This window comes from Pseudomonas sp. HMSC057H01 (genome assembly GCF_001836405.1).
GTDB classification, from domain to species: domain Bacteria; phylum Pseudomonadota; class Gammaproteobacteria; order Pseudomonadales; family Pseudomonadaceae; genus Pseudomonas; species Pseudomonas aeruginosa.
The window spans coordinates 1-48,943 of sequence record NZ_KV828389.1 but is presented as its reverse complement, the minus strand read 5'-3'; the positions used below and the strand labels follow the sequence as shown (position 1 = coordinate 48,943).

General features: G+C 67.1%; 45 protein-coding genes and 1 pseudogene. 21 read left to right on the top strand and 25 right to left on the bottom strand.

The window, feature by feature from the left end:
• Nucleotides 1-75: 75 nt before the first annotated feature.
• Complete coding sequence (locus HMPREF2581_RS03830; RefSeq protein ID WP_003096675.1) at nt 76-1,392, bottom strand: MFS transporter; 1,317 nt, start codon at nt 1,390-1,392, stop codon at nt 76-78.
• Nucleotides 1,393-1,679: 287 nt separating this feature from the next.
• Between HMPREF2581_RS03830 and HMPREF2581_RS03825 the strand changes: the two genes are divergently transcribed.
• Nucleotides 1,680-2,084 carry an acyl-CoA thioesterase gene (locus HMPREF2581_RS03825; protein ID WP_003096677.1) on the top strand — a complete coding sequence of 135 codons (405 nt, stop codon included), beginning with the start codon at nt 1,680-1,682 and terminating at the stop codon, nt 2,082-2,084.
• 45 nt (nt 2,085-2,129) lie between these two features.
• On the opposite strand, the gene betA is transcribed toward HMPREF2581_RS03825, so the two are convergent.
• From betA to betI, 3 genes are all read right to left on the bottom strand, one after another.
• Entirely contained in the window at nt 2,130-3,815 is a 1,686-nt protein-coding gene (betA, locus tag HMPREF2581_RS03820) for a choline dehydrogenase (RefSeq protein ID WP_003142051.1), read from the bottom strand.
• Nucleotides 3,816-3,950: 135 nt separating this feature from the next.
• Nucleotides 3,951-5,423, bottom strand: a complete 1,473-nt coding sequence (gene betB, locus HMPREF2581_RS03815) for a betaine-aldehyde dehydrogenase (protein ID WP_003142054.1) — start codon at nt 5,421-5,423, stop codon at nt 3,951-3,953.
• Nucleotides 5,424-5,483: 60 nt separating this feature from the next.
• Nucleotides 5,484-6,077, bottom strand: a complete 594-nt coding sequence (gene betI / locus HMPREF2581_RS03810; RefSeq protein WP_003096684.1) for a transcriptional regulator BetI — start codon at nt 6,075-6,077, stop codon at nt 5,484-5,486.
• A gap of 332 nt (nt 6,078-6,409) precedes the next feature.
• Here betI and HMPREF2581_RS03805 point away from each other — a divergent pair, with 332 nt between their 5' ends.
• On the top strand, nt 6,410-7,960 hold the full coding sequence (locus tag HMPREF2581_RS03805; RefSeq protein ID WP_003142056.1) for a BCCT family transporter: 1,551 nt from the start codon (nt 6,410-6,412) through the stop codon (nt 7,958-7,960).
• A gap of 216 nt (nt 7,961-8,176) precedes the next feature.
• Here HMPREF2581_RS03805 and choV read toward each other — a convergent pair whose 3' ends face one another.
• Genes choV through HMPREF2581_RS03790 form a run of 3 tightly spaced genes read right to left on the bottom strand, consistent with a single transcriptional unit; the run spans nt 8,177 to nt 11,178 of the window.
• On the bottom strand, nt 8,177-9,355 hold the full coding sequence (gene choV, locus HMPREF2581_RS03800; protein WP_003096690.1) for a choline ABC transporter ATP-binding protein: 1,179 nt from the start codon (nt 9,353-9,355) through the stop codon (nt 8,177-8,179).
• A gap of 3 nt (nt 9,356-9,358) precedes the next feature.
• A complete protein-coding gene (choW, locus tag HMPREF2581_RS03795) occupies nt 9,359-10,198 on the bottom strand; it encodes a choline ABC transporter permease subunit (RefSeq protein ID WP_003096692.1) in 840 nt (279 codons plus the stop codon).
• Between the two features lie 41 nt (nt 10,199-10,239).
• Nucleotides 10,240-11,178 carry a choline ABC transporter substrate-binding protein gene (locus HMPREF2581_RS03790; protein ID WP_003104841.1) on the bottom strand — a complete coding sequence of 313 codons (939 nt, stop codon included), beginning with the start codon at nt 11,176-11,178 and terminating at the stop codon, nt 10,240-10,242.
• A 463-nt stretch (nt 11,179-11,641) separates the two neighbouring features.
• Here HMPREF2581_RS03790 and HMPREF2581_RS03785 point away from each other — a divergent pair, with 463 nt between their 5' ends.
• Nucleotides 11,642-13,018: an L-serine ammonia-lyase gene (locus tag HMPREF2581_RS03785; RefSeq protein ID WP_003136285.1), complete on the top strand. Its 1,377-nt coding sequence runs from the start codon at nt 11,642-11,644 to the stop codon at nt 13,016-13,018.
• Nucleotides 13,019-13,438: 420 nt separating this feature from the next.
• Complete coding sequence (locus HMPREF2581_RS03780; protein WP_003096699.1) at nt 13,439-14,542, top strand: choline metabolism transcriptional regulator GbdR; 1,104 nt, start codon at nt 13,439-13,441, stop codon at nt 14,540-14,542.
• A 45-nt stretch (nt 14,543-14,587) separates the two neighbouring features.
• On the opposite strand, the gene HMPREF2581_RS03775 is transcribed toward HMPREF2581_RS03780, so the two are convergent.
• Nucleotides 14,588-14,836 (bottom strand): hypothetical protein, encoded by a 249-nt coding sequence (locus HMPREF2581_RS03775; protein WP_003096701.1) that lies wholly within the window; start codon nt 14,834-14,836, stop codon nt 14,588-14,590.
• Between the two features lie 268 nt (nt 14,837-15,104).
• The gene (locus tag HMPREF2581_RS03770) at nt 15,105-15,998 is read right to left on the bottom strand and encodes a LysR family transcriptional regulator (protein ID WP_003142060.1); all 894 of its coding nucleotides are present in this window, start codon (nt 15,996-15,998) and stop codon (nt 15,105-15,107) included.
• Nucleotides 15,999-16,105: 107 nt separating this feature from the next.
• Between HMPREF2581_RS03770 and HMPREF2581_RS03765 the strand changes: the two genes are divergently transcribed.
• Complete coding sequence (locus HMPREF2581_RS03765; protein WP_003142062.1) at nt 16,106-17,173, top strand: YeiH family protein; 1,068 nt, start codon at nt 16,106-16,108, stop codon at nt 17,171-17,173.
• Here the strand turns inward: HMPREF2581_RS03765 and HMPREF2581_RS03760 are convergent.
• From HMPREF2581_RS03760 to HMPREF2581_RS03740, 5 genes are all read right to left on the bottom strand, one after another.
• Nucleotides 17,117-18,112: an acylcarnitine hydrolase gene (locus tag HMPREF2581_RS03760; RefSeq protein WP_003115631.1), complete on the bottom strand. Its 996-nt coding sequence runs from the start codon at nt 18,110-18,112 to the stop codon at nt 17,117-17,119. The genes HMPREF2581_RS03765 and HMPREF2581_RS03760 overlap by 57 nt on opposite strands.
• A gap of 5 nt (nt 18,113-18,117) precedes the next feature.
• Nucleotides 18,118-18,597, bottom strand: a complete 480-nt coding sequence (locus HMPREF2581_RS03755) for a thioesterase family protein (RefSeq protein WP_003142064.1) — start codon at nt 18,595-18,597, stop codon at nt 18,118-18,120.
• A gap of 50 nt (nt 18,598-18,647) precedes the next feature.
• Nucleotides 18,648-19,613, bottom strand: a complete 966-nt coding sequence (locus tag HMPREF2581_RS03750) for an L-carnitine dehydrogenase (protein ID WP_003096713.1) — start codon at nt 19,611-19,613, stop codon at nt 18,648-18,650.
• Between the two features lie 50 nt (nt 19,614-19,663).
• On the bottom strand, nt 19,664-20,548 hold the full coding sequence (locus tag HMPREF2581_RS03745) for a 3-dehydrocarnitine:acetyl-CoA trimethylamine transferase CdhC (RefSeq protein WP_003142066.1): 885 nt from the start codon (nt 20,546-20,548) through the stop codon (nt 19,664-19,666).
• A 72-nt stretch (nt 20,549-20,620) separates the two neighbouring features.
• Nucleotides 20,621-21,559, bottom strand: coding sequence for a choline ABC transporter substrate-binding protein (locus HMPREF2581_RS03740; protein WP_003096718.1), 939 nt, complete (start codon nt 21,557-21,559; stop codon nt 20,621-20,623).
• Between the two features lie 210 nt (nt 21,560-21,769).
• On the opposite strand from HMPREF2581_RS03740, the gene cdhR reads away from it, so the two are divergent.
• Entirely contained in the window at nt 21,770-22,780 is a 1,011-nt protein-coding gene (gene cdhR / locus HMPREF2581_RS03735; RefSeq protein ID WP_003096721.1) for an HTH-type transcriptional regulator CdhR, read from the top strand.
• Here the strand turns inward: cdhR and argE are convergent.
• The 5 genes from argE to cls all read right to left on the bottom strand — a co-directional run bounded on the left by argE (nt 22,710) and on the right by cls (nt 28,149).
• The gene (argE, locus tag HMPREF2581_RS03730) at nt 22,710-23,864 is read right to left on the bottom strand and encodes an acetylornithine deacetylase (RefSeq protein ID WP_003121330.1); all 1,155 of its coding nucleotides are present in this window, start codon (nt 23,862-23,864) and stop codon (nt 22,710-22,712) included. The two genes, cdhR and argE, sit on opposite strands and share 71 nt — an antisense overlap.
• A 56-nt stretch (nt 23,865-23,920) precedes the next feature.
• Nucleotides 23,921-24,595 (bottom strand): DUF1028 domain-containing protein, encoded by a 675-nt coding sequence (locus HMPREF2581_RS03725; protein WP_003096726.1) that lies wholly within the window; start codon nt 24,593-24,595, stop codon nt 23,921-23,923.
• A 13-nt stretch (nt 24,596-24,608) separates the two neighbouring features.
• Complete coding sequence (locus HMPREF2581_RS03720; protein WP_003096732.1) at nt 24,609-25,031, bottom strand: RidA family protein; 423 nt, start codon at nt 25,029-25,031, stop codon at nt 24,609-24,611.
• Nucleotides 25,031-26,383, bottom strand: a complete 1,353-nt coding sequence (locus HMPREF2581_RS03715; protein ID WP_003096737.1) for a flavin-containing monooxygenase — start codon at nt 26,381-26,383, stop codon at nt 25,031-25,033. Before HMPREF2581_RS03715 ends, HMPREF2581_RS03720 begins: the two co-directional genes overlap by 1 nt.
• Before the next feature lie 293 nt (nt 26,384-26,676).
• The gene (gene cls / locus HMPREF2581_RS03710; protein WP_003121332.1) at nt 26,677-28,149 is read right to left on the bottom strand and encodes a cardiolipin synthase; all 1,473 of its coding nucleotides are present in this window, start codon (nt 28,147-28,149) and stop codon (nt 26,677-26,679) included.
• Nucleotides 28,150-28,301: 152 nt separating this feature from the next.
• Between cls and HMPREF2581_RS03705 the strand changes: the two genes are divergently transcribed.
• From HMPREF2581_RS03705 to HMPREF2581_RS03645, 13 genes are all read left to right on the top strand, one after another.
• Nucleotides 28,302-28,772, top strand: coding sequence for a nuclear transport factor 2 family protein (locus tag HMPREF2581_RS03705; protein ID WP_003106041.1), 471 nt, complete (start codon nt 28,302-28,304; stop codon nt 28,770-28,772).
• A gap of 221 nt (nt 28,773-28,993) precedes the next feature.
• Entirely contained in the window at nt 28,994-29,971 is a 978-nt protein-coding gene (locus HMPREF2581_RS03700; RefSeq protein ID WP_003106042.1) for a dipeptidase, read from the top strand.
• 126 nt (nt 29,972-30,097) lie between these two features.
• Nucleotides 30,098-30,628, top strand: a complete 531-nt coding sequence (locus HMPREF2581_RS03695; protein ID WP_003107282.1) for a DUF5943 domain-containing protein — start codon at nt 30,098-30,100, stop codon at nt 30,626-30,628.
• Nucleotides 30,629-30,643: 15 nt separating this feature from the next.
• Nucleotides 30,644-32,704, top strand: coding sequence for a dimethylglycine demethylation protein DgcA (gene dgcA / locus HMPREF2581_RS03690; protein ID WP_003096745.1), 2,061 nt, complete (start codon nt 30,644-30,646; stop codon nt 32,702-32,704).
• Nucleotides 32,705-32,805: 101 nt separating this feature from the next.
• Nucleotides 32,806-34,767 (top strand): dimethylglycine demethylation protein DgcB, encoded by a 1,962-nt coding sequence (gene dgcB, locus HMPREF2581_RS03685; protein ID WP_003096746.1) that lies wholly within the window; start codon nt 32,806-32,808, stop codon nt 34,765-34,767.
• A 118-nt stretch (nt 34,768-34,885) separates the two neighbouring features.
• Entirely contained in the window at nt 34,886-36,118 is a 1,233-nt protein-coding gene (locus HMPREF2581_RS03680; RefSeq protein ID WP_016254358.1) for an electron transfer flavoprotein subunit alpha, read from the top strand.
• A 35-nt stretch (nt 36,119-36,153) separates the two neighbouring features.
• Nucleotides 36,154-36,927 carry an electron transfer flavoprotein subunit beta gene (locus HMPREF2581_RS03675; protein WP_003105716.1) on the top strand — a complete coding sequence of 258 codons (774 nt, stop codon included), beginning with the start codon at nt 36,154-36,156 and terminating at the stop codon, nt 36,925-36,927.
• Between the two features lie 124 nt (nt 36,928-37,051).
• Nucleotides 37,052-37,621: a hypothetical protein gene (locus HMPREF2581_RS03670; RefSeq protein WP_003096751.1), complete on the top strand. Its 570-nt coding sequence runs from the start codon at nt 37,052-37,054 to the stop codon at nt 37,619-37,621.
• 7 nt (nt 37,622-37,628) lie between these two features.
• Nucleotides 37,629-37,835 (top strand): helix-turn-helix domain-containing protein, encoded by a 207-nt coding sequence (locus HMPREF2581_RS03665; RefSeq protein ID WP_003096753.1) that lies wholly within the window; start codon nt 37,629-37,631, stop codon nt 37,833-37,835.
• Between the two features lie 31 nt (nt 37,836-37,866).
• Nucleotides 37,867-38,271, top strand: a complete 405-nt coding sequence (locus HMPREF2581_RS03660) for a hypothetical protein (protein WP_003142074.1) — start codon at nt 37,867-37,869, stop codon at nt 38,269-38,271.
• Between the two features lie 13 nt (nt 38,272-38,284).
• Nucleotides 38,285-38,518, top strand: coding sequence for a hypothetical protein (locus HMPREF2581_RS03655; RefSeq protein WP_003142075.1), 234 nt, complete (start codon nt 38,285-38,287; stop codon nt 38,516-38,518).
• A gap of 95 nt (nt 38,519-38,613) precedes the next feature.
• Nucleotides 38,614-38,847: a hypothetical protein gene (locus HMPREF2581_RS03650; RefSeq protein ID WP_003105710.1), complete on the top strand. Its 234-nt coding sequence runs from the start codon at nt 38,614-38,616 to the stop codon at nt 38,845-38,847.
• On the top strand, nt 38,844-39,134 hold the full coding sequence (locus HMPREF2581_RS03645; RefSeq protein WP_003105708.1) for a cell division protein ZapA: 291 nt from the start codon (nt 38,844-38,846) through the stop codon (nt 39,132-39,134). The genes HMPREF2581_RS03650 and HMPREF2581_RS03645 overlap by 4 nt, the downstream gene beginning before the upstream one ends.
• On the opposite strand, the gene HMPREF2581_RS03640 is transcribed toward HMPREF2581_RS03645, so the two are convergent.
• The 3 genes from HMPREF2581_RS03640 to gbcA form a co-directional block, all read right to left on the bottom strand.
• On the bottom strand, nt 39,131-39,307 hold the full coding sequence (locus HMPREF2581_RS03640; protein WP_003096763.1) for a hypothetical protein: 177 nt from the start codon (nt 39,305-39,307) through the stop codon (nt 39,131-39,133). The two genes, HMPREF2581_RS03645 and HMPREF2581_RS03640, sit on opposite strands and share 4 nt — an antisense overlap.
• Nucleotides 39,308-39,311: 4 nt before the next feature.
• The gene (locus tag HMPREF2581_RS03635) at nt 39,312-39,872 is read right to left on the bottom strand and encodes an HdeD family acid-resistance protein (protein ID WP_003096765.1); all 561 of its coding nucleotides are present in this window, start codon (nt 39,870-39,872) and stop codon (nt 39,312-39,314) included.
• A 284-nt stretch (nt 39,873-40,156) separates the two neighbouring features.
• Nucleotides 40,157-41,446: a glycine-betaine demethylase subunit GbcA gene (gene gbcA / locus HMPREF2581_RS03630; RefSeq protein ID WP_003142076.1), complete on the bottom strand. Its 1,290-nt coding sequence runs from the start codon at nt 41,444-41,446 to the stop codon at nt 40,157-40,159.
• Nucleotides 41,447-41,873: 427 nt separating this feature from the next.
• On the opposite strand from gbcA, the gene gbcB reads away from it, so the two are divergent.
• On the top strand, nt 41,874-42,974 hold the full coding sequence (gbcB, locus tag HMPREF2581_RS03625) for a glycine-betaine demethylase subunit GbcB (protein WP_003096769.1): 1,101 nt from the start codon (nt 41,874-41,876) through the stop codon (nt 42,972-42,974).
• Here the strand turns inward: gbcB and HMPREF2581_RS03620 are convergent.
• The 3 genes from HMPREF2581_RS03620 to HMPREF2581_RS03610 all read right to left on the bottom strand — a co-directional run bounded on the left by HMPREF2581_RS03620 (nt 42,968) and on the right by HMPREF2581_RS03610 (nt 48,579).
• Nucleotides 42,968-45,397 (bottom strand): hypothetical protein, encoded by a 2,430-nt coding sequence (locus HMPREF2581_RS03620; RefSeq protein WP_031632905.1) that lies wholly within the window; start codon nt 45,395-45,397, stop codon nt 42,968-42,970. The genes gbcB and HMPREF2581_RS03620 overlap by 7 nt on opposite strands.
• Before the next feature lie 1,416 nt (nt 45,398-46,813).
• Nucleotides 46,814-47,854 (bottom strand): threonine aldolase family protein, encoded by a 1,041-nt coding sequence (locus HMPREF2581_RS03615; RefSeq protein WP_003096773.1) that lies wholly within the window; start codon nt 47,852-47,854, stop codon nt 46,814-46,816.
• Nucleotides 47,855-47,937: 83 nt separating this feature from the next.
• Nucleotides 47,938-48,579, bottom strand: a complete 642-nt coding sequence (locus HMPREF2581_RS03610) for a hypothetical protein (protein ID WP_003096775.1) — start codon at nt 48,577-48,579, stop codon at nt 47,938-47,940.
• A gap of 215 nt (nt 48,580-48,794) precedes the next feature.
• On the opposite strand from HMPREF2581_RS03610, the pseudogene glyA reads away from it, so the two are divergent.
• Nucleotides 48,795-48,943 (top strand): annotated as a pseudogene (gene glyA, locus HMPREF2581_RS32850) (serine hydroxymethyltransferase); the annotation flags it as partial.

Sequence of the window (48,943 nt, the reverse complement as noted above, 5' to 3'; positions counted from 1 at the left end):
TGCGCATTATAGGGAGATAGAAACTGGCGTCAACGATTATTTCAAAAATAATTCAAATAACCGCCGGAAGCGCTTTCACCCCACCGAAACCGCCTCGCCAGCCGGCTTTTTCTGCGCCAGCAGGTAGAGCCCGACGAGGAAGCCGACCAGGCACAGAGTCACCACGTAATAAGCCGGCCCCATCGGGCTCTGCTTGAGCAGCAGGGCCACCGCCATCGGCGTCAGCCCACCGAAGATGGCGTAGGCCAGGTTGTAGGAAAAGGACAGGCCGGAGAAACGCACAACCGGTGGGAACGCATTGACCATCACGTAGGGAACGGCGCCGACGATGCCGACGAAGAAGCCGGTCAGTGCATATAAAGGAAAGAGCCAGTCCGGGTGGGCCTTGAGGTTGCCGTAGAAGCTCCAGGACACCAGCGCCAGTAGCACGCTACCGGCAACGAAAGTCAGCCCCGCGCCGAAACGATCCGCCATGCGCCCGGCGACGATGCAGCCAAGGGTCAGGCAGACGATCGCCAGGCTGTTGGCCTTGAGCGCCGTGGCGGCATCGAAGCCGTATACGCTCTGCAGAACGGTAGGGGTCATCAGGATGACCACCACGATCGCGGCCGACAGCACCCAGGTCAGCAGCATCGACACCAGGACGGCGCCACGATGATCGCGGACCACCGCTTTCAACGGCACTTCCTCTGCCAGTGCCTTGCGTTGCTGCAGCTCGGCGAATACCGGCGTCTCGTGCAGCCAGCGGCGCAGATAGACCGAGAACAGGCCGAACACCCCGCCGAGCAGGAAGGGTATCCGCCAGGCGTAGTCCTGCACCTCTGTCGCGCTATAGAAGCTATTGATCGCAGTAGCCACCAGCGAGCCCAGCAGGATGCCCGCCGTCAGGCCGGAAGTCAGCGTCCCGCAGGCATAACCGACATGCCGTGCCGGTACATGCTCGGCGACGAAGACCCAGGCCCCCGGTACCTCCCCGCCAATCGCGGCGCCCTGGATCACCCTCAGCAGGAGCAGCGCCAGGGGCGCCCAGATGCCGATCTGCGCGTAGGTCGGAAGCAGGCCCATGATCAGGGTCGGCACCGCCATCATGAAGATGCTCAGGGTGAACATGCGCTTGCGCCCGAGCAGGTCGCCGAAGTGGGCCATGATCACGCCGCCCAGCGGCCGCGCCAGGTAGCCGGCGGCGAACAGGCCGAAGGTTTGCAGCTGACGCAGCCATTCCGGCATGTCCGCCGGGAAGAACAGCTTGCCGACCACGGTGGCGAAGAACACGAAGATGATGAAGTCGTAGAACTCCAGCGCTCCACCCAGGGCGGAGAGGGACAGGGTCTTGTAGTCGCTGCGGGTCAATGGACGCTGGGCCGGCGCCTCGGGAGCATTCGCGGATGGCATGTCGGGATTGTTCTCTTTATTCGTTCAGCAAGCATGAGCGGGGTTCGACCGGCAGGCGTGTCGACCTGCGACCCGGGGACGCAGGAGCGAAACCATAGCAAATCGACGAATGTCCACACAGTCGGTCGAAGAGAGAACCGGGCGGTCGTCGGCCGCCCTACTCCTCTATATAATGCCCGGGCGCCTCTGAAAGCTGTCCCAAGACCTTGCACCGGCAGGCGTTTTGGGAGAGTTTTCCCCTAAACCGCGCTTGAACAAGAAATCCGGGGGGCACGAGGCCCTTACCTATGATCGAGCTTGAACAAGAAGACCCCATTCCCCAGGGAGACCTGGCCTTGCAGATTACCGCGCTGCCGCGCGAAACCAACGGTTTCGGCGATATCTACGGCGGTTGGCTGGTATCCCAGATGGACCTGGCGGGAACCGCCATGGCCAGCAAGATCGCCGGCGGCCGTATCGCCACCGTCGCCATCGACCGCATGGCCTTCATGGTGCCGGTCGCGGTAGGTGCCCAGCTTTCCTTCTATACCCAGACCCTGGAAGTCGGTCGCAGCTCGATCCGCATGCTGGTCGAGGTGTGGAGCGACGACCCGCTGTCCAGCGAATGGCGCAAAGTCACCGAGGCGGTGTTCGTGTTCGTCGCCATCGATGGCAGCGGGCGCACCCGCCCGGTCCCGCCACGCCGGGGCTAGACGCAGGAACGCCGGCTATCGCCGGCGTTCTTGTTTGCGCGTTCCTCAGGCCCGCACGGGGTTGCCGCGTACCGGCGCATCCCCGGCCACGTAGTACTTCGCCGTGCTGCGCGGCAGCGGCTGGCGACCGCGGATCCTGTCGGCGATCTTCTCGGCCATCATGATGGTGGTGGCATTGAGGTTGCCGGTGATGATCAGCGGCATGATCGACGCATCCACCACTCGCAGTCCTTCCATGCCGTGGACCCGTCCCTGGCCATCGACCACCGCCATGTCGTCGCTGCCCATCTTGCACGAGCAGGATGGGTGGAAAGCGGTCTCCGCATGGTTGCGGATGAACTCGTCGAGTTCGGCGTCCGACTGCACGTTCACCCCTGGGCTCAACTCGCGGCCCCGATAGGGGTCCAGCGCCGGCTGGTTCATGATCTCGCGGGTCAGCCGGATGCCGTCGCGGAACTCCTGCCAGTCCTGCTCGTGGGACATGTAGTTGAACAGGATGCTCGGATGCTGGCGCGGGTCCCTGGACTTCAGGTGGATGCGCCCGCGGCTCGGCGAGCGCATCGAGCCCATGTGCGCCTGGAAGCCGTGCTCCTGCACGCCCTTGCTGCCGTTGTAGTTGATCGCCACCGGGAGGAAATGGAACTGGATGTTCGGCCATTCGAACGCTTCGCGGGTTCGGATGAAGCCGCCAGCCTCGAACTGGTTGCTGGCGCCGAGGCCCTTGCCGAGGAACAGCCACTGGGCACCGATGGCCGGCTGGTTCCACCATTTGGTCGCCGGGTAGATCGACACCGGCTGCTTGCAGGCGTACTGCAGGTAGAGTTCCAGGTGATCCTGTAGGTTGGCGCCGACGCCCGGCAGGTCATGCACCGCCGGGATGTCCAGGTCGCGCAGCAGGGCCGCCGGGCCGACGCCGGAGCGTTGCAGCAATTGCGGCGAGGCGATCGCGCCGCTGCACACCAATACTTCGCGGCGGGCGTGGGCGGTGGCCGGGTTGTCGCCGTTGCCCACCAGGTAGGAGACGCCGATAGCGCGTTTGCCGCTGAACAGGATGCGGTCGCTCAGGGCGTGGGTGACGATGGTCAGGTTGGGCCGGCCGCGGGCCTGGTCCAGGTAGCCGCGCCCGGTGGCGGCGCGACGGCCCTCCGGGGTGACGGTCCGGTCCATGGGGCCGAAGCCTTCCTGCTGGTAGCCGTTGAGGTCATCGGTTCGCGGGTAGCCGGCCTGCACGCCGGCCTCGACCATCGCATGGAACAGTGGGTTGTTGCCGGCCTTCGGCGTGGTCACGCTGACCGGGCCGTCGCCGCCATGGTAGTCGTTGGGGCCGATGTCCCGGGTTTCCGCCTTGCGGAAGTACGGCAGGCAGTCGAGGTAGCTCCAGTCCTCGAGGCCCGGCTCCTTGGCCCAGCCGTCGAAGTCCAGGGCGTTGCCGCGGATGTAGCACATGCCGTTGATCAGCGAGGAGCCGCCCAGGCCCTTGCCGCGACCGCACTCCATGCGGCGGTTGTTCATGTAGGGCTCGGGGTCGGTCTCGTAGGCCCAGTTATAGCGCCGCCCCTGCAGCGGGAAGGCAAGGGCCGCCGGCATCTGGGTGCGGAAGTCGAAGCGGTAGTCGGGACCGCCGGCTTCGAGCAGCAGGACGCTGACGTCGGCATCTTCGGTGAGGCGGGTAGCGAGTACGTTACCGGCAGAGCCGGCTCCGATGATGATGTAGTCGAATTCCTGGGACATGCAGGCCTTCCTCTTTTCTCGGCATGACACCGGCCGCGATGCTGGCGCGCCGGTGTCTGGAAGTTCGGAATGGCCGGTGTCAGGGAGCGTTGCCTGGGACCGGCCTGGTTAGGGGTTCGAGCGCTGCGTCGAGGCTCAGAACACCGAGGCGTAGTCGCCCAGCTCCACTTGCACGGACTTGATGCGAGTGTAATGAGCCAGGGTGGTGAGACCGTTCTCGCGACCGACACCGGATTGCTTGTAACCGCCGACCGGCATTTCCGCCGGCGACTCGCCCCAGGTATTGATCCAGCAGATGCCGGCTTCCAGGCGATGGATGGCGCGGTGGGCGCGGGCCAGGTCCTGGGTCACGACGCCGGCGGCGAGGCCGTACTCGGTATCGTTGGCGCGGCGGATCGCCTCGTCTTCGTCGTCATAGACCAGGATGCTCATCACCGGGCCGAAGATTTCCTCGCGGACGATGGTCATGTCGTCGCTGCAATCGGTGAACACGGTCGGCGCGACGTAGGCGCCATTGCCGAACGCTCCATCGGTCACACGCTCGCCGCCGCACAGCAGGCGAGCCTTCTGCGCCTTGCCGGACTCGATGTAGCCGAGCACGCTTTCCATGTGCGGGAAGCTGACCAGCGGGCCGAAGTTGGTGTTCTCGTCCTGCGGGTCGCCGAGACGGATGCGCTGCACGCGCTCCAGTACCTTGGCTTCGAAGCGGGCCTGCTGGGAACGGTGGATGAACACCCGGGTGCCATTGGTGCAGACCTGGCCGGAGCTGAAGAAGTTGGCCATGACGGCGATGTCGGCGGCGCGGTCGAGGTCTGCGTCGGGGAAGATGATCAGCGGGGACTTGCCGCCCAGCTCCATGGTCACTTCCTTCAGCGACGAGCTGGAAGCGCTGGCCATGACTTTCTTGCCGGTGGAGGTGCCGCCGGTGAAGGAGATCTTCTCGATCAGCGGGTGCTCGGTCAGCCACTGGCCGACTTCGCGTCCGCTGCCGGTGAGCACGTTGAACACGCCGTCCGGCACGCCGGCCTCGGTGTAGATCTCGGCCAGCTTGAGGGTGGTCAGCGGGGTGACTTCGCTGGGCTTGAAGATCATCGCGTTGCCGGCAGCGAGGGCCGGGGCGGATTTCCACAGGGCGATCTGCACCGGGTAGTTCCAGGCGCCAATGCCGGCGACCACGCCCAGCGGCTCGCGGCGGGTGTAGACGAAACTGGTTTCGCGCAGGGGAATCTGCTCGCCTTCGATGGCCGGGACCAGGCCGGCGTAGTACTCGAGCACGTCGGCGCCGGTGACGATGTCCACCGAGCGGGTTTCCGCCAGCGGCTTGCCGGTATCCAGGGTTTCCAGGGCGGCCAGTTCGTCGTTGCGCTCGCGGAGGATGTCGACGGCGCGACGGAGGATGCGCGAGCGCTGCATGGCGGTCATCGCCGCCCACACCTTCTGCCCCTCGACGGCGCTCTGCACGGCCCGCTCGACGTCTTCCCTGGAAGCCCGCTGGACCTTGGCGAGCACTTCGCCGTTGGCCGGGTTGATGGTCTCGAAGGTGGCGCCACTGCTGGCCTCCACGTAGCGACCGCCAATGTAGAGCTTCTGTTCTTCGAATCGGGCCATGTTGCAGTCCTCTCTTATCGGTATCGCAGGCGCAAGGCGGCGCCGCGGGGGTTTTCGTCCCTACCCCGACTGTTTTGCCAACTGCTGGTCGAGGTAGTCGTAAGCGATGTTCAAGGCCTCGTCGGTATCGAAGGCGTCGCCGGTCAGCGCGCCACGCAACCACAGGCCGTCGATCAGGGCCGCCAGGCCGCGTGCCGCGGCGCGGGCGTCGTCCGCCGAGAGCTGGCGGCGGAACTGGTAGCACAGGTTCGAATACAGGCGATGGTCGTTGACCCGCTGCAATCGACGCAGTGCCGGCTGGTGCATGCTGGTCGCCCAGAACGCCAGCCAGGTCTTCATCGCCGGACCATTGACCTGGCTGTCGTCGAAGTTGCCTTCGACGATCGCTCGCAGGTGCGCCCTCGGACTGTCGTCGTAGAGCGCCGCGCGGCGTTCGCGTACGGCCTTGCTCAAGGCGCTGAGCAGGTGCCGCATGGTCGCTTCCAGCAAGCCGTTCTTGTCCTGGAAGTAGTGGCTGATGATGCCGTTGGAAACACCCGCCAGGCGGGCAATCAGGGCGATGCTGGCGTCTCCCATGCCGACCTGATCGACCGCCTCCAGGGTGGCGTGAATCAGTTGCGAGCGGCGGATGGGCTGCATACCGACCTTGGGCATTGCTATCTCCTCTCGTCGATAGGTGCGTGCGGGCACCGACCGACGTCATTGGTGGCCAGTCTATTTTGTTTTTATTGAACGTTCAATCAACTAAGAATAAGCTCGGCGTCCATGAGCGGCTCCCAGCCTGCGTGCAACCTGGCCCGCGCCGTTCATCACCTCGTCGCCGAAGTCCGCCAAGGATCGCAGAATCCGGGCTTCAAGTGGGGTGGCAATGCTGTGTCTGTAGTCCGCGGCCATAAGCCGCCATGCTTTCACTGCCATGGGGTCATCCTCCAATGAGTACTGCTTCGCCAATAAAAACAAACGAGCAGGTACGTCTGAATCCGATCGTGTTCTTCGGCTCGACCGCACTGATCCTGGTTCTGACCGCCGCCCTCATCCTCTATCCCGACAGCGCCGGAGCCTTGCTCGGCCGCATCCAGGCGTGGCTGTCGCACAGCTTCGGCTGGTACTACATGCTGGCCATCGGCGCCTACCTGTTCTTCGTCGCCTGGGTGGCCTTCTCGCGCTTCGGCACCCTCAAGCTCGGCGAGGAGCATGAAAAGCCGGACTTCAGCTACGGCGCCTGGGCCGGCATGCTGTTCTCCTCCGGGATCGGCATCTCGCTGCTCTACTTCGCCGCATCCGAGCCGATCGACCACCTCTACCACCCGCCCGAAGGCGTTCCCGGCAGCCCTCAGGCGGCGCGCCAGGCGCTGCAACTGACCTTCCTCCACTGGGGCCTGCACGGTTGGGCGATCTATGCCCTGGTCGGCCTCGCCGTCGGCTATTTCGCCTACCGCCATCGCCAGCCGCTGGCGTTGCGCTCGGCGCTCTATCCGATCCTCGGCGAGCGCTGGGTGAAAGGCGCCGCGGGCCACGCGGTGGATTGCTTCGGCATCTTCGTCACCCTTCTCGGGCTGGTGACCAACCTGGGCATCGGCGCCTTGCAGGTGTCGTCCGGTCTCGAGTACCTGACCGGCATGCCGCACAGCAAAGGCACCCTGCTGGCGGTGATCCTCGTGATGAGCCTGGTCGCCACCCTGGCGGCGGTCTCCGGTATCGAGAAAGGCATCCGCCGGCTGTCCAACCTGAATATCGTGCTGTTCAGCTCGCTGCTGCTGTTCGTGCTGGTCTGCGGTTCGACCCTGGAACTGCTCAACGGCTTCGTACAGAACCTCGGCGACTATCTCGACGGCCTGGTGCTGAAGACCTTCGACCTCTACGTCTACACCGGTGCCGGCGCCGGCAAGAGCGAGGAATGGCTGGGCCTGTGGACCCTGTTCTACTGGGCCTGGTGGATTTCCTGGGCGCCCTTCGTCGGTATGTTCATCGCCCGCATCTCCCGTGGTCGCAGCGTGCGCGAACTGGTCTGCGGGGTGCTGCTGATCCCGCTGGGCTTCACCCTGGCCTGGCTGTCGGTATTCGGCAACAGCGCCCTGGACCTGGTGATGAACCACGGCGCGACCGACCTGGGCAAGGCCGCGCTGGAACAGCCGTCGATGTCGATCTACCTGCTGCTGGAACACTATCCGCTGTCGAAGATCGTCATCGGCCTGTCGATCTTCGTCGGCTTCGTGCTGTTCCTCACCCCGGCGGATTCCGGCTCGGTGATGCTGGCCAATCTCTCGCGCAGCGGCGGCGAGCTGGACGAGGACGCGCCGAACTGGCTGCGCATCCTCTGGTCGGCCGTCGTCACGCTAGTCACCATCGGCCTGCTGTTCGCCGGCAACTTCACGGCGATGCAAACCGTCGTGGTGCTCGCCGGGCTACCGTTCTCGGCGGTGCTGATCCTGTTCATGTTCGGCCTGCACAAGGCCATGCGCGCCGACTACGAGGCCCAGGTCGGCGACCGCCGCACCTACCAGCCAGTGCCGGCGCCAACCCAGCACCAGACCTGAATCCGGCGCCGCTAGGGCGCCCTCGCCAATCAGGTGCGTACTTGGCCCGGCGTTTCGCCGGGCCTTTCTTTTCTGCCGCCCGGCGCCCGGCGCATGCCGCAGGAACCGGCGCGCGGGAGCGTGCGAAAGGAAGAACAGACGGAAAAAGCGCGGAGGATAAACGCGAATGCCCGGCAGCGCCGGGCATTCGCAGCGGTCCCGAGCGGGCCTTGGGGGTCAGCCGAGGTTCTTGCCCAGCAGCGCGTGGTACAGCTCGCTGTCGCCGAGCACCCCGACCACCCTGTCCTGCTCCTGCAGAACCAGCTTGTGGCCGGTCTGGTAGCGAATCTGCAGGGCATCGCGCATACGGATGCTGACATCCACCAGGGTCGGTTCGCGGCGCAGCTTCTCCACCGGGTCGCCCTGGCGCCAGCGTTGCAGGTCGATGACGTTGCTGCCCTGGCGCGCGCCCTTGAGCACGTCGCCTTCGCTGAGACCGATCCAGCAGTCGCGGCCCTGGTCGAAGCAGATCTCGTCGTTCTGCCGGATGCACTGGTCGAGGCCACGCATCAGACTCTGGCCGCACAGCACGTTGAGCGGGTTGGTATGGGCGACGAAGGTACGCACGTAGTCGTCCGCGGGGCTCAGCACGATCTCTTCCGGCTTGCCGTGCTGGATGATCCGGCCGTCCTTCATGATCGCGATGCGGGTGCCGATCTTCAGCGCCTCGTCGAGGTCGTGGCTGACGAACACGATGGTCTTGTGCAGTTGCCGTTGCAGCACCAGCAGTTCGTCCTGCAATTGCTGGCGGATCAGCGGGTCGAGGGCGGAGAACGGTTCGTCCATCAGCAGGATGTCGCCATCCATCGCCAGCGCGCGAGCCAGGCCGACGCGCTGCTGCATGCCGCCGGAGAGCGAGTCGGGACGCTTGTCGCGCCACTGCGAGAGACCGACCAGCTCGAGCTTCTCGTCGATCAGCTTCTTCCGCTCGGCGGCCGGACGGCCCTGCATTTCCAGGCCGAAGCCGACGTTCTCGGCCACCGTCAGCCAGGGCATCAGGGCGAACTTCTGGAACACCATGGCGATGCGCTTGGTGCGCATGGCCTTGAGGGTCGCCGGCGAGCAGTTGGCGATGTCCACCTGCGAACCTTCGTGCTCGATCAGCAGCTTGCCGCGGCTGACCTTGTTCAGGCCGTTGATGCAGCGCAGCAGGCTCGACTTACCGGAGCCGGAAAGTCCCATCAGCACGCAGATCTCGCCGCGGTTGACGTCCAGGCAGGCGTCCTCGACGCCGAGCACCTGGCCGGTGCGCTTGAGGATCTCGGCGCGGCCGAGGCCCTGGTCGAGGAGCTTCAGGGCTTCCTTGGTGTGGGTGCCGAAGATGACGTCCACATGGTCGAATCGGATCGCGGTCATGGCTTATTTCCCCTTCACGGCGCGCTGCTTGCACACCCGGTCGAGCAGGATGGCGAGCAGGACGATGGCCAGGCCGGCTTCGAAGCCGAGGGAGATGTCGGCGGTGTTCAGCGCGTTCACCACCGGCTTGCCGAGGCCATCGGCGCCGACCAGCGCGGCGATCACCACCATCGACAGGGAGAGCATGATGCATTGGGTGATGCCGGCGGCGATGCTCGGCATCGCGTGCGGCAGCTCGATGCGCGTGAGCAGTTGCCAGCGCGAGCAGCCGAAGGCCTTGCCGGCGTCGAGCAGCTCCGCCGGCACGTCCTGGATACCCAGGCAGGTCAGGCGGATCGGCGCGGCGACGGCGAAGATCACCGTGGAGATCAGGCCCGGCACCACGCCGAGACCGAACAGGGTCAGGGTCGGGATCAGGTAGACGAAGGTCGGTACCGTCTGCATCAGGTCCAGCAACGGCCGCAGCGCGGTGTAGAACCACGGCTTGTGCGCGGCGACGATGCCCAGCGGCACGCCCACGGCGATGCACACCAGGGTGGCGAATATCACCTGGGCGAGGGTTTCCATGGTCTCCTGCCAGTAGCCCAGGTTGAGGATCAGCAGCAACGAGGCCAGGGCGAACACGGTCAGCCCCCAGCTGCGCTGGATGAAATGCACCAGCCCTACCAGCAAGGCGATCAGCACCAACGGGTTGAACCAGAGCAAGCCGTTGGTGACGCCATGGATGAGGAACTCCAGGGTGTCGGAGATCTTGTCGAAGAACGATGCGCCATGCAGGGTCAGCCAGTCGACGAAACCGGCGATCTGCTCTCCCAGCGGGAGCTTGTGATCAGTCAGGAACATAATCAGGGTCCATCAAGAGCGGGAAATGAACGACCGGTCGCCTACTTGGCGAACGCCAGCTTGGCCGCGGCTGCGGCAGGCTGCCCGTCGCGGGTGGTGACACCGGCCAGCCAGGCATCCAGCTGTTCCGGGTGATCCTTCAACCAGGCCTTAGCGGCTTCCTCGGGTTTCTTGTTTTCGTTGAGTACCGCGTCCATCAGCTTGTTCTCCATCTCGAGGGTGAAGCTGAGGTTCTTCAGCAGTTGGCCGACGTTGGCGCACTCCTGGGCGTAGCCCTTGCGCACGTTGGTGTAGATGGTCGCGCCGCCATAGTTGGGGCCGAAGAAGTCGTCGCCGCCTTCCAGGTACTTCATCTGGAAGCGGGTATTCATGGGGTGCGGCTCCCAGCCGAGGAACACCACCCACTGGTTGCGCCGGATGGCCCGCTGCACCTGCGAGAGCATGCCCGCCTCGCTGGATTCCACCAACTTGAACTTGCCCAGTTCGAAGGCGTTCTTGTCGATCATGCTCTGGGCGACGCGGTTGCCGTCGTTGCCCGGCTCGATGCCATAGATCTTGTTGCCCAGCTTGTCGGAGAACTTCGCGATATCGGCGAAGCTGCGCAGGCCGCCGTCGTAGACGTACTGGGGAACCGCCAGGGTGTACTTGGCGCCCTCCAGGTTGGCGCGCAGCGTCTCGACCGTGCCTTTCTCGGCGTACTGCTTGATGTCGTTGGTCATGGTGGGCATCCAGTTGCCCAGGAATACGTCGAGGTCGTTGTTGGCCAGGGAGCGGTAGGTCACCGGCACCGAGAGCAGATTGACCTTGGTCTTGTAGCCGAGGGACTCGAGGACCTGGCGGGTGACCGCGGTGGTCACTGTGATGTCGGTCCAGCCGACGTCGGCGAAACGCACCGACGCACAGGATTCGGGCTCCGCGGCCTGGGCTGCCAGCGGTGCGCACAGAGACACGGCCAGCAGCCAAGACTTGCAACCTTTCATAGCGAACTCCTCTGCAGGGTAAGGCGCCGGCGCTACCCCGAAGGGCGCGGCGGTCTGTCTGTATCGGGCCGACCGGTAGCGGCCCTCAGCGGGCAATTCGTGAACGATCATGAAACAGGACGCATCCGTCGCCTACAGGGTGGGTCGCAACCAGTGCAGGCGGGGTCGCATTCAGTACCCGCTGTGTCGCATTCAATCATAGTGGTCTTTGCCGGCGACCAGCGGATGCCGTTTTCGGAGCGGCGCGAGCCCGTTCTCATTCCGACGCCGTGCAGGTGCAGACGCCCCTCGGCCGCAGAGGTTCCCCGATCCGGGCGCGGACGCGGCGCTTTTGGACATGGCCGGGTCGGTGGCGGATGCGGCCCGCCCCGGGGAAAGCCCGATGATGCGCAGGAATCGCGGGCGGAGGAGCCGCCACCCCCACTACGCAGGCACGGATGCCGCGGCAATCCCGGAGGCCGGCATGGCTATCAGTGTGTTCGACCTTTTCAAGATCGGTATCGGCCCGTCCAGTTCGCATACCGTCGGCCCCATGCGCGCCGCCGCGCTGTTCACCGCTGCCCTGCGCCAACGCCAGGCGCTGTCGGCGGTGCGGCGTCTCGAAGTGCGCCTGTACGGCTCGCTGTCCGCCACCGGCGTCGGCCACGGCACCGATCGCGCGGTGATCATGGGCCTGATGGGCGAATGGCCGGATCGTATCGACCCGACCCAGATCGCCCCGCGCATGGCCGCGCTGCTCGATAGCGGCCTGCTGCAACTGGACGGCCGCGTGGCGGTACCGTTCGACTGGGTGCGCGACATGCGCCTGCTCGACGAGAACCTGCCCTACCACCCCAACGCCATGACCCTGGTCGCCTACGGCGAGCAGGACGAACTGCACCAGGAGACCTACTACTCGGTCGGCGGCGGCTTCGTGGTCGATGCGGCACAGGCCGCCTCGGGGCAGCTCGACCAGGACCACACGGTGCTGCCCTACGACTTCTCCAGCGCCGAGGAACTGTTGCTGCTGTGCAAGCGCCACAACCTGCGGGTATCCGAGCTGATGCTGGCCAACGAACGCATCTGGCGCAGCGAGACCGACATCCGCGAAGGCCTGCGGCGCATCTGGCAGGCGATGCGCGATTGCGTCGACAACGGGTTGCGCAACGAAGGCATCCTTCCCGGCGGGCTCAACGTGCAACGCCGCGCCGCGCGCCTGCACCGCAACCTGCAGGAGATCGGCAAGCCCAACGTGATCGGCTCGACCCTCAGCGCCATGGAATGGGTCAACCTGTTCGCCCTGGCGGTGAACGAGGAGAACGCCGCCGGCGGGCGCATGGTCACCGCGCCCACCAACGGCGCGGCGGGGATCATCCCGGCGGTGCTGCACTACTATATGAAGTTCAATCCCGACGCCCAGGACCGCGACGTCGTCGACTACCTGCTGGCCGCCGCCGCGGTGGGCATCCTGTGCAAGAAGAACGCCTCGATCTCCGGCGCCGAGGTCGGCTGCCAGGGCGAGGTCGGCTCGGCCTGCGCGATGGCCGCCGCCGGCCTGGCGGAAGTCCTCGGCGCCACCCCGGCGCAGGTCGAGAACGCTGCCGAGATCGGCCTGGAACACAACCTCGGGCTGACCTGCGACCCGGTTGGCGGGCTGGTCCAAGTACCCTGTATCGAGCGCAACGCGATCGCCGCGGTGAAGGCCATCAACGCGGCGCAAATGGCCTTGCGCGGCGACGGCCAGCATTTCATCTCGCTGGACAAGGTGATCCGCACCATGCGCGACACCGGCGCCGACATGCACGACAAGTACAAGGAAACCTCGCGCGGGGGCCTGGCGGTGAACGCCATCGAGTGCTGAACCGGAATTGCTCACGAAACGATCGAGACGCCACTTTTTGGCGCATATGACGCGTGACCGGGCGGTCGCCATCCGTCACACTGCGGGGTAACGGCTCGCCGCCCGTCGTTACCTTTGTCGCCACGGCCGCTGCCCCGCCTTCTCGCCGGGGGCCGCCCTGGTGCTACCGAAATGCCCAGGCGCGCGGCGCGCCGCCAGCCGTCGCCCATGCTGTCGTTGTGCCAGGCCCGAGTGGAAATGCCGGGCTAAAGCCTTCCGGCTTTTTTGATTGAACGCCCAATCAATATAGGCATGGCATTTGCCTTGCTCTGGTTACAAGCAACGCCGACGGCGTGGCCCAAGCAGCCACCCGGAAATTCCAACAATCATAAAAAAAAGCCTCGTGAGAGGCCTGCTTGCTCAGCGTGAGGAGATACACCCATGACCACGTACGCGCCCGGAGTTCCGCCACAGAACCGAAATCCGCAGTCCATCGGCTTCCTGCTGCTGGATAACTTCACCCTGATCTCCCTGGCCTCGGCGGTGGAACCGTTGCGCATGGCCAACCAGCTCTCGGGACGCGAACTCTACCGCTGGCATACGCTGAGCCTGGACGGCCGCCAGGTCTGGGCCAGCGACGGCCTGCAGATCACCCCCGACGCCGGTACCGACAACGCCCCGGCGGTGGATTGCGTGATCGTCTGCGGCGGCGTCGGCATCCAGCGCAGCGTCACCCGCGAGCACGTCACTTTCCTCCAGGCCCAGGCCCGCCAGGGTCGGCGCCTCGGCGCGGTGTGCACCGGCAGTTGGGCGCTGGCCCGCGCCGGCCTGCTCGACGGCTACGATTGCAGCGTGCACTGGGAATGCCTGGCGGCGATGCAGGAAGCCTTCCCCCGGGTGGCCATGAGCACCCGCCTGTTCTCCATCGACCGCAACCGCTTCACCTCTTCCGGCGGCACCGCGCCGATGGACATGATGCTGCACCTGATCGGCCGCGAGCATGGCCGCGAGCTGTCGGCGGCGATCTCCGAGATGTTCATCTACGAGCGCATCCGCAACGAGCAGGACCACCAGCGCGTGCCGCTCAAGCACATGCTCGGCACCAACCAGCCGAAGTTGCAGGAGATCGTCGCGCTGATGGAGGCGAACCTGGAGGAACCGATCGACCTCGACGAACTGGCGGTCTACGTCAACGTCTCGCGTCGCCAGCTCGAGCGGCTGTTCCAGAAGTACCTGCACTGCTCGCCGTCGCGCTACTACCTGAAGCTGCGCCTGATCCGCGCCCGCCAGTTGCTCAAGCAGACGTCCATGTCGATCATCGAGGTGGCCTCGGTCTGCGGCTTCGTCTCCACCCCGCACTTCTCCAAGTGCTACCGCGAGTACTTCGGCATCCCGCCGCGTGACGAGCGCCAGGGCCAGCCGCTGGGCCAGCCGGTGGTGCTGATGCCGATCCCGCAGGACCTGGCGCTGATGCCCAACTCCTCGGCGCTGTCGGCCCTAAGCCAGGCGCAGGGCGAGTCGACCTTCGCCAGCGTGCGGATCTGACCGCGCGTCCCTGCCCGCCCCGTCCACGGGGCGGGCAGGGCCTTGTCAGCCCCGCGGCACCAGCGCCGGCAGCAGTTGCCGGGAAATCGCCTCGCGCACCGCCGGCAGCAGCGTGGCGTGCCCGCCGAGCATGTCCTCCACCAGCCGCCGCAGCGCCTGGGCGCGCTCCGGGCTGAGGCCACGCACGGCGTATTCGCAGGCCTGCTCCGGAGTCGAGTCCGGCGGCACGCTGAAGCCCAGCGCCTGCAGGCGTTCGCGGAAATCGTCCTGGTCGATCAGATCGGCGTGCATCATCGCGGCAGCTCCTTCGATGGGGATTGCCATCGATTCTGCTGAGCCCACGTCGCTCCCGGCAAGGGGGCTGTCCCGCCTGGACATGGGCAGGTCGTTTTCGGCTAATTCGACCGTCAGCGACACCGCCACAATCACCTCCAGCGGCTTGCGGAATGCAGCGGACGGCTTCCGGAAAACGCCAGACTCACACTGAGGGCCGTTCCTGGCTCCTTTTTCATCCCCCTCCGCGCGTCGGGCGCGGCAGGGGGATCTTTTTACCGGGAGCCGGCTAGCCGGCGCCGAGTCCCGCCCGACAGTGTTCCCAGAAGCGCTCGAAGCCCGGCGAGAGGAACTTGTCGCGCTGGCGCAGCATGTAGAAACGCCGGCGCAACGGCGGCAGGCTGCTGCGCAGTTCGACCAGCGCGCCGGAGGCCAACTGTTCCTCGACCACCCAGCGCGACAGGCAACTGATGCCCAGCCCGGCGGCGACGCTGTGCTTGATCGCCTCGGAGCTGCCCAGGTCCAGGCTGTCTTCCAGGTAATGCAGGTGGCCCAGCAGGGCGTGGCTGACCTCCTCGCGCGTGCCCGAGCCGGGCTCGCGCAGCAGCCAGCGCGCACGGCGCAGGGCCTCGCGGGAGACCTGGGTGCGCAAGGCCAGCGGGTGGCCGGGCGCCGCCACCACGATCAGGCTGTCCTCGAGCCAGGGCTCCACCCGCAGGCCCGGCTCGTGGCAGGGGCCTTCGATGAGGCCGATGTCCGCCGCGAAGGTCACCACGTCCTGCACCGCCGAACCGGTGTTGCCGATGCTGGCGTTGACCCTCACCCCCGGCTGCTCCCGCTCGAAGGAGGCCAGCAGGCGTGGCAGCACGTAGTTGCCGATGGTGCTGCTGGCCGCCACCGTCAGGCTCGCCTGGGGCGCGGCGGAAACCGCGAACTGCTGCTCCAGTTGCGCCACCCCGTCGAGCAGGCGCAATGCCTGGGGCAGGAAGCGGCGGCCGACCTCGTTCAGTTGCAGGCGCTTGCCGACCCGGTCGAACAGGCGCGTGGAAAGCTGCGACTCCAGCTCGTTGAGCGCAGCGCTGGTGGCCGACTGCGACAGCGAGATGGATTCCGCCGCCGCCGTGGTACTGCCGCAGCGAGCCACCGCACAGAAGATCTGGAGCTGACGGAAACTGAGGGCCATGGACTCACCTACCTGTTTTTCAGGTATTTAATACAGAAACTATTCGTTTCACAAATTCATGCCCGCTACCTAACCTGCGTCCCGTGACCTCACCTGAGGAGCGAAGGATGCACACCCTCCCCGTCAAGACCGGTACCAGACCCCTGGCCCAGGTCCAGAAACTCATCCCCGGCCTGCTGCTCAGCGCCGCCCTGGCCGGCGCGGCGATCCTCCTGGGTCGTTCGCAATGGTTGCAGCACAACGGCATCAGCGCGCTGACCCTGGCCATCGTGCTCGGCATCGTCGTCGGCAACACCCTGTACCCTCGGATCGCCGCCGGCAGCGCCGCCGGCGTCGGCTTCTCCAAGCAGATCCTGCTGCGCGCCGGGATCATCCTCTACGGCCTGCGCCTGACCTTCCAGGACATCGCCGGCGTCGGATTGCACGGCGTGCTGCTGGACGCCCTGATGCTCGCCAGCACCTTCGGCCTGGCGTGCCTGCTCGGCACCCGGCTGTTCGGCCTGGACCGCACCACCACCCTGCTGATCGGCGCCGGCAGTTCGATCTGCGGCGCCGCCGCGGTGATGGCCACCGAGCCGGTGGTGCGCGGCCGCGCCGAACAGGTCGCGGTGGCGGTCTCCACCGTAGTGGTGTTCGGCACCCTGGGCATCTTCCTCTATCCGGCGCTGTTCCAGTCCGACCAGGACTGGGGGCTGCTGCCACGCGACCCTGGCACCTGGGGCGTGTACATCGGCGCCACGGTGCACGAGGTGGCCCAGGTGGTCGCCGCGGGTCGCTCGATCGGCATCGAGGCAGCGGATACCGCAGTGATCGCCAAGATGGTCCGGGTAATGATGTTGGCGCCCTTCCTGATCCTGCTCTCGGCCTGGCTGGCACGCGACAAGGCGCACCGCCGGCAGCACAGCGGCGCGACCAAGATCACCATTCCCTGGTTCGCCGTCGGCTTCGTACTGGTCGCCGGGCTCAACTCGCTGGTCAGCCTGCCGCCGGCGCTGGTCAGCCACGTCAACGACCTCGACACCTTCCTCCTGGCCATGGCGATGGCCGGCCTCGGCCTCGGCACGCACCTCTCGGCGATCCGCCGCGCCGGCCTCAAGCCGCTGCTGCTGGCCGCCCTGCTATTCGCCTGGCTGGTGCTCGGCGGTGGATTCCTCACCCGCCTGGCGCTCGCCTGAGTCCTCCGCCAGGAAGCCCTGCACGGCCCGTCGCAAGGCCTCGTGCAGGGCTTCCACCTCGTCGATGCCGTGGCCGCGCAGGCAGCCATGGACCAGCCCGCTTCCCGGATAGAACCCTGCCTCGCCACCCGCCGCGCGTAGCGCTGCGCCATAGCGCTCGCCGTCGTCGCGCAGCGGATCGAATTCGGCGACCGCCACGAAGGCCGGCGGCAGGCCAGTGAAATCAGCGGCCTCCAGGGGCAGCGCCAGCGGCTGTCGGTGCAGCGCCGCCAGCGGCAGGTAGGCGTCCAGGCACGCCTGCACATCGCCGAGGCCGAGCAACGGCGCGTCGGCGCAGTCGATCCGCGAGGGCGATGGCGCGGCGGACAGCAAGGGATAGAGCAATATCTGCGCGGCCGGCGACGGCGCGCCGCCATCGCGCAGGGCCAGGCACAGCGCCGCCGCCAGGTTGCCGCCGGCGCTGTCGCCGGCCACCAGCAGGCGTCGCCCATCCAGCGCTTCGTCCAGCTCGCCCAGGCTCAGCGCCTGCCAGGCACGCAGGCAATCCTGCAATGCCGCCGGGAATGGATGCTCCGGCGCCAGTCGGTAATCCACCGCCAGCACCAGCAGGCCCAGGCGCGCAGCCAGGTCGGCGCAGATGAAATCGTGTGAATCGAGGCCGCCGAGCATCCAGCCGCCACCGTGCAGGTAGAGCAGCGCCGGCCAGCCACCGGGCGGTGCCGGGCGGTCGGGGCGATAGCGGCGCACGCGCACCGGCGGCGCGGCCGGCAAGCAGGAGTCGAGCACCCGCAAACCGGCCGGGCGCGGCGGCGCGAACGCCTGGCACATCCGCGCGTAGGCCGCACGTTGCGCATCCAGGCGCGGACTGTCGCTGGCGAACGCCCGGCTGTGCTCGACGAAGCGCCACATCGCCGGAGACAGCGGATACTTCGCAGCCATCGCGCTCAGCGCAGCGGCGGCAGGCCGATCACCCGACCGACACCTTCCGGCACGGGGAGCGCGCGATGTGCCTCGGCGAGCGCCTCGACCCGCGCCAGCACCTCGCCTTCGAACGGCACCGAGCGCGGGCCGTCGAGGCTGACGTGGAGCAGCATCTGCTCGCTCAGCGCCAGCGCCTGCCCGCTGCCAGGCAGGTACAGGGCATGGTGGATATGCAGGCGCTTGCGATCGTGACCGAGCAGTTGCGTGCGCACCTCGACCCTGGCGCCCTCCTTCACCTCGTGGAGGAAGTTCAGGTGGCATTCCAGGGTGAACAGCGAGTGTCCGCTGGCGTCGCGGTTCTGGCTGTCCAGGCCGATATGCGCCATCAGCGCATCGGTGGCGTAGCTGAACACCAGTAGGTAGAAGGCATCGCGCAAGTGGCCGTTGTAGTCCACCCACTCGGGCAGGACCGGCGTCTCGTAGGTCGTCAGGGCTTGGCTCATGGCAGGCTCCGTGGTTGCGCTCCGCCCGGCGGGGCGGAAGGCGCGTCATGTCACTCGGCGAAGGCGAAGCCGTGCCGGGCCTTGGTTTCCCTGATCGCCCCGAGCACCGCCAGCAGGCAGTCGTCGCGGTAGCGCTCGAGCTCGGCGATGCTGCGCGCGCCCTGCTGCTCGGCGGTGCCCTCCACCACCCGGTCGATCAGGGCTTCGGTGAGTTCCGGCGCCGGCAGGTAGGTCCAGGGCAATTGCAGCGCCGGGCCGAACTGCGCCATGAAGTGGCGCATGCCGGCGTTGCCACCGGCCAGGGTGTAGGTCAGGAAGGTGCCCATGAACGACCAGCGCAGGCCGGCGCCGAAGCGGATCGCATCGTCGATCTCGCCGGTCGTGGCCACGCCGTCGTTGACCAGGTGCAGCGCCTCGCGCCAGAGCGCCTCGAGCAAGCGGTCGGCGATGAAGCCGGGCACTTCCTTGCGTACGTGCAGCGGACGCATGCCCAGCGACTCGTAGACCCGCATCGCCGCCCGCACGGCCTCGGCAGCGGTGCGTTCGCCGCCGACCACCTCCACCAGCGGCAGCAGGTAGACCGGATTGAAGGGGTGGCCGACCAGGCAGCGCTCGGGGTGGCTCGCCTCGGCGTAGAACTCGCTGGGCAGCAGGCCCGAGGTGGAGGAACCGATCAGCACGTCGGGCCGCGCCGCGGCGCTGATCCTGGCGTGCAGGTCGAGCTTCAGGTCGAGCCGCTCGGGGGCGCTCTCCTGGATGAAATCGGCGTCGCCCACGCATTCCTCGATGCTCGCGACGAAGCGCAGGCGTTCCTGCGCCGCGCCGGGCGCCAGGCCCTGTTTCCGCAAGGCCGGCCAGGCATTGGCGACGCGCGCGCGCAACGCCGCTTCGGCGCCCGGCGCCGGATCCCAGGCGACGACGTCGAGGCCGTGGGCCAGGGCGCGGGCGATCCAGCCGCTGCCGATGACGCCGCTACCGAGGGCGGCGAAGGTCTTGATCTCGGTGACGAAGGACATGGACATCTCCAGAGGTTGTTCCCGCCCCCGACGGGGCGGGGAGGAAGAAATCAGCGCGGCTTCAGGTTCATCCTGCGGCGCCCTTCCGCCGGGCTCAGGGCGCGCCCGCCGAGGCGCTCGATGATCTCGATGGCGCGCTCCACCAGGCTGCCGTTGCTCGCCGGCACGCCCTTGTCCAGCCAGATGTTGTCCTCCAGGCCGACCCGCACGTTGCCGCCCAGCAACATGGCCTGGGCGACCATCGGCATCTGCGTGCGGCCGATGCCGAAGCCGGCCCAGGTCGCCCCCGGCGGCAGGTTGTCGGCCATCGCCTTCATGGTCGTGGTATCGGCCGGCGCGCCCCAGGGAATGCCCAGGCAGATCTGGAACAGCGGATCCTCCAGCAGCCCTTCCTTGAGCATCTGCTTGGCGAACCAGAGGTGGCCGGTATCGAAGATTTCCAGCTCGGCCTTGACCCCCAGCTCGGTGATGCGCTGGGCGCCGGCGCGCAGTTGCGCAGGGGTGGAGACGTAGATGTAGTCGCCGTCGCCGAAGTTGAGGGTGCCGCAGTCCAGGGTGCAGATTTCCGGCAGCAGCTCCTCGACATGCCTGAGCCGCTCCAGCGGGCCGACCAGGTCGGTGCCGACACCGAACTCCAGGGGCTGCTCGCCCTTGCCGATCTCCAGGTCGCCGCCCATGCCGGCGGTGAGGTTGATGATCACGTCGGTGTCGCTTTCGCGGATGCGCTCGACCACTTCGCGGTACAGCGCCACGTCGCGACTGGGCTTGCCGGTGGCGGGGTCGCGGACATGGCAGTGGGCGACGGTGGCGCCGGCCCTGGCCGCCTCGATGGCGGCCTCGGCAATCTGTTTCGGGGTGACCGGGATCGCCGGATGCCGGCCGACGGTATCGCCGGCGCCGGTCACCGCGCAGGTGACGATGACTTCATGGTTCACGGTGGTAGCTTCCTGTATTCGGGGTGTACAAAGCCCCGCCCGGCCACGCCGGGCGGAACGGATAGGTGCGGGTTACTTCAGCGAGGCCTGGAGCGCGGCCAGGCCGTCCTTGCCGTCGAAGGTGCTCACGCCATCCAGCCAGGCCTTCAGCGGCTCGGGGTTGGCCTTCAGCCACTGGCGCGCGGCGTCGAGGGGCTGGGTGCGATCGAGGATCGGCGCCATCACCTGGCTGACCTGGGCGCTGCTGAAGCGCAGGTTGTGCAGCAGCCGGGCGACGTTGCCGCACTGCGCCTGGTAGCCGGCGGCGGTCATGGTGGAGACGGTGGCCGCGCCCTCGTCGGGACCGAACACATCCTCGCTGCCGGTGAGGTAGGTCATGTCGATCTGCAGGTTCATCGGATGCGGCTTCCAGCCGAAGAACACCACCCACTGCTTGCGCTTGATCGCCCGCTTCACCGCCGTGAGCATCCCGGCCTCGCTGGACTCCACCAGTTGGAAGCCCTTCAGGCCGAAACGGTTGTCGTCGATCATCTTCCGGGTGATGCGGTTCGAGCCGCTGCCCGGCTCGATGGCGTAGATGCGGCCGCCAAGCTTGTCCTTGAAGCGGGCGATGTCGGCGAAGGTCTTCAGCCCGCCCTCGGCGACGTAGCTCGGCACCGCATAGGTGGACTGCGCGTCGGCCAGGGTCGGTGGCTCGATCACTTCGATCCGGCCTTTGTCCAGGTAAGGCCTGGCGACCGGCTGCATGGTCGGTTGCCAGTAGCCGAGGAACAGGTCCAGCTGCTTGTCGGCCAGGCCGGCCAAAACGATCTGTTGCGAGGCGCTGGTCTGCTTCACCTGGTAGCCCAGGCCATCGAGCAAGGCTTCGGCCACGGCGCTGCTGGCGACCACGTCGGTCCAGTTCACCGTGCCCAGGCGCACCGTACGGCACTGCTCGGGTTCTGCGGCCAGGGCGGCGCCACTGGCCAGGATCAGCAGGGCGCAGCCCAGCTGGCGAATCGTCGTCTTCATCGGTCTCCCCTCGTGCGGCTATTGATTGTTTTTCTGCGAGGTGGGCGCCGGCCCCTTGCGAGACCGACCCTGGCGACCAAGGTACGCAGCCGGGACGGCGGCGAAGCGCACTGCGGCGACCAGCTCTTGCACTGCAGCGACCTGGCCATTGCCAAGCGCGGCGGGCCTGCGCTACACACAGGCTGCGCAACCTCAACCCCGGAGCGCCCCATGTCCCAGGACTTCTGGTTTCTCCTGCTGCCCGGCTTCTCGGTAATGGGCTTCGTTTCCGCCGTGGAGCCACTGCGCGTGGCCAACCGCTTCCACGCCGACCTCTACCGCTGGCACGTGCTCAGCGCCGACGGCGGTCCGGTGCTGGCCAGCAATGGCATGTCGGTGAACAGCGACGGCGCGCTGGAGCCGCTGAAGAAAGGAGACCTGCTGTTCGTGGTGGCCGGTTTCGAGCCGCTGCGGGCGGTCACCCCGGCACTGGTGCAGTGGCTGCGCAAGCTCGATCGCAACGGCGTGACCCTCGGTGGCATCGATACCGGCAGCGTGGTGCTGGCCGAGGCCGGTCTGCTCGACGGGCGCCGCGCGACCCTGCACTGGGAAGCCATCGACGCCTTCCAGGAGTCCTACCCGCAACTGAGCGTGACCCAGGAGCTGTTCGAGATCGACGGTCCGCGCATCACCTCGGCCGGCGGCACCGCCTCCATCGACCTGATGCTCGACCTGATCGCCCAGGCCCACGGTCCGCAACTGGCGGTGCAGGTTTCCGAGCAGTTCGTGCTCGGCCGCATCCGCCCGCGCCAGGACCACCAGCGCCTGCAGGTGGCGACCCGCTATGGCGTGAGCAACCGCAAGCTGGTGCAGGTGATCGGCGAGATGGAGCGGCATACCGAGCCGCCACTGACCACCCTGGAGCTGGCCGAGCGCATCCAGGTCACCCGCCGCCAGCTGGAACGGCTGTTCCGCGTGCACCTGGACGACACGCCCTCGAACTTCTACCTCGGCCTGCGCCTGGACAAGGCCCGCCAGTTGCTGCGCCAGACCGACCTCAGCGTGCTACAGGTGAGCCTGGCCTGCGGCTTCGAGTCGCCTTCGTACTTCTCCCGCAGCTACCGCGCGCGCTTCGCCGCCAGTCCCAGCCAGGACCGCGCGGTGCTGCCGCTCAAGGCTCCCGCAGCCACGCCGCCAGGCGCGCCAGCAGGGCGTCGCACGCCTCGAGCTGAGCGAGGCTGACGAACTCGTCCGGCTTGTGGCCCTGGTCCATGCTGCCGGGACCGCAGATCACCGCCGGGATACCGGCCTGGTGGAACAGCCCGCCCTCGGTGCCGAAGGCCACGGTGGAGAAATCCGTCGAACCGCTGAGCAGGCCGATCAGCTCCGCCGCCTGGCTGTCGTCTGCGGTGAGCAGGCCGGGATAGGCCGATAGCGGCGTGAAGCGGATATCGGTACTTCGCTCTACCGCACGCATCCGCGGCAGCAGTTCGCTTTCGGCATAGTCACGGAGTTCCTCGGCGACCTGCCGCGGGTCGTCCGCCGGCAGCGCGCGGACCTCGAAGTCGAAGCGGCACTCGGCGGGCACGATGTTCAGCGCCCGGCCGCCCTGGATCAGTCCGGTCTGCACCGTCGAGTAGGGCGGGTCGAAACGCCGGTCGTGGCGCTCCGGCGCCGCCAGGCGCGCGCCGATCTCGCCGAGGCGGCCGATCAGCCGCGCGGCGTATTCGATGGCATTCACCCCCTGCGGCGCGTAGGCCGAATGGCAGGCCGCGCCGTGCACCTCGCAGCGCATGGCCAGCTTGCCCTTGTGGCCGAGCACCGGCTTCAGCTCGGTGGGCTCGCCGATGATGCACAGCAACGGCTTGTGCGGACGCCGCTCCAGCGCCGCGAGCAGCGAACGGACGCCCAGGCAGCCGACTTCCTCGTCGTAGGAGAACGCCAGGTGCACCGGCAGGCGCAACGGCGCGGCGAGGAACGCCGGGACGGCCGCCAGCACGCAGGCCAGGTAGCCCTTCATGTCCGCCGTGCCACGCCCGTAGAGGCGACCATCGCGCTCGCTGAGCCGGAACGGCGGCACGCTCCAGGCCTGGCCGTCCGCCGGCACCACGTCGGTATGCCCGGAAAGGCAGACGCCGCCACGGTCGCTGGGGCCGATGGTGGCATAGAGATTGGCCTTGCGGCCGTCGGCGTCGAAGAACAGTTCGCTGTCGACGCCGAAACCCGCCAGGTAGTCGCGGACGTAGTCGATCAGCGCCAGGTTGGACTCGCGGCTGACGGTGTCGAAGGCCACCAGGTCGGCGAGGATGTCGCGGCTGCCGGGCATGTCGGGCTCCAGGGCGCAGGTCTCGCGCTGCGCCGTCGAGGAAGGGAACGACCCGCTCACTCGTCGCCGGGCACGCCGTAGCTCGGCGCACGGGTCGGGTCGAGGGCGCGGGTCACATAGTCCTGCATCTGCGGCTTGTAGGCGAGCCACAGTCGCTCGAGCTGGCCGATGGGGTCGTGCTCGGCCCAGTCGACGCGCAGGTCGACCACCGGCCAGAGCAGGTCGCCGACCACCGACAGCGCCGCCGAATGCACCGGCCCGGCTTCGCCACCAGCGGCCAGCGCGGCCCCCATCGCCGCCAGCAGGCGCTCGGCGAGCAGGCCTTCGGCGTTCTCGAAGGCATCCACCATCGCCTCGATCACTTCCGGCGCGGCCAGCAGGTTGCCGGCCGCCACGCATTGTTCGCCGGCCCGCGCATGGTGGACGCCGAGCGCCTCGCGGCCGGTGAACAACGCGGTGCGGCCGTGCTGGTCGATCACCGTGACCTGGCGATACTGGCCATAGCCGTTGCTGCTCAGCGCCTGGTCCAGCGCTTCGCCAGGGGCCAGGCCCTGGTCGAGGCGGTCGAGGATCTGCGGGCCGAGCGCCGGCAGGGTGATGTTCTGCGTAGCCACCGCGCCGGTGCCGGCGCGCAGCCAGGGACAACGGGCGCCGACGGCGATGCTCGACGAGCTGATGGCGATGCCCAACTGGCCGGTTTCGGCGCAGCGGCCGACGATGGAAAAGGTCATGGCGCGCGCCTCCTCATTGCTGCCAGTCGTCGGGAATCACCGCGATCACGTCGATCTCCATCAGCCACTGCGGCTGGCCGAGGGCCGAGACCACCAGTCCGGTGGAGATCGGGAACACCCCTTTGAGCCACTTGCCGACTTCGCGATAGACCGGCTCGCGGTAGCGCGGATCGATCAGGTAGGTGGTGGTCTTGACGATGTGCGAGAGGTCGCTGCCGGCTTCCTCCAGCAGTTGCTTGACGTTCTTCATCGCCTGCTCGGCCTGGGCGCGCGGGTCGCCGAGGCCGACCAGGTTGCCGTCGAAGTCGGTGCCGACCTGGCCGCGCACGTACACCGTGTTGCCGGCGCGCACGGCCTGGCAGAGATCGTTGTCCAGGGACTGGTTGGGGTAGGTGTCCTTGGTGTTGAACATGCGAATGCGGGTATGGGTAGGCATCAGCTGACTTCCTGGAGGCTGGTTTGCGGAGCTTGCGAGGCGCGGTCCTGTTCCTGGCGCTGGGCGGCGTCGCGGTATGCGAGGTACTTGCGCTGGATGGCGATGTGGTCGGCGACATGGCGCGCGTCGTGCCAGACGCCCCAGATGAACGAGGAGCCGCGCCGCGACAGCCAGGGCAGGCCGATGAAATACACGCCGGGTTCGCTGGACACACCACGCTGGTGGCGCGGCTTGCCGTCGCGGTCGAAGGCATCGACCTGCAGCCAGCCGAAGTCGACGGCATAGCCGGTGGCCCAGATGATGCTGCCCACCCCGGCCTCGGCCAGGTCCAGTTCGAGGATCGGATCGGTCACGCACTGCGGGTCCGGCAGCCGGCGGCGCGCCTCGGGCTCTTCCGGCAGGTCAAGGCCGTTGCGGGCGATATAGGCGTCGGCGGCGTCGAGCAACGCCAGGTAGTTCTCGTCGCCGCGCGCCAGGTTCTCCGCCAGGTCCGGCCGGAAGGTCGCGACGCCGTCGACGAAGGATTCGGTCAGTCCGACCAGGGTCACGCCCTGATGCGCCAGGGCGCGGAAGTCCACGGTATGTCCGCCGCGGGCACCGCTCACGGCGATGGTCACATGCTCGCGCCCGGGCTTGGCGACTTCCGCATCCCATTCGCCGAGCACGCCCAGCCACCAGCAGAAGTCGCGGTTGCGGTAGGAACGCGGCGGACGGTCATGAGCGCCCACCGAGAGGTAGACCTGGCGCCCGGCACGTTGCAGCTCGTCGGCGATCTGTACCCCCGACGAACCGGCGCCGACCACCAGTACCGCACCTTCGGGCAGCTGCTGCGGGTTGTAGTAGTGGGCCGAGTGGATCTGCCGGATACGCTCGTCGCGCGGCGCGATCGGCGGGATCACCGGACGCTGGAACGGGCCGGTGGCGGCGACCACGCGGTTGGCCTCGATGGTCCCGGCGGAGGTTTCCACGGTGAAGCCGGGGCGGCCGACATTGCGCACCACCTTCCTCACCTCGACGCCGGTACGGATCGGCGCGTCGAATTTCTTCGCGTAGGCCTCGAAATAGGCCGCCACCTGGTCCTTGCCGGGGAAACCGTCGGGATCGATGTCGAATTCCATTCCCGGGAAGCGGTCGTGCCAGGCCGGGCCGTTGGCCACCAGTGAGTCCCAGCGTCCGCTGCGCCAGGCCTCGGCTATGCGGTTGCGCTCCAGGACCAGGTGCGGCACGCCGAGCCGGCTCAGGTGCTCGCTCATCGCCACGCCGGCCTGGCCGGCGCCGACGACGAGGGTGTCGGTCTTTTCCACGGTCCCGTCCGTGCGCGAGGGCAAGGCGGTGCGATTCAGGTCGGTCATGGCTCGGTTCCTCGGACTCTGGTCGTTCTTGTTCTGCGGTTGCGTGATGGCCGCATTCTGTTCAGAGCCGGGGAATAGCGAAATTATGATTTTTGTAGTCGCTGGCTAGGGAAAAGCTGCACGCCCGCGCGGTCGGCGGGCGGCAGAGGCGTCGCTCAGGACCTGCCGACGATCTGGCGAGCTGGAGAAACCGGGCGAAAACAGCCGGGGAAGCGGAGTCTCCGAACGGCAACCGAGTTTTCCGAAGCCGTTTCCAACGCGGTTTTGCCGACGTACAGAGTCCGCGAAGGTTTTCAGAGGATCGGCGAGACCAGCCGCGCCACGCGCATCCCCAGTTGCTGCAGGCGGCGCACGCTGCGGCGGTCTTCCGGAGTGAATTCGAGCGACTCGGCGAAGTCCGCCTCGAGCATCGCCTCCACCTCGCCGGCGAAGCCCTCGTCGACGGTCACCACCATCACCTCGAAATTCAGCCGGAACGAACGGTTGTCCAGGTTGGCGCTGCCGACGGCGGCGGTGTCGCGGTCCACCAGCACCACCTTCTGGTGGAGGAAGCCGGGCTGGTAGCGGAACACCTTGACCCCGGCACGGATCGCTTCCAGCGCGTAGAGGCTGGACGCGGCATACACCGTGCGGTGGTCCGGGCGCGAGGGGATCAGCAGGCGCACGTCGACGCCGCGCAGCACCGCCAGGCGCAGGGCGGCCATCACCGCTTCGTCGGGAACGAAATACGGCGAGGTGATCCAGACCCGCTCGTGGGCGGCGTTGATCATCTCGACGAAGAACAGCGAGCAGGTTTCCTGGGCATCCGCCGGGCCGCTGGCGACCACCTGGCAGAGCGCGCCCTCGCTGTCGTACTGCGGCGGCAGGATCAGCGGCGGCAGGCTGTGGGTCGCCCAGTACCAGTCCTCGGCGAAGCTTTCCTGCAGGCACGCCACCGCCGGCCCGCGCAGTTCCATGTGGGTGTCGCGCCAGGGCGCCAGCGGCGGCTTCTCGCCGAGGTACTCGACGCCGACGTTATGCCCGCCGACGAAACCGCACTCGCCATCCACCACCACGACCTTGCGGTGGTTGCGGAAATTCACCTGGAAGCGGTTGAGCATGCCGCTGCCGGTGCTGAAGCCATGCATCTGCACGCCGCCCTGGCGCAGCCGCTCGACATAGCGGTGCGGCAGCGCGTGGCTGCCGATGGCGTCATAGAGGAAGAACACCTCGACGCCGTTGGCCGCGCGTTCCAGCAGCAGTTGCTGGAGGCGCTGGCCGAGGGCGTCGTCGCGGACGATGAAGAACTGCACCAGGATCACCTGGCGGGCGGCGGAAATCGCCTTGAACATCGCCTCGAAGCTGGCCTCGCCGTTGACCAGCAGGCGCACCCGATTGTTCGCCAGGGTCGGCGTGCGGGTCATCCGCACCAGCGCCTTGAGCCCCTTGTAGCCGCTGACCTGGCGGGCCGCCAGGGCCTCCTCGACCCAGGGACGCCAGTCCAGCTCGGCGGCCGCCAGGTGCATCTCGCGGTTGGCCTGGCGCCGCGCCTCGATGTAGGCGTCGAAACGGCTGCGACCGAACACCAGGTACGGCAGCAGGGTCAGGTACGGCATGAATACCAGCGAGGTGGCCCAGGCGATCGCGCCCTGTGCGGTGCGCACGGTGAGCACGGCATGGATGGCGGCGACGAAGCCGAGTACCTGGATGCCGACCAGCAGCAGGCCGAGGTAGGTGGTGGAGGTCATTGCGCGAGGTCGATCCTTGTCCACTCCGGTGGCGGCCATCATAGCCCTCTCCGGGGTAGGTCTGGCCAGCCTGGCAACAGCCAGGGGGCGAGGCGGGATTGGCAGGATCCGTGGGATCGACGTCATTCGGCCGCGCTCGCCCTGCCCTACGCTGTTCCCATCGAAAACCACCGCAGACCGAGGAGCCCGCCATGAGCGACGTCCGTCCCCCGCTTCCCCCCTTCACCGCCGAAACCGCCGCGCAGAAGGTCCGCGCCGCCGAGGACGGCTGGAACAGCCGCGACCCGCAGCGCGTCTCGCTGGCCTACAGTCCCGACAGCGTCTGGCGCAATCGCTCGACCTTCGTCCGCGGCCGCGAGCGGATCGTCGAATTCCTCAGCGGCAAGTGGCAGCGCGAGCAGGAGTACCGGCTGATCAAGGAGCTCTGGGCGTTTACCGGCAACCGCATCGCCGTGCGCTTCGCCTATGAATGGCACGACGACTCGGGCAACTGGTTCCGCTCCTACGGCAACGAGAACTGGGCGTTCGACGAGCAGGGATTGATGTACGAACGTCACGCCAGCATCAACGACCTGCCGATCCGCGAGGACCAGCGGCTGTTCCGCTGGCCGCTGGGGCGCCGGCCGGACAACCATCCGTCGCTCGGCGAACTCGGCCTCTGAACCCGCGCCGGCAGGGGCGCGCGCACTCCCCGTTGGCGGCCCCGGGCGGCCAGCGCCTGTTCCATCCGCGACATTGCCCTCCGTCGTTGCGGTCGCACGCTTGACGCTTTCGGCACGACCCTGGTCGTTTTCGGGCCGGGTCGCGCCGGGCCCCGACGATATGCTGCCCCCAAAGCGTCGGCACAAGTCCCGGCGCGCCCAGCCTGAAAGGGGTATGCCAGATGAGCCCAGCCGAATTGCACGCCGACAGCATCGTCATCGACGGTCTGATCATCGCCAAGTGGAACCGCGAACTGTTCGAGGACATGCGCAAGGGCGGCCTGACCGCCGCCAATTGCACCGTATCGGTATGGGAAGGCTTCCAGGCGACGGTGAACAATATCGTCGCCAGCAACAAGCTGATCCGCGACAACAGCGACCTGGTGATCCCGGTGCGCAGCACCGCGGACATCCGCAAGGCCAAGGAGCAGGGCAAGACCGGCATCCTCTACGGTTTCCAGAATGCCCACGCATTCGAGGACCAGATCGGCTACGTCGAGGTGTTCAAGCAGCTCGGCGTGGGCATCGTGCAGATGTGCTACAACACCCAGAACCTGGTCGGCACCGGCTGCTACGAGCGTGACGGCGGGCTCTCCGGCTTCGGTCGGGAGATCGTCGCGGAGATGAACCGGGTCGGCATCATGTGCGACCTCTCCCACGTCGGCAGCAAGACTTCCGAAGAGGTCATCCTCGAATCGAAGAAGCCGGTCTGCTACTCCCACTGCCTGCCGTCCGGCCTCAAGGAACACCCGCGCAACAAGTCCGACGAGGAGCTGAAGTTCATCGCCGATCATGGCGGCTTCGTCGGTGTGACCATGTTCGCGCCGTTCCTCAAGAAAGGCATCGACTCGACCATCGACGACTACGCCGAGGCCATCGAGTACGTGATGAACATCGTCGGCGAGGACGCCATCGGCATCGGCACCGATTTCACCCAGGGCCACGGCCACGACTTCTTCGAGTGGCTGACCCACGACAAGGGCTACGCCCGGCGCCTGACCAACTTCGGCAAGATCGTCAACCCGCTGGGCATCCGCACCGTCGGCGAATTCCCCAACCTCACCGAGACCCTGCTCGAGCGCGGCATGCCCGAGCGCGTGGTGCGCAAGGTGATGGGCGAGAACTGGGTAAGGGTCCTGCGCGACGTCTGGGGCGAGTAACTCCCGGCCCACTCCCGACTCGTCGCCTCTTCCTCAAGGGAGCGGCATTGCATCGCACCCATCTTCCCTCTCCCCGCCTCTCTCCCTGAAGGGAGAGAGGGAGTCAAAAGAATCGGAGCTTACACCATGGCCAAACATGCCCCCCAACTGCCCATCGAGGTCGACAGCGAGACCGGCGTCTGGACCACTGACGCCCTGCCGATGCTCTACGTACCGCGACATTTCTTCGTCAACAACCACATGGGCATCGAGGAAGTGCTGGGCGCCGACGCCTACGCCGAGATCCTCTACAAGGCCGGCTACAAGTCCGCCTGGCACTGGTGCGAGAAGGAAGCCGAATGTCACGGCCTGGAGGGCGTGGCGGTGTTCGAGCACTACATGAAGCGCCTGTCCCAGCGCGGCTGGGGCCTGTTCGAGATCGAGCGGATCAACCTCGAGGAAGGCACCGCCGAGGTCCGCCTGCGGCACTCCGCCTTCGTCTACGTCTACGGCAAGGTCAATCGCAAGGTCGACTACATGTTCACCGGCTGGTTCGCCGGCGCCATGGACCAGATCCTCGCCGCCCGCGGCAGCAGCCTGCGCACCGTGGCCGAACAGGTCTACAGCGGCGCCGAGGACGGTCACGAAGACGGCCTGTTCGTCGTCAAACCCCTGTAAGCCGAGGAAAGGGTCATGGCCTTCGAAGCAATGTTCCAGCCGATCCAGATCGGCAAGCTGACCATCCGCAACCGCGTGCTCTCCACCGCCCACGCCGAGGTCTACGCCACCGACGGCGGGATGACCACCGAGCGCTACGTGAAGTACTACGAGGAAAAGGCCAAGGGCGGCATCGGCCTGGCCATCTGTGGCGGCTCCTCAGTGGTCGCCATCGACAGCCCGCAGCAGTGGTGGAGTTCGGTGAACCTGTCCACCGACCGGATCATCCCGCACTTCCAGAACCTGGCGGACGCCATGCACAAGCACGGCGCCAAGATCATGATCCAGATTACCCACATGGGGCGCCGTTCGCGCTGGGACGGCTACCACTGGCCGACCCTGATGTCGCCGTCGGGTATCCGCGAGCCGGTGCACCGCGCCACCTGCAAGACCATCGAGGTGGAGGAGATCTGGCGGGTCATCGGCAACTACGCGCAGGCCGCCCGCCGCGCCAAGGAAGGCGGCCTGGACGGCGTCGAGCTGTCCGCCGTGCACCAGCACATGATCGACCAGTTCTGGAGCCCACGGGTCAACAAGCGCACCGACGAATGGGGCGGTAGCTTCGAGGGGCGCATGAAGTTCGGCCTCGAGGTGCTCAAGGCGGTGCGCGCCGAGGTCGGCGAGGACTTCTGCGTCGGCATGCGCATCTGCGGCGACGAGTTCCACCCGGACGGCCTGTCCCACGAGGACATGAAGCAGATCGCCAAGTACTACAGCGATACCGGCATGCTCGACTTCATCGGCGTGGTCGGCTCCGGCTGCGACACCCACAATACCCTGGCCAACGTCATCCCCAACATGACCTTCCCGCCGGAGCCGTTCCTGCACCTGGCGGCCGGCATCAAGGAAGTGGTCGACGTGCCGGTGCTGCACGCGCAGAACATCAAGGACCCGAACCAGGCCACGCGCATCCTCGAAGGCGGCTACGTGGACATGGTCGGCATGACTCGCGCGCACATCGCCGACCCGCACCTGATCGCCAAGATCAAGATGGGCCAGGTCGACCAGATCAAGCAGTGCGTCGGCGCCAACTACTGCATCGACCGCCAGTACCAGGGCCTGGACGTGCTGTGCATCCAGAACGCCGCGACCTCCCGCGAATACATGGGCGTGCCGCACATCATCGAGAAGTCCGCCGGACCGAAGCGCAAGGTGGTGGTGGTCGGCGGCGGGCCGGCCGGGATGGAAGCGGCCCGCGTGGCGGCCGAGCGCGGCCACGACGTGACCCTGTTCGAGAAGAAGGAGCAGCTCGGCGGCCAGATCACCACCGCCGCCAAGGCGCCGCAACGCGACCAGATCGCCGGCATCACCCGTTGGTACCAACTGGAGCTGGCACGCCTGGGCATCGACCTGCGCCTGGGCACCGCGGCCGACCCCGAGACCATCCTCGACCTGCGCCCGGACGTGGTGGTGCTGGCCAACGGCGGACATCCGTTCCTCGAGCAGAACGAACACTGGGGCGCCGCCGACGGCCTCGTGGTGAGCAGCTGGGACGTGCTCGACGGCACGGTCGAGCCAGGCAAGAACGTGCTGGTCTACGACACCATCTGCGAGTTCAGCGGCATGTCGGTGGCGGACTTCCTCGCCGACAAGGGCGCCCAGGTGGAGATCGTCACCGACGACATCAAGCCGGGCGTGGCCATAGGCGGCACCACCTTCCCCACCTACTACCGCAGCATGTATCCCAAGGAAGTGATCATGACCGGCGACCTGATGCTGGAGAAGGTCTACCGCGAGGGCGACAAGCTGGTGGCGGTGCTGGAGAACGAATACACCGGCGCGCGGGAAGAGCGGGTGGTCGACCAGGTGGTGGTGGAAAACGGCGTGCGCCCCGACGAGAGCCTCTACTACGCGCTCAAGCAGGGCTCGCGGAACAAGGGCCAGATCGACGTCGAGGCGCTGTTCGCGATCCAGCCGCAGCCCTGCCTCAGCCAGCCCGGAGAAGGCTACCTGCTGTTCCGCATCGGCGACTGCGTGGCCCAGCGCAACACCCATGCGGCGATCTATGACGCGCTGCGCTTGTGCAAGGATTTCTAAGACACGCCTCGTGGCATCCGACCGGCACGGCCGCCCCCTCTCCCGCAAGCGGGAGAGGGGGCCGATCCAGCGCCGCCTGACGTCCCGCAGGGAGACCAGAAATGCTCGACACCCTCCTCCCCGTCCTGCTCTTCGCCGCCCTGGCACTTGCCGTGCTCGGCGCCGCGAAGCGCTTCCTCATGTGGCGCCGCGGCCGACCCGCCAAGGTCGACTGGATCGGCGGCCTCATGCAGATGCCGCGTCGCTACCTGGTGGACCTGCACCATGTGGTAGAGCGCGACAGGTACATGTCCAGGACCCACGTCGCCACCGCCGGCGGCTTCGTCCTGGCGGCGCTGCTGGCGATCCTGGTACACGGTTTCGGGCTGCACGGCCGGATCCTCGGCTTCGCCCTGCTGGCGGCCACGGCGCTGATGTTCGTCGGCGCGCTGTTCGTCGCCCGCCGCCGCCTCGACCCACCGTCGCGGCTGTCGAAGGGCCCCTGGATGCGCCTGCCGAAGAGCCTGCTGGCGTTCGCCGCGAGCTTCTTCCTCGCCACCCTGCCGGTGGCCGGGATCCTGCCGGAAGGCTTCGGCGGCTGGTTCCTCGCCGGCCTCCTCGCCATTGGCGTGGCCTGGGGTGTGTCCGAGCTGTTCCTCGGCATGACCTGGGGCGGGCCGATGAAGCACGCCTTCGCCGGTGCCCTGCACCTGGCCTGGCACCGCCGCGCCGAACGCTTCGGCGGCGGCCGCTCCACCGGCCTCAAGGCGCTCGACCTGGCCGATCCGCAGGCGCCGCTGGGCGTGGAAAAGCCCAGCGACTTCACCTGGAACCAGTTGCTCGGGTTCGACGCCTGCGTGCAGTGCGGCAAGTGCGAGGCGATGTGCCCGGCGTTCGCCGCCGGCCAGCCGCTGAACCCGAAGAAGCTGATCCAGGACATGGTCATCGGCCTGGCCGGCGGCAACGACGCGAAGTTCGCCGGCAGCCCCTATCCAGGCAAACCGCTGGGCGAGCACGGCGGCGGCCCGCACCAGCCGATCGTCGCGCTGGATGGCAAGGCCCTGGTCGACGCCGACACCCTATGGTCCTGCACCACCTGCCGGGCCTGCGTCGAGGAGTGCCCGATGATGATCGAGCACGTCGACGCCATCGTCGACATGCGCCGCCACCTGACCCTGGAGAAAGGCGCCACGCCGAACAAGGGCGCCGAGGTGCTGGACAACCTGATCGCCACCGACAACCCCGGCGGTTTCGCCCCCGGCGGCCGGTTGAACTGGGCGGCCGACCTGAACCTGCCGCTGATGAGCGAGAAGAAGAGCGCCGACGTGCTGTTCTGGGTCGGCGACGGCGCCTTCGACATGCGCAACCAGCGCACCCTGCGCGCCTTCGTGAAGATCCTCAAGGCAGCCGCGGTGGACTTCGCCGTGCTCGGCCTGGAGGAGCGCGACAGCGGCGACGTGGCGCGCCGGCTGGGCGACGAGGCGACCTTCCAGAACCTGGCCAGGCGCAATATCGCGACCCTGGCGAAATACCGCTTCACCCGCATCGTCAGCTGCGACCCGCACAGCTTCCATGTGCTGAAGAACGAATACGGCGCCCTCGGCGGCGACTACCAGGTACTGCACCACAGCACCTTCATTGACGAACTGCTGCGCGCCGGCACGCTGCAACCGGGCCGCAGCAAGGCCGGCAGCGTCACCTACCACGACCCCTGCTACCTGGGCCGCTACAACGGCGAGTACGAGGCGCCGCGCAACGTGCTGCGCGCACTCGGCATCGAGGTCAAGGAAATGCAACGCTCCGGCTTCCGCTCGCGCTGTTGCGGCGGCGGTGGCGGCGCGCCGATCACCGACATCCCCGGCAAGCAACGGATTCCCGACATGCGCATGGCCGACATCCGCGAGACCGGCGCCGAGCTGGTGGCCGTCGGCTGCCCGCAGTGCACCGCGATGCTCGAAGGCGTGGTGGCACCGCGGCCGGAGATCAAGGACATCGCCGAGCTGGTGGCGGAAGCGCTGATAGAGCAGGCGGAAGCGCCGGCAAAAAAGCCGGTGCGGCGTGAAGCCGTGGCGGAGGTGCATTGATGAGAGTGTCGAGCTTCACATCGAATCCGCTGCTGACCGGGGCAGCACGGATAGCGGCCTCTCCCTCCAGGGAGGGGGCCGCGGGACCGGGTAGCCGCAGCCACAGGAAGCATTCCGCATGAACGACATCGTCCGTCGCGATCCACGCGCCGAATGGATCGCCCGCAACCGCCTGCATCCGCTGCATGCGGCCATGCACTCCGCCCAAGGCGGCGAGGTGCGCTGGATGGGCCCCCACGGCTTGGTCCGCAAGAACCCGCACGCCGTCGGCTTCGTCGGCCCCAACGGCATCCGCCGCATCGATCGCTCCGGCGGCCAGCAGGGCAGCGGCGCGCGCCGCGCCAGCGTAGCGCAGGAAGCGCAGTTGCCACTGCATGTGGTCGAGCAACCGGCATTCCTCGTCGCGGTGGTCCCGGACATGGTCGGCGGCCGTCTCTCCAGCCACGACAAGGACCTCCTCGGACTGGCCCGCAAGCTCGCCGGCAACGACGGCGCGGTGCTCGCCGTGGTGTTCGGCGAACACAAGGAAAGCGCCTTCGACAGCGCCGGCGTCGACCGCCTGCTGCACCTCGCCGGCGGCGAGTACGACGGCTACGCGCCCGAGCAGCGAATACTCGCCCTGCGCAACCTGGAGAACCAGCTCGCCCCGCGCCACTGGCTGTTCCCGGACAGTCGCAACGGCGGCGGCGAACTGGGCCGGCGCCTGGCCGCTGCGCTCGGCGAACGGCCGGCCGGACGCGTCTGGCAGGTCGAGGACGGCCGCTGCATCGGCCGCGCCGGCGCCGGCCGCGAGGACATCCAGCGCGCCCTGCCGCGCCTGCTGCTGGCCGCGGCGGAATGCGCCGAGCCGGTCAGCGAAACCCGCCATGAGGCTCGCGAGCTGCACATGGCCGCGCAGGTGGCGCGCAACCTGCCACGCATCGAGGACCTCGGCCCGGTGGCCGTGGACCCGGCGCGGATCCCCATGGCCGAGGCCGAATTCATTCTCTCCGGCGGCAACGGCGTGCAGGACTGGACGCTGTTCCACCAGGCCGCCGCCGCCCTCGGCGCCACCGAGGGCGCCTCGCGGGTGGCGGTGGACGACGGGCACATGCCGCGCAACCGTCAGGTCGGCGCCACCGGTACCTGGGTCACCGCGCGGGTCTACCTGGCGGTGGGCATCTCCGGGGCGATCCAGCACCTGCAGGGCATAGGCGCCTGCGACAAGGTGGTGGCGGTGAACCGCGACGCCGGCTGCGACATGATCAAGCGCGCCGATCTCTCGGTGATCGGCGACTCGACGGAAATCCTCCGCGCGCTGATCCGCCTGGCCGAGGCACATCGCAACGGCGCCGCCCGCGATGCGGCCTGAACCCGCTTCCACGTACCTTTCATCGGTATCGAACCATGACTGAGCTGAACATCGTCGCGCTGGTCTCCATCGGCGCCCACCCCGCCTCCGGACGCCCGCGCCGCGCCGAACAGGACGCCCGCGCGGTGGAACTCGGCCTGCGCCTGAGCGGCCCGCGCCTGCAAGTGCTGCACGCCGGCGACCCGCACGCCGAGGCGCTGCGCGGCTATCTCGGCATGGGCCTGGAACGCTTGTCCGTGCTGGAACAGCCGGCCGGCGCCGACGCCCTGCCCGCACTGGCCGAGCACCTGCGCGACTCCCGCGCGCAACTGGTGCTCACCGGCAGCCAGGCGGAAACCGGGGAAGGCTCCGGGATGCTGCCCTTCCTCCTCGCCGAGCGCCTGGGCTGGCCACTGGTGGTCGGCCTGGCCGAGGTCGAGAAGGTCGAAGACGGCAGCGCCCAGGTCCTCCAGGCTCTGCCTCGCGGCCAGCGACGCCGACTGCGGGTACGCCTGCCGTTCGTCGCCAGCGTCGACAATGCCGCGCCGGTGGCCCGGCAGAGCGCCTTCGGCCCGGCTAGGCGTGGCGAGATCGAGGCCCATGAGGTGGAGGTGGTCGACGACCCACTGCTCGCCGAAGACAGCCTGCAACCGGCCCGGCCGCGCCCGAAGCGGCTCAAGGTAATCAAGGCGAAGACCGGCGCCGAGCGAATGAAAGCCGCCACCGCCAAGGCCTCCGGCGGTACCGGGCAGGTACTCAAGGATCTTTCGGCGGAAGCCGGCGCCGAAGCCATCTTCAAGCTCTTGCGCGAGGAAGGCGTGATCCGCTGAAGCGGGTCAGAACGCACTGTGCGCCAGATCACAAGTTATGACGTGGTGACGATAAATTATTGTATTACGATAATTTATTCCCTAGTTTCGCCATCCAGACGCGAAACACACAGGGGAACCCGGCATGGCGCTGTCCACGCATCTCAGCAACCACAAGCTCTATCTGCTCGGCATGCTCTGCGCCATCCTGGCCTGGGGCATGGCCTGCATCGAACTCGGAGCGAACACCCACCTCTGGTTCTCCGGCCTCAGCGAGCAGGGCTACCTGCAGGCCTGGAGCGATGAAATGCCGCGCCTGGCCAGCGACGGCTTCGTCCTGTCCTGGAGCAGCCGGGCGCTGCTGATGCTGCTGGACTACCTGCCGACCCTGCTTTCCGCGTTCGGCCTGGCGCTCACCGGCCTGTTCTTCCGCCGCCTGGCCAAGGGCGAACGCTGGTCGCAGCGCAACGCCAGGACCCTGGTGCACATCGGCCTGCTGTCCTTCCTGGCACTCTTGCTCCAGCCATTTATCAATACGCTGCAAGGTCTTGTACTATCTCTCGACCTGCCCGACGGCGAGCGTGTCCTGAGCGTTTCGATAGGACTCACTTCCGAAGCGGCCTACGAGTTCCTCAAGGCGATCTTTCTCTGCTCGTTCGGCCTGATGATGAGCGAAGCCAGGAAACTGGACGAAGAAGTAAGAGCCTTCATATGACGACCCCATGATCATCATCCGACTAGACGTCATCCTGGCGAAGAACAAGGTCCGCTCCAAGGAGCTGGCGGAAGCCATCGGTATCACCGAACAGAACCTGTCCCTGCTGAAGAACGGCAAGGTCAAGGGCATCCGCCTCGACACCCTGGAGAAGATCTGCGCCTTCCTGGACTGCCAGCCGGGCGACATCCTGGAATACGTCGCGGACGACTGATCCCCGCTCCACCCTTTCCCAACCAGAAACCATGAACAGACACCTGAACCTCTCGGGCGTTGCGCTCGCGCTCGCCCTGATCTCGGGCTGCGGCCCCTCCGTCCGCTACCAGTACGTGATGCCGCCAAGCGAGGCGGGACGCACCTGCGTCGCCCAGTGCCGCACGCAACAGAGCCAGTGCGAAAGCCTCGCGCGCCTGGAATGGCAGAACGAAAACCGCCTGCGCGAAGCGGAACGGCGCAGCTACCACTATTGCAGCCAGGGCAAGAGCAAGAAGCAGGCGCGCAAGGAATGCCTGGCGCCAGGCTATTCCTCCTCGTTCGGCTACAACAGCTTCGGCGGCTCCGGCAACTTCAACTGCAGTTCCGACTACGACCGCTGCTTCACCGACATCTGCGGCGGCACCATCCGCCGCATCGTCGAGCAACCTCAATGATCGGAGTATCCCCATGAGCCGACGCCTCTTCCCTTTCCTGCCGTTCCTGTTCCTGGTCGGCTGCGCCCAGGGCTATCCCTCCTTCTCCGGCATCCTTCCGGACGTCCGCGTCAGCGGCGACGAACGCAGCTACGCCGAGCGCGCCGATGACTGCCTGAAGCGGCGCAACTGCCCGCCGGCCACCGATCGCGATCCCTTCGTCGCCGACCCCGGGCACTACTCGCTGGGCGGCAGCTTTCACTGGTGAAGCCGGGTGCCGAAGCCTGGCAACCGACCACGGACCTGGCTTCGGCAGGCGCTTTTCTTTATCCTGCGCGCCCTTTGAACGACTGGGACGAGATCATGCTGGAGAACACCCTGGAACGCCTGGAAACCCTGGTAGCCGAGCTACTGCAACAGAACCAGGCCCTGCGCGACAGCCACGACCAGCTTCAGCAGCAGCTGCGCCAGGCCACCGAGGAAAACGAAACCCTGCAACTCTCCATGCTCGAGCAGGAAGAAAAGCAGAGCGGCACCCAGGCCCGCCTGGAAGCCCTGGTCGAGCGCCTCAGCGCGCAGCAACCGGTTAGCGCATGAGCCGCGACGGCGTCCAGGTCCTGTCGATCCTCGGCCGGGACTATTCGATCCGCGTGCCGGCCGGCGAGGAGCGGGCCCTCGCGGACGCCGCCGCGTTGCTGCAGGCGGAAGTGGACGCCAACAAGCGCAAGTTTCCCTACGTCACCAGCAACGAGCTGGTGGTGCTCTCCGCGCTCAACCTCTGCGCCCGCCAGCTCGGCGCGAACGACGGCGAGTCGCCGCGCCTGCGGGCGGTGGAGCAGCGCCTGGAGGCGCTGGTCGAGCGGATCGCCGGGGCATCCGGCTAGTCGCGCGCCTGCGGACTCGCCCAATACAGCTGCCGATGCCCGCGCGCCTGGTAGTCCTTGACCAGCGCGCAGGCCTCGTCGCGCGTCAGGTCGCGGCGCATGACGAAGGCATTGCCGTTGTCGTCCTGGCGCCACAGGCACCAGCGCGTTTCCTCCGCCGGCTTCGCCGCCACCGCCTCAGGCCTTCAGGGTCGAAGTCTTGCGCAGGCGCAGCGCGAGCATGACCAGCAGCACGCCGAAGAACACCGCGTAGGCGCCGATCACCCAGACCACCGCCAGCGCCCCGGCGCCGGGGTTGGCGATCATCAGCACGCCGAACAGCACCGAGATGGCGCCAGAGAGGATCATCCACCACTCGTTCTGGATCGACTTGCGCAGGCGGATCGCCGCGACGATCTGGAAGATGCCCATCGCCAGCGCCCAGCCGGCGATGATCAGGAGCAGGCCGATGGCGGTCAGTTGCGGCCAGAAGAACGCAACCAGGCCGGCCGCCACGCCGATCACCCCGACCAGCGCCAGCGGCCAGTTGAACTGTCCGTCGCTGCGCATGTTGAACGCGGCGATCAGGGCGAACGCCCCGTCCACCAGCGCGTAGGCGCCCCAGAACAGCACCAGCACGGTCAGCGCCAGGGCCGGCGAGAGCAGGGTCAGGACGCCGAACACCAGCGCCGCCACGCCGCGCAGGGCCACCAGTTTCCAGTGCTTGCCCAGTTCGGCCCACAGGGGATTGTTTTCCACGCTTGCCTCCAGAGGCCGCCCTTGAGCGGCCCGTTCAGGTTGAGTCCTCCCACCTTAGTCCTTTTGCCGGGAGGCTGTCAGGGGGCGGAAGCGGGAGGCGAGGCGAGGCGTGGCGAGCGCGCGGGCTCAGGGCCGGGACTTCTCCGGCGGCCGCTGGCGGCGCCAGCAGGCGAACAGGTTCCAGGCCAGCAGCAGGCTGACGAAAGCGGAACTGACGTAGAACAGCAGGTTGTCCATGACCTTTCCTCCGCAGCGGCGCCCCGCCAGGGGGCGCCTCGTCCGGCTCAGCTGCCGGCCACCTTGCGCACGTGGGCGGACTCCTCGCCGAGGTTGTTCAGCATGCGCTCGCTGTACCAGTCGAGGAAATTGATCACGCCGAACTCGTAGGTCTTCGAGTATGGACCAGGCTGGTAGGCGTCGGAGTTGATCCCGCGCTGGTTCTCCTCGGCCAGCCGGCGATCCTGGTCGTTGGTCGCGTCCCATACCTCGCGCAGGCGCGCCACGTCGTAGTCGACGCCTTCCACCGCGTCCTTGTGTACCAGCCATTTGGTGGTGACCAGGGTTTCCTGGGCGCTGATCGGCCACACGGTGAAGACGATCAGGTGGTCGCCCATGCAGTGGTTCCAGGAGTGCGGCAGGTGCAGGATGCGCATCGAGCCGAGGTCGGGGTTCTTGATCCGGCCCATGAGCTTCTTGCTGCCCTGCTTGCCGTCCATGGTCATCGACACGGTGCCGTCCAGCAGCGGCATGCGCACGATGCGATTGCGCAGGCCGAAGCTGGCGTGGGCGTACGGGATCTTCTCGGCCTCCCAGGCGCTGGTGCAGGCCGCCACCTGGTCCTTGAACGCCTGGCTGGCGCGCGGGTCGGTGACGTCGTCCCACTCCAGCAGGGTCTTCAGCAGTTCCGGGTGGGAGCCGTTGCAGTGGTAGCACTCGCGGTTGTTCTCGATCACCAGCTTCCAGTTGGCGGCTTCGCGGATGGTGGTCTGCACCGCCACCTTGGCGTTCTCCATGTCGTACGGCTCCATGTAGTGCTCGAGCGTCGCCAGGAAGTCGTCGATGGCCGGCGGGTTCTCCGCCAGACTGATGAAGATGTAGCCGCCGGCGGTCTTCACCTGGATCGGCTTCAGGCCGTACTCCTTCATGTCGAAGTCGGCGCCCATCTCGGTGCCGGCGAACAGCAGGCGGCCATCCAGCTCGTAGGTCCACTGGTGGTAGGGGCAGACCAGCTTGGCCACCTTGCCCTTCTCGCTCACGCACAGGCGCGAGCCGCGGTGCCGGCAGACATTGTGGAAGGCATGCACCTGGCCTTCGGCGCCACGGATCACCAGGACCGGGTTCTTGCCGATCTGCAGGGTGAGGAAATTGCCCTTGGCGGGAATCTCGCAGGTCATGCCGGCGATCAGCCATTCCTTGTGGAAGATCTCCTGCATGTCGATCTCGAACAGGCGCTGGTCGCAGTAGAAGGGCTGCGGCAGCGAGAAGCTGTGGTCGCGGCTGCGCAGCATGTCGGCGGTGGCCTTGCGGGCCGGTTCCAGGGGATCGCCGAGACTCAGGGTGGAAGTGACGTCCATCGGTAACTCCTCATGCCGCCCCCGCGCGGGTGGCGGCGGAAAAAGTGGCTGATACGGTTGCTACGCAAGGTGGCGTTCACAGCCTTCCTCATCCCGGCGCGGCGTCCGGAATCCCGCCCTGCCGATGGACGGGCCCCGCCGTGGCGGGAATGAAGGTCAGTCGCTCTACACGTCCGGGCTCTACCCTCCCGGGGTTCATGCAAACCCTCGTCTCGGCTGGTCTGGAGTGTGGGCCCGCGCCCGTCGCCGACCTTATCCATGGGCGACATGACCGCATCCGTTTCCGACGCTCCGGGCCGCGCCCCAGCAGGCAGGTCGCGATAAGCATGTAAATGTCGCTGGCAGGTAAATGAGCGGCCACGGCGATGCGCACAATCCGCCCCATCAGGCCATCATCGTTCGGCCCCGTGCGCGCGGAGAGATCATCATGTCGAGCAACTTCCTCAATCCGGTCACCACCCAGACCTGGGCCAACGGCCGGCACCTCGTGCGCTGCGTCAAGGTCATCCAGGAAACCTGGGACGTGCGCACCTTCTGCTTCATGGCCGACCAGCCGATCCTGTTCTTCTTCAAGCCGGGCCAGTTCGTCACCCTGGAGCTGGAGATCGACGGCGAGCCGGTGATGCGCTCCTACACCATCTCCAGCTCGCCCTCGGTGCCCTACAGCTTCTCCATCACCATCAAGCGGGTGCCGGGCGGGCGGGTTTCCAACTGGCTGCACGACAACCTCAAGGAAGGCCAGGAGCTACCGGTGCACGGTCCGGTCGGCCTGTTCAACGCCATCGACTTCCCGGCCGACAAGGTGCTGTTCCTCTCCGGCGGGGTCGGCATCACCCCGGTGATGTCCATGGCGCGCTGGTTCTTCGACACCAACGCCAACGTCGACATGGTCTTCGTCCACAGCGCCCGTTCGCCGAAGGACATCATCTACCACCGCGAGCTGGAGCACATGGCCTCGCGGATCGACAACTTCAGCCTGCACATCATCTGCGAGCGCCACGGCCTCGGCGAGGCCTGGGCCGGCTACCGTGGCTACCTGAACCTGCGCATGCTGGAACTGATCGCCCCGGACTTCCTCGAGCGGGAAATCTTCTGCTGCGGCCCGACGCCCTATATGAGCGCGGTGAAGCACCTGCTGCAGGGCCACGGCTACGACATGAGCCGCTACCACGAGGAAGCCTTCGGGCCGACTCCGCCGGAGGTCCGCGCCGACGTCAGGGAACTGGCCGCGGAAGCCGCCGAGGCGCCGGAGGTACCGGTCGCCGACCAGCACCAGGTGGAATTCACCGCCACCGGCAAGAGCATCCGCGTCAGCCCCGGGGAAACCGTGCACGCCGCCGCCGCCAAGCTCGGCCTGCACATTCCGAAGGCCTGCGGGATGGGCATCTGCGGCACCTGCAAGGTAATGAAGACCGCCGGCGAGGTGGAGATGGAGCACAACGGCGGGATCACCGACGAGGATGTCGCCGAAGGCTACATCCTCTCCTGCTGCAGCGTGCCCAAGGGCGACGTGGTCATCGACTACTGAGGGCGCGAGGGAAACGCCAGGCGCTCCCAGTAGCGCCGCCGCGGCAGTTCCTCGGCCGGCAGCCAGCGTCCGGCGCAGGCCTGTAGCGACTCGGCGGGAGCCTTCAGCAGCGAGTCCAGGGCCAGCACGTAGCGCCCCGTCCCCGCGCAGCGGAAGCACAGGTCGTCGTCGAAGCTGTCGAAGCACGGGTACTCGCCGAGGTCGTCGCGGTAGCGACGCAACGTCCGCTCTTGCACGTCGAGCAGCAGCAGGCGCCACTGGTCCCGCTCCAGCTCGCTTTCCTCGTAGCGCTGGACGTGCCGGGTCAGCGCCAGGTAGCGACCGTCCGCCGACCAGATCATTGGCGCCGCCAGGTTGCCCAAGCCGATGCCCGACGCGGTCAGCAGGTAGCCATCGCGGCTGAACCCGGCGCGCACGTCCTCGTCGCGGTGCATGCCCTCGTAGTGGAAACCGAAGCCCCAGGCGGCGTCCTTCGCGCCCACCGACGGCAAGACGAAGTTGCCGTCGCTCCAGGGCCGCGGCGGTGCGTCCAGCCAGCGCGACGCGGGGCACAGCCGCCAGGCCGTGCCATCGAACGCCACCCGCGCCTGCTCGTAGTAATGCCGCCAGTCGTCGTGGAAGCGGCCGAATGCGTGCCAGGCGCCGGGCTCGGGCAAGCCTTCGTCGAAGCGGCGCAACAGGCCGGGGTCGCCTTCGCCCGGCCCGCCCGGCGGCTGGTAGGCGTTGCGGCCGAGCAGGTGGAGCAGATGCACATGGCCATCGATGAAACCTTGCAGGTGTAGATCGGCCAGCGGCTCGGCGAGCCACTCCAGACGCCGCTCCCGGCTATCGAGTATGGCCAGGCGCTGCGGCAGGGTCGGCGCCTCGGCGAAGGCCACCAGGGCCAGGTAGCGACCGCAATCGGACACGCGGTGGTCGAGCGTCCACTCGCCATCCAGGCGCCAGTCGCCCAGGCGCAAGGCATAGGCGCCGCGCTCCGCCTCCTGATCGTCGCGCAACCACTCCCAGACGGCCCGGCTGCCATCGGCCAGCGGTGCGCTCTGCAACAGGCATCCCGGCCTGCCGGCCGCGCCATCCAGGGGCAGCAACAGGTCCAGGCGCGGCATGTCGGCCTCGCGCCAGCGCGGCCGGTCGTCCGCATCGCGAGCGTGCAGAAGGTAGAGGCTGGAATGGCTGTACGAACCCAGCGTGCCGTAGCGTTCGTAGGTCAGGCAGGGTTGCGCCAGGTCCAGGCCGAAACGCAGCCAGCCATCCTCCAGCCCGAGCAGTTCGGGTCCACCGGCATGGGGCTCGGCGGGCAACGCCGACCACGGCGCGCCCAGCGCACGCAGGCCGCCGTCCTCTCGCCAAAGCCAGTAGGTATCCTGCCCCAGGGGCTCGCCTGCTGCCTGCAGCGCCAGCGCCCGGCCGTCATCGTTCCAAGCCAATGGCGGCGCTTCCCGCGACAGGTAGAGGCCGCTGGCCTCGCCGTTTATCCACAGCTCGCCGCGGTTGGCGCGCAGCGGCGCGAAAGGATCGTCCAGGGCCAGCAGGCTGGCCGGCAGCCAGGGGCGGATTTCCAGCGCGGGCCCGCCAAGCGGGGACGGTAGCGGTTGCGCGCGCAGATCCCCGCTCCAGCGCTGCCATTCGCTTTCGGGCAGCCAGAGGTCACCGATGGCAACGAAGGCCTCGGCCTCGCTGCCGGCCTTGAGCGCCTGCAGCTCGAGGCGCTGCGGTGCGTTGGACGTCAGCGGGCTGTGCCGGCCGATCACCTCGCGCTCGGTGACGCTGTCCAGCTCCCAGAAGTTGTCCACGGCACAGCGGTAAAGCAACCGCTCCTGCCGGTCGAAGATCGCCAGGCCCCACGCGCCTCGGCTCGGTATCGGCGAAACGAAGTGGCGGCCATCGCTGGAAAAGCGTGCCGAAGGATTGCAGTCGGGGATGAAGCAACCGTCGGGCATCAGGTAGTGGCATACCAGCGGGCCGCCCATGGCGATCTCGCCGCCGTCGAACAGGCGGATCGCCTCGCCCTCGGGGGTTCGCTCGGGCGCTTCGCCGCCCCAGGCGCTACCTCCCGCCGGCAGCGGTACGTCCAGCGCCTGCGGAGCCTGGCGCTCCAGGCGCAGGCCACGCTCGAAACGGATCTGCAGCAGCACGCCGCCGATCACCGCCAGCAAGCCACCGCCCAGTCCCAGCCAGAAGCCCGGCAGTGCCTGGCCCAGGGCGATGCCGCCACCCAGAACCCAGAAGAACAGCGCCTGTTGCAGGCGATACGGCACCTTGCCGCGCCAACGATCCATGGCCCACTCGGCGCCCAGCAGCAGCGCCCAACCCAGCGCTACCAGCGGCAACGGCAGGAGGACGCCAAGGGCCACCAGCACGGCGATCCAGGCGATCTCGCCGAGGCCTTCGAGCAACAAGCGGCCGAGCGGCTTGTCTGACATCCGATCATCCATGATCCATCCCACTTTCCTGGCAAAAGCCAAGGGTAATCAAGGCTCCGGCCAACCACCAGAGCCATCGCGCAGCTCTGTCCTTCTCATACTTGAAAACACCAGGGCGCCAAGGTTGTCCACATTCGGACTGGAATTCCATACAGGTGTCTTCTCGCCACCTTGGCGTTCTCGACGATCGATTGTAAGCATTTGAAGTTAAAGGTAAAAACGACAACTTCAAGTTGGTTTCAGGCTCCAGGAACAAAGCCCTTGCCGATCTCTGGAGAGGCCTTTCGAGGGTAGGTTGATCACAGACTTATCCACAGACCGTGTGGTCCATGAGATCCCCTGATACCCCGCGGGTCAACGATCGCTATACCGACGATGTCCACTCGCCCTGGCGCATGGGCTCCGCCAGCACATCCGGCTACCCTCCGGGTGAATCGCGCTTCTCCTCCGCTCGCGCTAGGCGCAGTCTCCTGCTCATTTAACGATCAATCCGCCAGAGACCCCGCCGTCCGGCCGCCCCAAGCGTGAGCGAACAATTTTTCCACAGGGCTTTACACTTCCCTTGGGGAAAACCAGAAAAATATTCACAGGATGAAGAAAAAACCTGGCCTATTCTGGCTCTTCATCCCTTCCCGCCCGGCCTGACCATTTATTGACCAACTCCATGCAGGCCTTACCTTATAAGGCTTACAGAACTATCCATACAGGTTGTCCACAAGGCTTTCCAGGCCTTTTGTGAGCAACCCTGCGTTTGTGCACATGCCCCCCTAAAGCAAGCCGGCAGCCTGTTGACAAAAAATCCGCTCAATTCTTGACCAATAGCCTGGAAGGCGCGGGCCCTCTGGCTCCCAGCATTCTATAAACAGGCTCTGCACACTGACCTCAACAGGAATTGGGGGAAATTCCCGGCGGCGGCCGCAACCGCTGTTCCAGCGCCATCGGAGCGGGAGAATTTTGTCTTTTTCCTCAAGCCGTTACGTCCGCGCAGGGGGTTTGCGGCATTTGCCCCCACTTCGCTCCTTGCTTTTCTATCCACAGGCCTGTCTGGGTCCCGCAGGGACAATGCCCGTCACCGTTTCGTCAGCGCTTTTCACCTGAACCTTCATCGTCCTTTCACAAACGGCTGTTTTCGCTCAAAAACCGACCAACCTCCGAAGAGCCCGGCAGGGCGCCGCGCGGAAGCGACTGCGAACACGTTATTCACATTCGACTCCACAGTGTTTGTGGATTGGCCAGGTTCTCCTGGCATGGGAGTGGAACCGCGTGGATAAAGGCTTTCAACACCCCCGGCGGAGATAGGGAGGGTGTTGCCGGGGGCACTTTTGCATAGCTCCCGAACAGTTAGCCCACAGAGTTATCCACAGGATATGAGGAAAGAGCGGCCGCCCCGGTTCATGGAGGCGGCCGAGAGCGGACTCAGGCGCCCATCACCAGGCGGATGTCCCGCGCCAGTTCGCGGACCCGCTCGATATCGGTATCCCAGGAACACATGAAACGCGCGCCACCTTCACCGATGAAGGTGTAGAAGCGCCAGCCGCGCGCGCGCAAGGCTTCGATCGCCGGCTCGGAAAGCTGCAGGAAGACGCCGTTGGCTTCTACCGGGAACATCAGGCTGACGCCGGGAACGTCGGCCACCAGTTCGGCCAACAGCCGCGCGCAGCGGTTGGCGTGATCGGCGTAGCGCAGCCAGGCATCGTCCTGCAGTACGCCGACCCAGGGCGCGGCGAGGAAGCGCATCTTCGAGGCCAGTTGGCCGGCCTGCTTGCAGCGGTAGTCGAAGTCCTCGGCCAGGTCGCGGTTGAAGAACAGGATCGCCTCGCCCACCGCCATGCCGTTCTTGGTGCCGCCGAAGCAGAGCACGTCGACCCCGGCCTTCCAGCTCAGCTCCGCCGGCGAGCAGCCGAGGAAGGCGCAGGCGTTGGAGAAGCGCGCGCCGTCCATGTGCAGGTGCAGGCCGAGTTCCTTGCAGGTGGCGCTGATCGCCTTCAACTCGTCCGGGCGGTACACCGTACCGACCTCGGTGGCCTGGGTGAGAGTCACCACGCGCGGCTTCGGATAGTGGATATCCTGGCGCTTGAGAGCGATGTCGCGGATCGACGCCGGGGTCAGCTTGCCGACCTCGGTCTGCGCCAGCAGCAGCTTGGAGCCGTTGGAGAAGAACTCCGGCGCGCCGCACTCGTCGGTCTCGACGTGGGCGGTCTCCGAGCAGATCACGCTGTGGTAGCTCTGGCACAGCGCGGCCAGGGCCAGGGAGTTGGCGGCGGTGCCGTTGAAGGCGAAGAACACTTCGCAATCGGTCTCGAACAACTGGCGGAAGTAGTCCGAAGCGCGCGCGGTCCACTGGTCGTCGCCATAGGCGCGCTCGTGGCCGCGGTTGGCTTCGGCCATCGCCGCCCAGGCTTCGGGGCAGATACCGGAATAGTTGTCGCTGGCGAACTGTTGGGTGTTATCGGTCATGTGGGCCTCGGATGGAACGGTTGCCGAGCCCTCGTGGGGCTCCGTGCGGTCGCGCCGGTACGGGTAGGTGCCGGCACAGTCTGTCAGGGTAGCTTGGTCAGCTTCATCTGCTCGACGAACGGCACCAGCACCTGGCGCATCGCCGTGGCGCTGCCGCCATTGGGCATGTCGCGGGTGCTGAGGGTCAGTACGTAGCGGTTCTTGATCACTCCGCTGAGGGTCGAGACGCCCTCCTCGCCCTTGGCCGGGACCATCACCCCCAACGGGTCGCCCATTCGCGTGGTATCGATCAGCGGCAGGTAGTCCTCGCCGCCGAAGCGCTCGGCGGTGCCGTTCTTCAGGGCGGTCTCGCGGGTCTTGTGGAGCAGGGTCAGGTTGGTCTGGGTCATCTCGCGCAGCTTGTCCTGCGCCGCCCGATAGGCCACCGCGTCGCCCTCGGTCGGCGGCGCCGGCAGGCCGGTGTCGGTGAGGACGATCTCCAGGCGCTTGCTGCCGTCGGCGGCGCCGAAGACCACGGTGGCATCGTTGTAGCCGCACTGGCGGGAGAGGAAGTCGTAGCCGAACAGTGGCTTGCCGGCCGGCGGCAAGGCCACTTCGAGTTCATGGCCGGTGCAGGAATCGGCCGGCAGCGCAGGCGCGGCGGCCTGCTTTTCATCGCCGCCCCCGCACCCTTGCAGGGATGCGCCGAGCAGCACGGCGGAAAGGAAGATCAGCGGGCGTTTCATGGTGTTCTCGCAAGACGAAGAGCACGCAGTTTAGCGCCAGCCCGGGGCGTTCCGCATCGGTTGCCGAATCCCACCGCCATGTCGCAAACGCACCTCCCCGTGGCGTGCATAGGCATCTGGGCCGGCAGGGCCGGTCATACCATCGCTGGCAAAGGGACCGCGTGTCCCGTTGCAGCCATTCCGGCGCGGTTCCGGCGCCGCAGGGAGACCCAGCGATGTTCAGCAAGCATGACCAGATCCGCGGCTACGACGACGAACTGCTCGCCGCGATGGACGCCGAAGAGGCCCGCCAGGAAGACCATCTCGAACTGATTGCCTCGGAGAACTACACCAGCAAGCGGGTCATGCAGGCGCAGGGCAGCGG

Excerpts from the sequence above, each read along its gene's own strand:
- HMPREF2581_RS03830 (WP_003096675.1), bottom strand. The coding sequence starts at position 1,392 with ATGCCATCCGCGAATGCTCCCGAGGCGCCGGCCCAGCGTCCATTGACC.
- HMPREF2581_RS03825 (WP_003096677.1), top strand. The coding sequence starts at position 1,680 with ATGATCGAGCTTGAACAAGAAGACCCCATTCCCCAGGGAGACCTGGCC.
- betA (WP_003142051.1), bottom strand. The coding sequence starts at position 3,815 with ATGTCCCAGGAATTCGACTACATCATCATCGGAGCCGGCTCTGCCGGT.
- betB (WP_003142054.1), bottom strand. The coding sequence starts at position 5,423 with ATGGCCCGATTCGAAGAACAGAAGCTCTACATTGGCGGTCGCTACGTG.
- betI (WP_003096684.1), bottom strand. The coding sequence starts at position 6,077 with ATGCCCAAGGTCGGTATGCAGCCCATCCGCCGCTCGCAACTGATTCAC.
- choV (WP_003096690.1), bottom strand. The coding sequence starts at position 9,355 with ATGACCGCGATCCGATTCGACCATGTGGACGTCATCTTCGGCACCCAC.
- choW (WP_003096692.1), bottom strand. The coding sequence starts at position 10,198 with ATGTTCCTGACTGATCACAAGCTCCCGCTGGGAGAGCAGATCGCCGGT.
- HMPREF2581_RS03790 (WP_003104841.1), bottom strand. The coding sequence starts at position 11,178 with ATGAAAGGTTGCAAGTCTTGGCTGCTGGCCGTGTCTCTGTGCGCACCG.
- HMPREF2581_RS03785 (WP_003136285.1), top strand. The coding sequence starts at position 11,642 with ATGGCTATCAGTGTGTTCGACCTTTTCAAGATCGGTATCGGCCCGTCC.
- HMPREF2581_RS03780 (WP_003096699.1), top strand. The coding sequence starts at position 13,439 with ATGACCACGTACGCGCCCGGAGTTCCGCCACAGAACCGAAATCCGCAG.
- HMPREF2581_RS03775 (WP_003096701.1), bottom strand. The coding sequence starts at position 14,836 with ATGATGCACGCCGATCTGATCGACCAGGACGATTTCCGCGAACGCCTG.
- HMPREF2581_RS03770 (WP_003142060.1), bottom strand. The coding sequence starts at position 15,998 with ATGGCCCTCAGTTTCCGTCAGCTCCAGATCTTCTGTGCGGTGGCTCGC.
- HMPREF2581_RS03765 (WP_003142062.1), top strand. The coding sequence starts at position 16,106 with ATGCACACCCTCCCCGTCAAGACCGGTACCAGACCCCTGGCCCAGGTC.
- HMPREF2581_RS03760 (WP_003115631.1), bottom strand. The coding sequence starts at position 18,112 with ATGGCTGCGAAGTATCCGCTGTCTCCGGCGATGTGGCGCTTCGTCGAG.
- HMPREF2581_RS03755 (WP_003142064.1), bottom strand. The coding sequence starts at position 18,597 with ATGAGCCAAGCCCTGACGACCTACGAGACGCCGGTCCTGCCCGAGTGG.
- HMPREF2581_RS03750 (WP_003096713.1), bottom strand. The coding sequence starts at position 19,613 with ATGTCCTTCGTCACCGAGATCAAGACCTTCGCCGCCCTCGGTAGCGGC.
- HMPREF2581_RS03740 (WP_003096718.1), bottom strand. The coding sequence starts at position 21,559 with ATGAAGACGACGATTCGCCAGCTGGGCTGCGCCCTGCTGATCCTGGCC.
- cdhR (WP_003096721.1), top strand. The coding sequence starts at position 21,770 with ATGTCCCAGGACTTCTGGTTTCTCCTGCTGCCCGGCTTCTCGGTAATG.
- argE (WP_003121330.1), bottom strand. The coding sequence starts at position 23,864 with ATGCCCGGCAGCCGCGACATCCTCGCCGACCTGGTGGCCTTCGACACC.
- HMPREF2581_RS03725 (WP_003096726.1), bottom strand. The coding sequence starts at position 24,595 with ATGACCTTTTCCATCGTCGGCCGCTGCGCCGAAACCGGCCAGTTGGGC.
- HMPREF2581_RS03720 (WP_003096732.1), bottom strand. The coding sequence starts at position 25,031 with ATGCCTACCCATACCCGCATTCGCATGTTCAACACCAAGGACACCTAC.
- HMPREF2581_RS03715 (WP_003096737.1), bottom strand. The coding sequence starts at position 26,383 with ATGACCGACCTGAATCGCACCGCCTTGCCCTCGCGCACGGACGGGACC.
- cls (WP_003121332.1), bottom strand. The coding sequence starts at position 28,149 with ATGGCCGCCACCGGAGTGGACAAGGATCGACCTCGCGCAATGACCTCC.
- HMPREF2581_RS03705 (WP_003106041.1), top strand. The coding sequence starts at position 28,302 with ATGAGCGACGTCCGTCCCCCGCTTCCCCCCTTCACCGCCGAAACCGCC.
- HMPREF2581_RS03700 (WP_003106042.1), top strand. The coding sequence starts at position 28,994 with ATGAGCCCAGCCGAATTGCACGCCGACAGCATCGTCATCGACGGTCTG.
- HMPREF2581_RS03695 (WP_003107282.1), top strand. The coding sequence starts at position 30,098 with ATGGCCAAACATGCCCCCCAACTGCCCATCGAGGTCGACAGCGAGACC.
- dgcA (WP_003096745.1), top strand. The coding sequence starts at position 30,644 with ATGGCCTTCGAAGCAATGTTCCAGCCGATCCAGATCGGCAAGCTGACC.
- dgcB (WP_003096746.1), top strand. The coding sequence starts at position 32,806 with ATGCTCGACACCCTCCTCCCCGTCCTGCTCTTCGCCGCCCTGGCACTT.
- HMPREF2581_RS03680 (WP_016254358.1), top strand. The coding sequence starts at position 34,886 with ATGAACGACATCGTCCGTCGCGATCCACGCGCCGAATGGATCGCCCGC.
- HMPREF2581_RS03675 (WP_003105716.1), top strand. The coding sequence starts at position 36,154 with ATGACTGAGCTGAACATCGTCGCGCTGGTCTCCATCGGCGCCCACCCC.
- HMPREF2581_RS03670 (WP_003096751.1), top strand. The coding sequence starts at position 37,052 with ATGGCGCTGTCCACGCATCTCAGCAACCACAAGCTCTATCTGCTCGGC.
- HMPREF2581_RS03665 (WP_003096753.1), top strand. The coding sequence starts at position 37,629 with ATGATCATCATCCGACTAGACGTCATCCTGGCGAAGAACAAGGTCCGC.
- HMPREF2581_RS03660 (WP_003142074.1), top strand. The coding sequence starts at position 37,867 with ATGAACAGACACCTGAACCTCTCGGGCGTTGCGCTCGCGCTCGCCCTG.
- HMPREF2581_RS03655 (WP_003142075.1), top strand. The coding sequence starts at position 38,285 with ATGAGCCGACGCCTCTTCCCTTTCCTGCCGTTCCTGTTCCTGGTCGGC.
- HMPREF2581_RS03650 (WP_003105710.1), top strand. The coding sequence starts at position 38,614 with ATGCTGGAGAACACCCTGGAACGCCTGGAAACCCTGGTAGCCGAGCTA.
- HMPREF2581_RS03645 (WP_003105708.1), top strand. The coding sequence starts at position 38,844 with ATGAGCCGCGACGGCGTCCAGGTCCTGTCGATCCTCGGCCGGGACTAT.
- gbcA (WP_003142076.1), bottom strand. The coding sequence starts at position 41,446 with ATGGACGTCACTTCCACCCTGAGTCTCGGCGATCCCCTGGAACCGGCC.
- gbcB (WP_003096769.1), top strand. The coding sequence starts at position 41,874 with ATGTCGAGCAACTTCCTCAATCCGGTCACCACCCAGACCTGGGCCAAC.
- HMPREF2581_RS03620 (WP_031632905.1), bottom strand. The coding sequence starts at position 45,397 with ATGTCAGACAAGCCGCTCGGCCGCTTGTTGCTCGAAGGCCTCGGCGAG.
- HMPREF2581_RS03615 (WP_003096773.1), bottom strand. The coding sequence starts at position 47,854 with ATGACCGATAACACCCAACAGTTCGCCAGCGACAACTATTCCGGTATC.
- HMPREF2581_RS03610 (WP_003096775.1), bottom strand. The coding sequence starts at position 48,579 with ATGAAACGCCCGCTGATCTTCCTTTCCGCCGTGCTGCTCGGCGCATCC.